At 64.6% G+C, this 43,117-nt stretch carries 38 protein-coding genes; 19 read left to right on the forward strand and 19 right to left on the reverse strand.

Annotated features, from left to right (window positions below):
• Nucleotides 1–673: 673 nt before the first annotated feature.
• Nucleotides 674–1,138, reverse strand: coding sequence for a CopD family protein (locus tag ABZO33_RS25635; RefSeq protein ID WP_414538326.1), 465 nt, complete (start codon nt 1,136–1,138; stop codon nt 674–676).
• A 98-nt stretch (nt 1,139–1,236) separates the two neighbouring features.
• On the opposite strand from ABZO33_RS25635, the gene dinG reads away from it, so the two are divergent.
• From dinG to pdxH, 5 genes are all read left to right on the forward strand, one after another.
• Nucleotides 1,237–3,381, forward strand: a complete 2,145-nt coding sequence (dinG, locus tag ABZO33_RS25640; RefSeq protein ID WP_414538327.1) for an ATP-dependent DNA helicase DinG — start codon at nt 1,237–1,239, stop codon at nt 3,379–3,381.
• 81 nt (nt 3,382–3,462) lie between these two features.
• Entirely contained in the window at nt 3,463–5,679 is a 2,217-nt protein-coding gene (locus ABZO33_RS25645; protein WP_414538328.1) for a beta-galactosidase, read from the forward strand.
• Nucleotides 5,680–5,776: 97 nt separating this feature from the next.
• Nucleotides 5,777–6,922 (forward strand): serine hydrolase domain-containing protein, encoded by a 1,146-nt coding sequence (locus ABZO33_RS25650; RefSeq protein ID WP_414538329.1) that lies wholly within the window; start codon nt 5,777–5,779, stop codon nt 6,920–6,922.
• A 99-nt stretch (nt 6,923–7,021) separates the two neighbouring features.
• Entirely contained in the window at nt 7,022–7,999 is a 978-nt protein-coding gene (locus ABZO33_RS25655; protein WP_414538330.1) for an OmpA family protein, read from the forward strand.
• Between the two features lie 18 nt (nt 8,000–8,017).
• On the forward strand, nt 8,018–8,665 hold the full coding sequence (gene pdxH, locus ABZO33_RS25660; protein ID WP_110704384.1) for a pyridoxamine 5'-phosphate oxidase: 648 nt from the start codon (nt 8,018–8,020) through the stop codon (nt 8,663–8,665).
• Between the two features lie 30 nt (nt 8,666–8,695).
• Here pdxH and ABZO33_RS25665 read toward each other — a convergent pair whose 3' ends face one another.
• Entirely contained in the window at nt 8,696–8,926 is a 231-nt protein-coding gene (locus ABZO33_RS25665) for a hypothetical protein (protein WP_414538331.1), read from the reverse strand.
• 147 nt (nt 8,927–9,073) lie between these two features.
• Here ABZO33_RS25665 and ABZO33_RS25670 point away from each other — a divergent pair, with 147 nt between their 5' ends.
• A complete protein-coding gene (locus ABZO33_RS25670; RefSeq protein WP_023632818.1) occupies nt 9,074–9,538 on the forward strand; it encodes a glycine zipper 2TM domain-containing protein in 465 nt (154 codons plus the stop codon).
• Nucleotides 9,539–9,612: 74 nt separating this feature from the next.
• Here the strand turns inward: ABZO33_RS25670 and ABZO33_RS25675 are convergent, their stop codons facing one another.
• From ABZO33_RS25675 to ABZO33_RS25705, 7 genes are all read right to left on the reverse strand, one after another.
• Entirely contained in the window at nt 9,613–11,226 is a 1,614-nt protein-coding gene (locus ABZO33_RS25675; RefSeq protein WP_414538332.1) for an NAD(P)/FAD-dependent oxidoreductase, read from the reverse strand.
• 103 nt (nt 11,227–11,329) lie between these two features.
• Complete coding sequence (locus tag ABZO33_RS25680; protein ID WP_414538333.1) at nt 11,330–12,007, reverse strand: COG3650 family protein; 678 nt, start codon at nt 12,005–12,007, stop codon at nt 11,330–11,332.
• A 188-nt stretch (nt 12,008–12,195) separates the two neighbouring features.
• A complete protein-coding gene (locus ABZO33_RS25685) occupies nt 12,196–12,897 on the reverse strand; it encodes an ABC transporter ATP-binding protein (RefSeq protein ID WP_102684682.1) in 702 nt (233 codons plus the stop codon).
• A complete protein-coding gene (livG, locus tag ABZO33_RS25690) occupies nt 12,898–13,665 on the reverse strand; it encodes a high-affinity branched-chain amino acid ABC transporter ATP-binding protein LivG (RefSeq protein WP_023631159.1) in 768 nt (255 codons plus the stop codon).
• Complete coding sequence (locus ABZO33_RS25695; protein ID WP_414538334.1) at nt 13,662–14,918, reverse strand: high-affinity branched-chain amino acid ABC transporter permease LivM; 1,257 nt, start codon at nt 14,916–14,918, stop codon at nt 13,662–13,664. The genes livG and ABZO33_RS25695 overlap by 4 nt, the downstream gene beginning before the upstream one ends.
• Nucleotides 14,915–15,838 carry a high-affinity branched-chain amino acid ABC transporter permease LivH gene (livH, locus tag ABZO33_RS25700; RefSeq protein WP_028692119.1) on the reverse strand — a complete coding sequence of 308 codons (924 nt, stop codon included), beginning with the start codon at nt 15,836–15,838 and terminating at the stop codon, nt 14,915–14,917. The genes ABZO33_RS25695 and livH overlap by 4 nt, the downstream gene beginning before the upstream one ends.
• A gap of 237 nt (nt 15,839–16,075) precedes the next feature.
• On the reverse strand, nt 16,076–17,191 hold the full coding sequence (locus tag ABZO33_RS25705) for a branched-chain amino acid ABC transporter substrate-binding protein (RefSeq protein WP_414538335.1): 1,116 nt from the start codon (nt 17,189–17,191) through the stop codon (nt 16,076–16,078).
• A gap of 360 nt (nt 17,192–17,551) precedes the next feature.
• On the opposite strand from ABZO33_RS25705, the gene ABZO33_RS25710 reads away from it, so the two are divergent.
• Nucleotides 17,552–17,857, forward strand: coding sequence for a DUF2288 domain-containing protein (locus ABZO33_RS25710; RefSeq protein ID WP_414538336.1), 306 nt, complete (start codon nt 17,552–17,554; stop codon nt 17,855–17,857).
• Nucleotides 17,858–18,017: 160 nt separating this feature from the next.
• On the opposite strand, the gene ABZO33_RS25715 is transcribed toward ABZO33_RS25710, so the two are convergent.
• Nucleotides 18,018–20,201 (reverse strand): hypothetical protein, encoded by a 2,184-nt coding sequence (locus ABZO33_RS25715; RefSeq protein WP_414538337.1) that lies wholly within the window; start codon nt 20,199–20,201, stop codon nt 18,018–18,020.
• A 193-nt stretch (nt 20,202–20,394) separates the two neighbouring features.
• Between ABZO33_RS25715 and ABZO33_RS25720 the strand changes: the two genes are divergently transcribed.
• Nucleotides 20,395–21,282, forward strand: a complete 888-nt coding sequence (locus ABZO33_RS25720; RefSeq protein ID WP_414538338.1) for an NAD(P)-dependent oxidoreductase — start codon at nt 20,395–20,397, stop codon at nt 21,280–21,282.
• Here ABZO33_RS25720 and ABZO33_RS25725 read toward each other — a convergent pair.
• Nucleotides 21,182–23,446: a putative bifunctional diguanylate cyclase/phosphodiesterase gene (locus ABZO33_RS25725; RefSeq protein WP_414538339.1), complete on the reverse strand. Its 2,265-nt coding sequence runs from the start codon at nt 23,444–23,446 to the stop codon at nt 21,182–21,184. The two genes, ABZO33_RS25720 and ABZO33_RS25725, sit on opposite strands and share 101 nt — an antisense overlap.
• A 256-nt stretch (nt 23,447–23,702) precedes the next feature.
• Nucleotides 23,703–26,549 (reverse strand): RNA polymerase-associated protein RapA, encoded by a 2,847-nt coding sequence (gene rapA / locus ABZO33_RS25730; RefSeq protein ID WP_414538340.1) that lies wholly within the window; start codon nt 26,547–26,549, stop codon nt 23,703–23,705.
• Nucleotides 26,550–26,673: 124 nt separating this feature from the next.
• Here rapA and ABZO33_RS25735 point away from each other — a divergent pair, with 124 nt between their 5' ends.
• From ABZO33_RS25735 to ABZO33_RS25765, 7 genes are all read left to right on the forward strand, one after another.
• The gene (locus tag ABZO33_RS25735; protein ID WP_414538341.1) at nt 26,674–27,366 is read left to right on the forward strand and encodes a M949_RS01915 family surface polysaccharide biosynthesis protein; all 693 of its coding nucleotides are present in this window, start codon (nt 26,674–26,676) and stop codon (nt 27,364–27,366) included.
• A gap of 112 nt (nt 27,367–27,478) precedes the next feature.
• The gene (locus ABZO33_RS25740; RefSeq protein WP_110704400.1) at nt 27,479–27,805 is read left to right on the forward strand and encodes an aspartate-semialdehyde dehydrogenase; all 327 of its coding nucleotides are present in this window, start codon (nt 27,479–27,481) and stop codon (nt 27,803–27,805) included.
• A 201-nt stretch (nt 27,806–28,006) separates the two neighbouring features.
• Nucleotides 28,007–28,168 (forward strand): hypothetical protein, encoded by a 162-nt coding sequence (locus ABZO33_RS25745; protein ID WP_217868648.1) that lies wholly within the window; start codon nt 28,007–28,009, stop codon nt 28,166–28,168.
• Nucleotides 28,169–28,303: 135 nt separating this feature from the next.
• Nucleotides 28,304–28,420 carry a cytochrome c oxidase subunit CcoM gene (gene ccoM / locus ABZO33_RS25750; protein WP_023629476.1) on the forward strand — a complete coding sequence of 39 codons (117 nt, stop codon included), beginning with the start codon at nt 28,304–28,306 and terminating at the stop codon, nt 28,418–28,420.
• 178 nt (nt 28,421–28,598) lie between these two features.
• On the forward strand, nt 28,599–30,587 hold the full coding sequence (locus tag ABZO33_RS25755; protein WP_414538342.1) for an FUSC family protein: 1,989 nt from the start codon (nt 28,599–28,601) through the stop codon (nt 30,585–30,587).
• Nucleotides 30,574–30,780, forward strand: a complete 207-nt coding sequence (locus tag ABZO33_RS25760; RefSeq protein ID WP_414538343.1) for a DUF1656 domain-containing protein — start codon at nt 30,574–30,576, stop codon at nt 30,778–30,780. Before ABZO33_RS25755 ends, ABZO33_RS25760 begins: the two co-directional genes overlap by 14 nt.
• 11 nt (nt 30,781–30,791) lie before the next feature.
• Nucleotides 30,792–31,652 (forward strand): efflux RND transporter periplasmic adaptor subunit, encoded by an 861-nt coding sequence (locus ABZO33_RS25765; protein ID WP_414538344.1) that lies wholly within the window; start codon nt 30,792–30,794, stop codon nt 31,650–31,652.
• 124 nt (nt 31,653–31,776) lie between these two features.
• Here the strand turns inward: ABZO33_RS25765 and ABZO33_RS25770 are convergent, their stop codons facing one another.
• A complete protein-coding gene (locus tag ABZO33_RS25770; protein ID WP_414538345.1) occupies nt 31,777–32,505 on the reverse strand; it encodes an SDR family oxidoreductase in 729 nt (242 codons plus the stop codon).
• Nucleotides 32,506–32,606: 101 nt separating this feature from the next.
• Between ABZO33_RS25770 and ABZO33_RS25775 the strand changes: the two genes are divergently transcribed.
• Entirely contained in the window at nt 32,607–33,386 is a 780-nt protein-coding gene (locus ABZO33_RS25775; protein WP_414538346.1) for a LysR family transcriptional regulator, read from the forward strand.
• A gap of 21 nt (nt 33,387–33,407) precedes the next feature.
• Here ABZO33_RS25775 and ABZO33_RS25780 read toward each other — a convergent pair whose 3' ends face one another.
• Complete coding sequence (locus ABZO33_RS25780) at nt 33,408–34,166, reverse strand: SDR family NAD(P)-dependent oxidoreductase (RefSeq protein WP_414538347.1); 759 nt, start codon at nt 34,164–34,166, stop codon at nt 33,408–33,410.
• A gap of 114 nt (nt 34,167–34,280) precedes the next feature.
• Here ABZO33_RS25780 and ABZO33_RS25785 point away from each other — a divergent pair, with 114 nt between their 5' ends.
• Nucleotides 34,281–35,198 carry a LysR family transcriptional regulator gene (locus ABZO33_RS25785; RefSeq protein WP_414538348.1) on the forward strand — a complete coding sequence of 306 codons (918 nt, stop codon included), beginning with the start codon at nt 34,281–34,283 and terminating at the stop codon, nt 35,196–35,198.
• Here ABZO33_RS25785 and ABZO33_RS25790 read toward each other — a convergent pair.
• The gene (locus ABZO33_RS25790) at nt 35,137–36,351 is read right to left on the reverse strand and encodes an ATP-binding protein (RefSeq protein ID WP_414538349.1); all 1,215 of its coding nucleotides are present in this window, start codon (nt 36,349–36,351) and stop codon (nt 35,137–35,139) included. The two genes, ABZO33_RS25785 and ABZO33_RS25790, sit on opposite strands and share 62 nt — an antisense overlap.
• Before the next feature lie 183 nt (nt 36,352–36,534).
• Here ABZO33_RS25790 and ABZO33_RS25795 point away from each other — a divergent pair, with 183 nt between their 5' ends.
• A complete protein-coding gene (locus ABZO33_RS25795; RefSeq protein WP_414538350.1) occupies nt 36,535–36,855 on the forward strand; it encodes a DUF2025 family protein in 321 nt (106 codons plus the stop codon).
• Between the two features lie 17 nt (nt 36,856–36,872).
• Here the strand turns inward: ABZO33_RS25795 and ABZO33_RS25800 are convergent, their stop codons facing one another.
• On the reverse strand, nt 36,873–39,455 hold the full coding sequence (locus ABZO33_RS25800; RefSeq protein ID WP_414538351.1) for an EAL domain-containing protein: 2,583 nt from the start codon (nt 39,453–39,455) through the stop codon (nt 36,873–36,875).
• Nucleotides 39,456–39,506: 51 nt separating this feature from the next.
• Nucleotides 39,507–40,583 carry a diguanylate cyclase gene (locus tag ABZO33_RS25805; protein WP_414538352.1) on the reverse strand — a complete coding sequence of 359 codons (1,077 nt, stop codon included), beginning with the start codon at nt 40,581–40,583 and terminating at the stop codon, nt 39,507–39,509.
• 125 nt (nt 40,584–40,708) lie between these two features.
• Here ABZO33_RS25805 and ABZO33_RS25810 point away from each other — a divergent pair, with 125 nt between their 5' ends.
• Nucleotides 40,709–41,803 (forward strand): MBL fold metallo-hydrolase, encoded by a 1,095-nt coding sequence (locus ABZO33_RS25810; protein WP_414538353.1) that lies wholly within the window; start codon nt 40,709–40,711, stop codon nt 41,801–41,803.
• Here ABZO33_RS25810 and ABZO33_RS25815 read toward each other — a convergent pair.
• Both ABZO33_RS25815 and ABZO33_RS25820 read right to left on the reverse strand, forming a co-directional pair.
• The gene (locus tag ABZO33_RS25815; RefSeq protein WP_414538354.1) at nt 41,800–42,675 is read right to left on the reverse strand and encodes a formate/nitrite transporter family protein; all 876 of its coding nucleotides are present in this window, start codon (nt 42,673–42,675) and stop codon (nt 41,800–41,802) included. The two genes, ABZO33_RS25810 and ABZO33_RS25815, sit on opposite strands and share 4 nt — an antisense overlap.
• A 129-nt stretch (nt 42,676–42,804) precedes the next feature.
• A partial coding sequence (locus tag ABZO33_RS25820) for a hypothetical protein (protein ID WP_414538355.1) occupies nt 42,805–43,117 on the reverse strand: 313 nt, incomplete at its 5' end.

A 43,117-nucleotide genomic window follows, 5' to 3' on the forward strand; every position in this document is an offset into this window, starting at 1 on the left:
GAGGACCGCGCTGAACGCCCCATCCTGGGGCGCAGCGCTTGACGGGCATCCATGCCCGTCACCTCCCTCCGCAAGACCTGCGTTCGGCCTCCTGAAGTCGCGAAGTTACGGGCGGCGCCTGCACTAACGCAGCTAGTCGCTAGTTGCCAGCGTGGGAACTCTAGATCAACATCGCGGGGCAAGCCCGCTCCCACCATAGTTTGACTGCGTGATTCAACGTGGGAGTGGGCTTGCCCCGCGATAGCGTAGTGAAGAACAACATAACAGCCACTAACAAACCAACATATCTGCTCTTGATCTGTTCTTGATCTTGCTTCTAAGCGCGCGATAGTTCAGGCGCCGTCAATTGCGACTTCAGGAGGCCGAGCGGAGTTCTTGCGTAGTGGGGCGACGGCCATGGATGGCCGTCGAGCGCTGCGCCCCAGGATGGGGCGTACAGCGCGGTACCCACGGGAGCAAGAACGGAGCGAGGGAACCCCGGAGCGAAGCGCAGGGGCCGGATGAACGGAGCCGAACGGTTTTGCCTACTTTTCCCACGAGAAAAGTAGGCCGCCGTAAAGGCGGAATGGTGACTAAATGTCGATATCGTCTACGAATGTGCTTACAAGTACCAAAACAATCTCTGAAGCCGAAGCCGAAGCCGAAGCCGAAGCCGAAGCCGAAGCCAACAACCTCAAACCCAAACCCGCGAACTAGCCACCCCCACCACCACCACCCCAATCAACAAATTAACCCCCACCAACCGCCGAATCCGCCCCAGCACCCCAGCCCCCGAAGCCCAATCCCCAGCCTCCACCGCCGTCCGCAGCTCAGGCAGCAACAAAGACTGAATCCGCATGAACAGCGCAAACATGACAATCCCCCCGCCAATCATCACCTGCACGTAACGAGGCGCGGTCTCGAACCCGGCAAACCGCAGGTGGATCATGCCGACTCCGCTGACAGCCAACACCGCCACCGCCAGCCAGACCCATCTGAAGAACCGCTGGAAAACCTCCACCCACAACCGCAGCCGCGCAGGCCCCTCCAGCGCGGCAACCGTTGCCGGCCGCAGCACCAGCCAGGCGAAGAACATCCCACCGACCCAGACGAGGGCAGCCAGGACATGCAAGGTGTAGGGCAGGGCAAAGGCAAGCATCCGGATCTCCATGCGGCACAAAGGGCAATAGCGGGGTATGATAGCCGGCCCATGCGAAACACTGAAAATATATCCAGCCCTTCGGGCGCCTGCAGACCATGATCAGCAACGAACTCAAAGCCACCATCCAGGGCGCCTACTCGCGTTTCCTCGAAGCCAAAAGCCTCAAGCCGCGTTACGGCCAGCGCCTGATGATCGCCGAAGTCGCCAAGGTACTCGGCGACATCGCCAGCGACGATGAAGGCCGCCGTGCCGGCGAGCCCGCGGTGGTTGCCGTCGAGGCCGGTACCGGTACCGGCAAGACCGTCGCCTACAGCCTGGCCGCGATCCCCGCCGCCAAGGCCGCCGGCAAGCGCCTGGTGATCGCCACCGCGACCGTGGCGCTGCAGGAGCAGATCGTCTTCAAGGACCTGCCCGACCTGATGCGCAACAGCGGGCTGAACTTCAGTTTCGCCCTGGCCAAGGGGCGTGGCCGTTACCTGTGCCTGTCCAAGCTCGACGTCCTGCTGCAGGAAGGCCACGCCCAGTCGGCCACCGCACAGTTGTTCGAGGAGGAGGGCTTTCGCATCGAGGTCGACGAGCGCAGCCAGAAGCTGTTCAACAGCATGATCGAGAAGCTCGCCGGCAACCGCTGGGACGGCGATCGCGACAGCTGGTCGGAGGCCGTCGAGGACCAGGACTGGGCGCGCCTGACCACCGACCACAGCCAATGCACCGGTCGGCATTGCCCCAACTTCCAGCAATGCGTGTTCTACAAGGCCCGTGAAGGCATGGGCAAGGTCGATGTGATCGTCACCAACCACGACATGGTCCTGGCCGACCTGGCCCTCGGCGGTGGCGCCGTGCTGCCCGACCCGCGCGACACCATGTACGTGTTCGACGAAGGCCACCACCTGCCTGACAAGGCCATCGGCCATTTCGCCCACTATTCGCGCCTGCGTTCCACCGCCGACTGGTTGGAGCAAACCGCCAAGAACCTGACCAAGCTGCTGGCCCAGCATCCGTTGCCGGGCGACCTTGGCAAGTACATCGAGCAGGTCCCTGAGCTGGCGCGGGAAGTCCGTACCCAGCAGCAGTTCATGTTTACCCTCTGCGAGCAGGTAGCGGACTTCCGCGCCGGCGAGGACATGGAAGGCCGCGATCGCCCACGCTACCGCTTCGAGGGCGGCGTGGTGCCTGAGCAGATCCGCGAGGTCGGCATCGAGCTCAAGAAAGGCTTCGCCCGCCTCAACGACCTGTTCACCCGCCTGGCCGACCTGCTCAAGGAAGGCATGGACGGCGAGAACAACATCGGTATCGCCAGCCACCAGGCCGAGGAGTGGTACCCGCTGTTCGGCAGCCTGGTGACCCGTGCCCAGGGCAACTGGGAGCTGTGGACCGCCTTTACCGCGGAAGACCCCGAAGACAACCCGCCCATGGCCCGTTGGCTGACCCTGGCCGAAAGCGGCGCGCTGTTCGACATCGAGGTCAACGCCAGCCCCATCCTGGCTGCCGAGATGCTGCGCAAGAGCCTGTGGAACGTCGCCTATGGCGCCCTGGTGACCTCGGCGACGCTCACCGCGCTGGGCAAGTTCGACCGCTTCCGCATGCGTTCGGGCTTGCCTCGCGATGCGGTGCAGTGCGTGGTGCCCAGCCCGTTCGTGCATGGCGACGCCGGGCTGCTGCGGGTGCCCGACCTGGGCGCCGACCCGCGCGATGCCACGGCGCACACCGCAGCGATCATCCGCGAGCTGCCGGGCATCGTCGAAGAGGCCCGCGGCGCGTTGGTGCTGTTCTCCTCGCGCAAGCAGATGCAGGACGTGTTCGACGGCCTGGATCGCGATTGGCGCAAGCTGGTGCTGATCCAGGGCAACCTGTCCAAGCAGGAAACCCTGAACAAGCACAAGGCGCGGGTCGACGACGGCCAGCACAGCGTGCTGTTCGGCCTGGCCAGCTTCGCCGAGGGTGTCGACCTGCCGGGCGCCTATTGCGAGCATGTGGTGATCGCCAAGATCCCCTTCGCGGTGCCGGACGATCCGGTCGAGGCCGCGCTGGCCGAATGGATCGAAGCCCGTGGCGGCAATCCGTTCATGGAAATCGCCGTGCCCGACGCCTCGCTGCGCCTGATCCAGGCCTGTGGCCGGCTGCTGCGTACCGAGCAGGACCGTGGCGTGATCACCTTGCTCGACCGCCGCCTGGTCACGCAACGCTACGGCAAGGCTATTCTCAATGCGCTGCCGCCTTTCCGACGGGAAATCGGCTGACTGCCGGAGCAACACGCACAACCCGTTGTCCATTACTCGATTGCGAGCCCATGACGGGCTCCGAAGGAGAGCCACCGCCCCATGATCCGCCGCGCCTTGCCTGTCGTGTTCTCCGTGTTGTTCAGTGCGCCTTTGCTGGCCGGGCAGCAGACCCTGTTCAGCTTCGTGCGCCCGGCCTCGGTGGTGAATGTCATCACCCAGGACGCCAGCCTGCCGCAGTACAACGCGGAACAGACAGCCGAAGGCGAGGTGTTGCGGCGCGTGGTGTTCAACCCGGTGGCGCAGCCGACACTGCGCCTCGCACCGCAGAGCGGGGCGTGGGACTGGTCTGCCGGCCAGGCGCTGACCCTGCGCCTGCAGAGCGGCATGGATTGGGCGCTGACCGTTGATGTGGTGGTGCAAAGCAGCGACGGACGCACGCTCACCAGCCGCATCGACCTGCCTGCCGGGCCTGCGCAGACCGTGATGATTCCGCTCAAGGCCCGCTCACCACTGAGCCAGGGCATGCGCGCCGGGCCGCCGATGCCCTGGACCTACGAAGGGCAGCGCCTGTTGCTGGCCAGCAGCGAAGGAGCAGCCGACCTGGCTCAAGTCACCTCGGTCAGCTTGAGCATCCCCGGCCCCAAGGTGGCGCAGAGCCTGTTGATCGAGAAGGTCGGCCTGCAGGATGACGACCAGGCGTTCAAGGCCGCCTACGACGAGCTGATCGATGTCTATGGGCAATCGACCCGTGGCCGCTGGCCGGAAAAAATCGTCAATGACGAACAGCTCAAGGCCGCCGACAACCGTGAGCAGGCACAGCTCAAGGGCTGGCTGGCCGAGCGCGACAAGCTCAAGCTGGACACCTATGGCGGCCTGCTGGAGGGTCCTGCGTTCGAAGCCAAGGGCTTCTTCCGTACCGAGAAACGCGACGGACGCTGGTATCTGGTGACGCCGGAAGGGCATCCGTTCTATTCACTCGGCGTCAATGCCGTCGCTGCCGATGGCGGGCGCACCTATGTCGCCGGCCGCGAAGGCATGTTCAAGGGCTTGCCGGGCGAGGGTGATGTCATGAACACCTTCTACGGCGAAGGCAACAACAACGACGGCAATGCCTCATCCCAAGGCCGGGGGTTCAAGCAAGGGCGTTGGTTCGACTTCTATGCGGCCAACCTGCAGCGCACCTATGGCAAGCCTTGCCCGCAGGATGGCACGGCCTGCCCGACGCCGGTCCTGGATGCCCAGCGTTGGCAGGCCCACACCCTGGACCGCCTGCAGGCCTGGGGCTTCAACACCCTCGGCAACTGGAGCGATCCGGTGCTCGGGCAAGCCAAGCGCCTGCCGTATACCTTGCCGCTGTCGATCGTCGGTGACTACGCCAGCATCAGCACCGGCATGGATTGGTGGGGGCGCATGCCCGACCCGTTCGACCCGCGTTTCGCCATGGCCACCGAGCGTGCCGTGGCCATTGCTGCCCGGGATCACCGCGACGACCCTTGGCTGATCGGTTACTTCGCCGACAACGAACTGGCCTGGGCGGCGCCGGGGGACGACCCCAAGGCTCGCTATGGCCTGGCCTACGGCACCTTGCGCCTGACCACCGATGTGCCGGCCAAGCGCGCTTTCCTCAAGCAACTGCGCGACAAGTACCGCAACCAGCAGGGGCTGTCGAAGGCCTGGGGTATTGAGCTGACCGCCTGGGAGCTGATGGAAGACCCGGGTTTCGAGGCGCCGTTGCCCAACCCTGAGCATCCGGAAATCGAGCGTGACTACCAGTATTTCCAGCAGGTGTTTGCCGAAACCTACTTCAAGACCATTTCCGATGCGCTGAAATGGCACGCGCCCAACCATCTGCTGCTCGGTGGCCGCTATGCGCTCAGCACCCCCGAGGCGGTGAAGGCCTGCGCCGAGTTCTGCGATGTGCTGAGCTTCAACTTCTATACCTTGAAGCCTGACGACGGCTACGACTTCGCCCGGTTGGCCGAGCTCGACAAGCCGGTGCTGGTCTCGGAGTTCCAGTTCGGTTCGCGCGATCGTGGCCCATTCTGGCCCGGGCCACTGGAGGTGGCTCGCGAGGAAGACCGTGGCCCGGCGTATGCCAACTTCCTCAAGGCGGCCATGGCCCAGCCGATGATCGTCGGCGCGCACTGGTTCCAGTACCTTGACCAACCCGCCAGCGGGCGCCTGCTCGATGGCGAGAACGGGCATCTGGGCCTGGTCGCTGTCACCGATGTGCCCTATGCGGGGTTCATCGAGGTGGTGCGGCGGAGCAATCAGCAGGCGCTCGGGCAGTTGCGCGCGGCGTTGGACCAGCCGTAGGTCCTGATAACCACCCAGCCATCTTCAGTAGGCAAATCGCCCAACTACTGAAACAATGCACCCCTTTGCAAGCCAGGCAGTAAAGAGAGGTAGTCGGGTGCAGATCCAGGGTCACTATGAGCTGAAGTTCGAGGCGGTGCGCGATGCTTTCGCCGCGTTGTTCGAGGATCCCCAGGAACGTGGTGCAGCGTTGTGCATCCAGGTCGGCGGCGAGACCGTGGTCGACCTGTGGGCCGGCAGTGCCGACAAGGATGGCCGCGAGGCCTGGCACAGCGACACCATCGCCAACCTGTTCTCCTGCACCAAGACCTTCACCGCCGTCACCGCCCTGCAGCTGGTGGGCGAGGGCAAGCTCGCCCTCGACGCGCCAGTGGCGCGCTACTGGTCGGAGTTCGCCCAGGCCGGCAAGGAACAGGTTACCCTGCGCCAACTGCTCAGCCACCGCGCCGGCCTGCCGGCCATCCGCGAGCTGCTGCCGGCCGAAGCCCTGTATGACTGGCAGGCCATGGTCGATGCCCTCGCCGCTGAAGCGCCCTGGTGGACGCCCGGCAGCGAGCACGGTTATGCGGCGATCACCTACGGCTGGCTGATCGGCGAATTGATCCGCCGCGCCGATGGCCGTGGTCCGGGCGACTCCATCGTCGCCCGCACCGCCAAGCCGCTGGGCCTGGACTTCCACGTCGGCCTGGCGGATGAAGAATTCCACCGCGTGGCGCATATCGCCCGCGGCAAGGGCAACCCTGGCGATGCCGCGGCCCAGCGCCTGCTGCAGGTGACGATGCGCGAGCCCGAGGCCTTGTCTACCCGGGCCTTCACCAACCCGCCGGCGATCCTCACCAGCACCAACAAGCCCGAATGGCGGCGCATGCAGCAGCCGGCGGCCAATGGCCATGGCAATGCCCGCAGCCTGGCGGGCTTCTATGCCGGCCTGCTCGACGGCAGCCTGCTCGAGTCCGAACTGCTCGACGAGCTGACCCGCGAGCACAGCCTCGGCCAGGACCGCACCCTGCTCACCCAGACCCGTTTCGGCCTGGGTTGCATGCTCGACCAGCCCGAGGTGGCCAACGCCACCTTCGGCCTTGGCGCACGTGCCTTCGGTCACCCCGGCGCCGGTGGCTCGGTCGGTTTCGCCGACCCCGAACATGACGTGGCCTTCGGCTTCGTCACCAATACCCTCGGCCCCTACGTGCTGATGGATCCCCGCGCCCAGAAACTGGTGCGGGTATTTGGCAGTTGCCTTTGATCGGGTAACGCGGGTATTGCCAGGTCCCTTTGACTATCCTCAATGCCAACGCCTGAAGCGTATGGGCAAAATTTCTTTCTATTTCATGGTGTATCGCTGATGTCTTCACATAAAACCTTAGCACTCGCCCTGTGCCTGGCCATGACCGGTTGCGCCAGCCACTCCCCGGACGCCGCAAAGGAAGGTGGCCTGAACTGGTGGCCATTTGGTTCGGACAAGGTCGCTGACAAGGAAGTGAAGGAGGTCGTCGCCGAGAACGTGGCCAAGGCCGACGCCAAGTCCGAAAGCGGCAGCCGCTGGTGGTGGCCGTTCGGCAGCGATGAGAAGAAGGACAAGGTCGCGGCGGTGCCGAAGATCGACCATAAGGCCACGCAGGCCTGGCTCGACCAGTACGAGCCGAAGGTCCGCGAAGCGATCAAGGGCAGCAAGTTCGAGCTGGAGCGCCGCGAGGACTTGCTGGCTGTGACCATCCCGGTCGACAGCTCCTACAACCCTGATCGCCCGAACATGCTGCTGCCCGCGACCCTTGGCCCGATCACCCAGGTCGCCAAGGCCATCGAGACCGATACCAAGACCGCTGTGCTGGTCCTCGGCCACGCCGACACCAGTGGCGCCACGGCCGCCAACCAGAAGCTCAGCCTCGAGCGCGCCGCTTCGGTGTCGGCGATCTTCCGTCTCAGCGGCCTGCAGCGCGACCGCCTGATGCTCAAGGGCATGGGCGCGGTGATGCCGCGTGCCGCCAACGACAGCGCCGAAGGACGTGCCTTGAACCGCCGTGTCGAGCTGCTGCTGACCCCGCAGAACACCATGGTCGCGTTGCTCGCCAAGTACCAGCAGGCCGCCCCGGCGCCGGCTCCGGCGGCGATGGTTGCCACCCAGGACGCCAAGGCCCCGGCCGCCAAACCTGTCGCCAAGGCCGCCGCCAAGCCGGCTGCGAAGAAACCTGCCGCCAAAGCCAAGGCGCCGGCCAAGGCCAGCACCACCGCCAAGAAGAAAGCCGCTGCGGCCAAGCCAGCCGCGAAGAAAGCCGCCACCGACAAGAAAGTCGCCGCCAACAGCCCTGCGAAGACCAACTGATCGTCAAGGAAACGCAGCATGACCCAATCCCTGGCCGATATGCGCCGCGACTACACCCGTGATGGCCTGGCCGAAGCCCAGGCGCCCGGGGAGCCGTTCGCGCTGTTCCACCACTGGTTCGCCGATGCGGTGAAGACCGAGCAGCTCCCGGTGGAAGCCAACGCCATGACCCTGGCCACCGTTGATGCCGAGGGGCGTCCGCATTGCCGGGTGTTGCTGCTCAAGGCGCTGGACGCACGCGGTTTTACCTTTTTCACCAACTATGAAAGTGCCAAGGGGCAGCACATTGCGGCCAACCCTTATGCGGCGATGACCTTTTTCTGGCCGGCGCTGGAGCGCCAGGTGCGGATCGAGGGGCGGGTGGAGAAGGTCACGGCCAAGGAGTCGGACGACTATTACCAGGTGCGCCCGCTGGGCAGCCGGCTGGGGGCCTGGGCGTCGCCGCAGAGCCGGGTGATTGCCGATCGCGAGGAACTCGAAGGCCTGGTCAAGGCCACCGAGGCGCGCTTTTCCGACAGCCAGCCGCATTGCCCGGAGCATTGGGGCGGTTACCGCTTGCTGCCCGAGCGCATCGAGTTCTGGCAGGGGCGGGCGAGCCGCTTGCATGACCGCCTGAACTACCGCCTGGTCGATGGCCAGTGGGCGCGTGAGCGCCTGGCGCCCTGACAAGGCTGGGGCCGCGACGCGGCCCCATCATCAACGATACCCCGCCGCTTCCCGCTCCAGCCACGTCGCCAACTCCTTGCGCCGCACCTTCTCCACCCGCGCCCGTTCCAGCAACTTGAGCATGAAGTCCTGCTTCGCCGGATCCTGCCCGGCCAGCGACAGCGCCAGGTCCCGGTCCATCCAGCGGCGCATGCGCACATACAGCCACCCGTGAAAATACAGCCCGGCGACCGTCACGACGACGACGATGAAGTAATCCATGGCTATCCTTGGTCTCACTTGTAGGCCCGCAAATCAGCCAGCAACGGCTGTACCTGAGCTGAATGAAAACAATTTTATAACGTTTGCGCCGTGACACTTGTCAAGGCGCGGAGTCTAATGGACACCTGTCTTATGGAGATTGTCCCCATGCGTAAATCCGCTTTGCTGCTGGCCAGCTTCACCACCGTGTCGCTGCTGCTGGGCGGCTGCCAATCGTCGCTGACCGGCGACAGCTACTCCCGTGATGAGGCCCGCCGCGTGCAGACCGTGCGCATGGGCACCATCGAGTCCCTGCGTCCGGTGAAGATCGAAGGTACCAAGACGCCAATCGGTGGCGGCGCTGGCGCCATTGTCGGTGGTGTCGCCGGCAGTGCCGTCGGTGGTGGCCGTGGCAGCATTGTTGCCGCAGTGATCGGTGCCGTGGCCGGTGGCCTGGCGGGCTCGGCCGCCGAAGAAGGCCTGACCCGCACGCAGGGTGTCGAGATCACCGTGCGGGAAGACGACGGCAGCATGCGCGCCTACGTGCAGCAAGTGCAGCAGAACGAGATCTTCCGTGTGGGTGAGCGTGTACGCATCATGACGGTCGATGGCACCAGCCGCGTCACTCACTGATAGCACGCTTGAAAAGAAAACCCCGACCGGCTTGGCCGTGTCGGGGTTTCTTTTGTCTGCGAAAGACGATTGGGTTAGTCGTTCAACCCGAGGATATCCCGTGCCACCGCTTCGGCGATGCGAATCCCGTCGACACCGGCAGACAGGATGCCACCGGCGTAGCCCGCGCCTTCACCTGCCGGGAACAGGCCCTTGAGGTTGAGGCTCTGGAAGCTGGCGTCACGGGTGATGCGCAGCGGCGACGAAGTGCGGGTCTCGATGCCGGTCAGTACCGCGTCGTGCAGGTTGTAGCCCTTGATCTGGCGGTCGAAGGCTGGCAGCGCTTCACGGATCGCCTCGATGGCGAAGTCCGGCAGGCTCGGCGCCAGGTCGCCCAGGGTCACACCCGGTTTGTAGGACGGCTCGACGCTGCCCAGCGCGGTGGACGCACGCCCGGCGACGAAGTCACCGACCAGTTGCGCCGGTGCCTGGTAGTTGCTGCCGCCCATCACGTAGGCATGGGCTTCCAGGCGCTCCTGCAGCTCGATGCCGGCCAGCGGGCCACCCGGGTAGTCGCGCTCGGGATCGATACCGACGACGATGCCGGAGTTGGCGTTACGCTCATTGCGCGAGTACTGGCTCATGCCATTGGTCACCACGCGGCCAGGCTCGCTGGTGGCGGCGACCACGGTACCGCCCGGGCACATGCAGAAGCTGTAGACCGAACGACCGTTCTTGGCGTGGTGCACCAGCTTGTAGTCGGCGGCGCCGAGTTTCGGGTGGCCGGCGTACTTGCCCAGGCGCGCCTTGTCGATCAGCGACTGCGGGTGCTCGATACGGAAACCGACCGAGAACGGCTTGGCCTCCATGAACACACCCTTGGCGTGGAGCATGCGGAAGGTGTCGCGGGCGCTGTGCCCCAGGGCCAGCACCACATGGCGCGAATGCAGCTGTTCACCGCTCTGCAGTACCACGCCCGTGAGCTGCTCGCCGTCCACCAGCAGGTCGGTGACCTTCTGCTCGAAGCGCACCTCACCACCCAGGGTGATGATTTCCTCGCGCATCTTCTCGACCATGCTGGTCAGGCGGAAGGTACCGATGTGCGGCTTGTTGATGTAGAGGATCTCGTCGGGCGCACCGGCCTTGACGAACTCTTCCAGCACCTTGCGACCGTGGTGGTTCGGGTCCTTGATCTGGCTGTACAGCTTGCCGTCGGAGAAGGTGCCGGCGCCGCCTTCGCCGAACTGTACGTTGGACTCCGGGTTGAGCACGCTCTTGCGCCACAGGCCCCAGGTGTCCTTGGTGCGCTGGCGCACCTCTTTACCGCGCTCGAGCACGATCGGCTTGAAACCCATCTGCGCCAGCAGCAGCCCGGCGAAAATACCGCAGGGGCCGAAGCCGACCACGATCGGGCGCGCAGGCAGCTCGGCCGGGGCCTGGCCGACGAACTTGTAGCTGACGTCCGGGGCCACGCCGATCTTGGCGTCGTCTTCGAAGCGGCGCAGCAGTTCGGCTTCGTTGCTGGTTTCAAGGTCGATGGTGTAGATGAACAGCAGCTCGCTGTTCTTCTTGCGCGCATCGTAGCTGCGCTTGAACAGGGTGAAGCCGAGCAGTTGCTCATCGCTGATGCCCAGGCGCTGGACGATGGCGGCGCGCAACTCGTCGTCGGAGTGGTCCAGGGGCAGCTTCAGTTCGGTGATTCGTAGCATGGCAGGGTCCAGTATCCCGGCCATGGGCGGCCGGCGGCTTTACACAAACCGCCAAGTATAAGCTGTTAGCCGCCCCGACTGGCAGGATAAAAGCACCCGGTGATCAGAGGTCGCGGGCGCCGCCGTAGTAGGCGCAGCCCTGCAGGGTCTTGCCGTCGATGCGCAGCTCGGCCTTGAGGTGGCGGATGGCGCCGGTGGCGCCATCGACGCAGCGCTGTGGCGCGACCCACAGTTCGACACGCTGGCCGTTGGCCTCGCTGGACAGGCTCAGGCCGCCGCCGGGCAGCGCTTCTTCCAGGTAAGGCAATGGCAGCGGGTCCTGGCCGATGCGGTTGAGCACCATGCCCTTGCCGCTGGCCTTGATGTCCCAGTCTGGCTCATGGCCGCCGGCGCGCAGCGTCAGCTGCTTGAAGTTGGGGTCCTCGCAGCCACTGTATTCGGAGGTTTCCAGCCGGTAGAGGCGGGTCACGTCGAGCTGACCGTCGCTGCCGGCCTGTTTGCTGCCTGCCATGCGCGCGCGGACATCGGCGAACAGTTTGTCACCGGCGTCGTCGGCCAGGGTGGCGGCTTCTTGCAGGATGCCGGTGCCGGCAGCGTCATTGACGATGAAGCGGCGGCTTTCGTTGCACGGTTTGAACAGCAGATGGCCGCCGGCCGCGCTCAGTTCGCCTTGCAGGCGAGTGGTGCCCAGGTTCGGATCGACCGGTTTTTCGGCCAGCATCTGGCAGCCGGCGAACAGCGGCAGCAGGGCGGTGAGCAGCAGGGAAGGGGTGAGGCGCATCAGGCGGGCTCCGGGAGGCTTTGCAAAAGAGCTGGCCACGTTACGCAGGGTGCGCTGGGATCACAAGGGCCTCATCGCGGGGCAAGCCCGCTCCCACGCTGACCATCAGCGCAGCGTGGGAGCGGGCTTGCCCCGCGATGAGGCCCGCGCAGGCGCAGGAAAAAAGGGCCCGAAGGCCCTTTGATCATTCAACCCCCGAGGTAGGCGTCGCGTACCTTCGGGTCGGTCAACAGCGCTTCACCGGTACCCTGCATCACCACCTTGCCGTTCTCCAGCACATACGCCCGGTCGGCGACCTTGAGTGCCTGGTTGGCGTTCTGCTCCACCAGGAACACGGTCACGCCATCGCGGCGCAACTGCTCGATGATGTCGAAGATCTGCTGGATGATGATCGGCGCCAGACCCAGTGACGGTTCGTCGAGCAGCAGCAGTTTGGGCTTGCTCATCAGCGCCCGCCCAATGGCCAGCATTTGCTGCTCGCCGCCGGACATGGTGCCGCCCCGCTGGATATAACGCTCCTTCAGCCGCGGGAACAGTTGCAGGACCTTGTCCAGCTGCTCCTGGTAGTCGCCCTTGTTGGTGAAGAAGCCGCCCATGGCCAGGTTTTCCTCGACGGTCAGGCGGGCGAACACACGGCGGCCTTCCGGCACTACCGCGATGCTCTTGCGCATGATGTGCGAGGACGGCTGGCCGACCAGTTCCTCACCCAGGTACTTGATGCTGCCGCTGCTCGCCTGGGGCGAGCCGCACAAGGTCATCAGCAGGGTGGACTTGCCGGCGCCGTTGGCGCCGATCAGGGTGACGATCTCGCCCTGGTTGATCTCCACGTTGACGCTGTGCAGCGCCTGGATCTTGCCGTAGAAGGTGGAAACGTTCTCGAACTTCAGCATTTACGCCTCCCCCAGGTAGGCCTTGATCACATCAGGGTTGCCGCGAATCTCTTCCGGCGTACCGTCGGCCAGGGGCGTGCCCTGGTTGATCACCACGATGTGGTCGGAAATGCTCATCACCAGCTTCATGTCGTGCTCGATCAGCAGCACGGTCACGTTGTGCGATTCGCGCAGGTAGGCGATGAGGGCCTTGAGGTCCTCGGTCTCCTTGGGGTTCAGGCCGGCGGCTGGTTCGTCGAGCATGATGATCCGCGGTTGGGTCATCATGCAGCGGGCGATCTCCAGGCGCCGCTGCTGGCCGTAGGCCAGGGTGCCGGCGGTGCGGTTGGCGAACTCGGTCAGGTTGACCTTTTCCAGCCAGTACTGGGCACGCTCCATGGCCTCTTTTTCGCTGCGGCGGAAGCTCGGGGTCTTGAACAGGCCGGCGAAGAAGTTGGTGTTGAGGTGGCGGTGCTGGGCGATCAGCAGGTTCTCCAGCGCGGTCATTTCCTTGAACAGGCGCACGTTCTGGAAGGTGCGCACCACACCCTTGCGGGCGATCTGATGGCCGGCCAGGCCCTGGATCGGCTGGCCGTCGAGCAGGATGGTGCCGCCGCTGGGCTTGTAGAAGCCGGTGAGGCAGTTGAACACGGTGGTCTTGCCGGCGCCGTTCGGGCCGATCAGTGCCACCACCTGTTTTTCCTTGACGGTCAGGGCCACGCCGTTGACCGCCAACAAGCCGCCGAAGCGCATGCTCAGGCCGCTGACTTGCAGAATTTCGCGGCTCATCGAGGCAGCTCCATGTGCGGACGTTGCATGGGCAGCAGGCCCTGCGGACGCCAGATCATCATCAACACCATCAGCGCACCGAACATCAGCATCCGGTATTCGCTGAACTCACGCATCATCTCCGGCAGCAGGATCATCACGATGGCCGCGAGAATCACGCCCAATTGCGAACCCATGCCGCCCAGCACGACGATGGCGAGGATGATCGCCGACTCGATGAAGGTGAACGACTCCGGTGTCACCAGGCCCTGACGGGCGGCGAAGAAGCTGCCGGCGAAACCGGCGAAGCAGGCGCCCAGGGTGAACGCCGAGAGTTTGATCACGGTGGGGTTCAGGCCCAGCGCGCGGCAGGCGATCTCGTCTTCACGCAGCGCTTCCCAGGCACGCCCGATCGGCATGCGCAGCAGGCGGTTGATCACGAACAGCGCCAGCAGGGCCAACAGCAGGGCGACCAGGTAGAGGAAGATGACCTTGTTGATCGAGTTGTATTCCAGCCCGAAGAACTCGTGGAAGGTCTGCATCCCCTCGGCGGCGCGGCGTTCGAAGGTCAGGCCGAAGAACTCCGGCTTGGGGATGTTGCTGATGCCGTTGGGGCCGCCGGTCCAGTCGGTGAGGTTGCGCAGGAACAGGCGGATGATCTCGCCGAAGCCCAGGGTCACGATCGCCAGGTAGTCGCCGCGCAGGCGCAGCACCGGGAAGCCGAGCAGGAAGCCGAAGGTCGCGGCCATCAGGCCGGCGATCGGCAGGCACACCCAGAAGCTCCAGCCCAGGTAGTGCGAGAGCATCGCGTAGCTGTAGGCGCCGACGGCGTAGAAGCCGACGTAACCCAGGTCGAGCAGGCCCGCCAGGCCGACCACGATGTTCAGGCCAAGGCCCAGCAACACGTAGATCAGGATCAGCGTGGCGATGTCGACCGCGCCGCGCGAGCCGAAGAACGGCCAGATCAGGGCGACGACGATCAGGCCCATGATCACCCAGCGCTGGGTCTTTGGCAGGGTGAGGAAGTTGGTCACCGAAGGCGGTACCAGCTTACGGTCCGAGCGGCGGCCCATCACCGCACTCCACTGCTTGTCGAACAAGACGCGCAGGAACATCAGCACCGAGCACGCGGCGATGATGCTGATGGTGAACGAGCCCTGGCTGTGGACCACCAGGCTGATGCCATCGATGCTGAGTTTCAGGCCCAGCACCGGGAAGGCCACGGCCCAGACCAGCAAGGCGCTGAAGAACGCCTGTTTGAGATTTCTGTTCATACTTTTTCAACCTCCGGGCGGCCCAGGATGCCGGTCGGCCGGAACAGCAGGACAAGAACCAAAAGACCGAATGCCACCACGTCCTTGTACTGGTCGCCGAAGATGTCGGCGCCGAACGCTTCGGCCACGCCCAGCACCAGCCCGCCGAGCATGGCGCCCGGGATGCTGCCGATGCCGCCCAGTACCGCTGCGGTGAAGGCCTTCAGGCCCACCAGGAAACCGGCGTTGGGGTTGATCACCCCGTACTGCATGCTCAGCAGCACGGCCGCCACCGCCGCCAGCGCGGCACCGATGACGAAGGTCAGGGCGATGATGTTGTTGGTGTTGATGCCCAGCAGGTTGGCCATCTTGATGTCCTCGGCGCAGGCGCGGCAGGCGCGCCCCAGGCGGGAACGGGAGATGAACAGGGTCAGGCAGGTCATGGCGACGAGGGTCACCACGAACACCAGGATCTGCATGTACGAGACCAGCACTTCCTCAGCGCCCCCCGGGCCGAACGAGAAGCTGCCGGGGATCAGGTTGGGGATGGACTTGTCTTTCGAGTCCTGTGATAGCAGGACGGTGTTCTGCAGGAAGATCGACATGCCGATGGCGGAGATCAGCGGGATCAGCCGGTTGCTGTTGCGCAGCGGCCGGTAGGCGACCCGTTCGATGCTGTAGCCGTAGGCACTGGTGACGAAGATCGTGGCGACGAAGGCCACGGTCATCAGGATCGGCAACGAGTGGATGCCCATCATGGCCAGCCCGGCGAGGGCGATGAAGGCCACGTAGGAACCGATCATGTACACCTCGCCGTGGGCGAAGTTGATCATGCCGATGATGCCGTACACCATCGTGTAACCGATGGCGATCAGCGCGTAGGTACTGCCGATGGTCAATCCGTTAACCAGTTGTTGTAGGAAATGGTAGATCTCAGGCATTACAGCGCTCCTAAAAACCTGATTTGCATTTCTCTGGCGGGGGATGACCCCGGCCCCTTGTTCTCGTGGTCTTCGCCACGTGATCTTTTTGCGGGCACGGCCAGGAAACCGCGGGTGACGGTTTTAAGATTTTCAGGTGAACCGGCTCCCGGATCACGGGAATCAGGCTCATGAACCTCGTAAAACAAAGCCCACTGCTCGCACAGTGGGCTTCTCGGTCAGCTATTAGTCACGCAGTTACTGAGGGGAGACTTCGGTCTTCGGCTTGCCGAAGTGCCATTCGTAGACCACGAACTTGAAGTCCTTCAGGTCGCCCTTGGCGTCGTACGACAGGTCGCCGGTCGGGGTCTTGAAGGTGCCGGCGTGGATGGCGGCAGCCACCTTGTCGGTGTCTTCGGACTTGGCGGCCTTGATGCCCTGAGCGATCAGTTCGACTGCCGAGTAGGCCGGGAACACGAACGGACCGCTCGGGTCCTTGCCGTCGGCCTTGATGGCGTCGACGATGGCCTTGTTCTCAGGTGCTGCGTCGAACGATTTCGGCAGGGTCACCAGCAGGCCTTCGGAGGCGCCCTGGGCGATCTGCGAGATGGAGTCGTTACCCACGCCTTCCGGGCCCATGAACTTGGCTTTCAGGCCCTTCTCTTGCGCCTGGCGCAGGATCAGGCCCAGCTCCGGGTGGTAGCCGCCGTAGTAGACGAAGTCGACGTTGTTTTGCTTGAGCTTCTGGATGATCGAGGAGAAGTCCTTGTCACCGGCGTTCAGGCCCTCGAAGACGGCAACCTTGGTGCCTTTGCCTTCCAGGGTGGTCTTGACCGCGGTGGCGATGCCTTCACCGTACTGCTGCTTGTCGTGCAGCACCGCAACGACCTTCGGCTTGACGTGGTCGGCGATGTAGTTGCCGGCGGCCGGGCCCTGGGCGCTGTCCAGGCCGATGGTGCGGAAGATCAGCTTGTAGCCACGGGCGGTGATTTCCGGGGAGGTGGCGGCGGGGGTGATCATGATCACGCCTTCGTCTTCGTAGATGTCGGACGCAGGCTGGGTGGAGCTGGAGCACAGGTGGCCGATCACGTACTTGACGCCATCGTTGACCACTTTGTTGGCGACGGCCACGGCCTGTTTAGGGTCGCACGCGTCGTCGTATTCCTTGGCTTCGAGCATCTTGCCATCGACGCCGCCCTTGGCGTTGATGTCCTTGATGGCCTGTTTGGCGCCGACGAACTGCATGTCGCCGTACTGGGTCACCGGCCCGGTCTTGGGACCGGCGATGCCGATCTTGATGGTGTCGGCGGCAAACGAATGGCTGGCGACTCCGGCCAGAACCATCGCGGCAAACAGCTTGGAAATCTTGATCATAGTGCTCCACTCATTCTGTTGTAATTCTTATAGTCCTGAGGCCAGGGCTACAGACCGGGCGAGATTTGCGGCCTGGCTACGCCAATGCCGTAAGCCCACCTTCCCCCGGAACATGTCCCGGAACTGTACCGGTACAGTGTAGAGCGCTGTCCGAGCGCTTGAAAAGCGGGCGAAAAGCGTCTGTCTCAAGGGGTGTCGCATGGTCGACATAAAGATACAGAAAAGCGCCATCACTTTGCCTGTATTCCCGGCCCGCCCCCACAAGTTCGGGCCTGATCGACCAAATTACGTATTTGAAACCGGGTTTTTCTGCAAAAATGCCGGCCTTTTTTGTTGGCCGATCTTTGCGCAGGTAAACCCATGACTGATCAAGTAAGCACCCTCTATGCCAAACTGCTCGGCGAGACCGCCGTCATCGAGTGGAAAGCCCTGGAGCGTTTCTGGGCCAAGGGTGACCTGATTTGGGTCGACCCCAGCCTCGACCTGATCACCGTTGCCGAGGCGATGGCCGAGAATCGCGGCGAGATCTTCGCCAAGTGGCGCAATGATGGCACTGTCGGGCCGGTCTCCGCCGAGCAGGCGCTCGACCTGCAAACCCGCGATCCAGAGATCTGGGCAGTGGTGGTTTCGCCGTTCATCGTGATCCAGGCGAAGAAAGCGGAATAAGCGTGGGCTTTTTTAGTGCGTGAAAACGCGCAAACGCTCCGCAATGGTGCGCGTTGACGCTCACGTAAGGTGGAAGTTGGTAACAGTGGCGGGGTGATTCGGCGGGGCGGTAACAGTTTACGGGATGCGTAAATGGGGCCGCTTTGCGGCCCCAACTGAATCAGTAGTCCACGCGCCCGGTATGGCTGTTCAGCGAAATCACCCGGGTCTTGCCAATGCGATGCCTGAAGATCTCGCGCAAGTACTTCACCGCCTTCTTCACGCACTCGCGCGACAGGCGGATGTCGTTGATCGAGACGAAGCGGCTCTTGTCGTTGATCAGTTCGCGGTACTTCTTCTCGTACATCGGCTTGATCGCGTACCAGTTGGTGTCGAGGATCTTCGCCGGGTTCTCGAACTCGTTGAGCAGGTCGTCGATGCTGTCTTCGTCGAAGTGCTCGCTGGTGATGAACTCGAGGATCGCGTTGTCCATGGTGTCGTCGAAGCGGTACGGGTTGCGCGCGAAGCAACGCTTGATGAATGCCACGATTAGCGTCAGGAAATCATCCGACAGGCACGGGCTCTTGGCGATCAGGGTGGTCAGCGACAGGTTGGCCGAGGCACCGATCACCAGCGCGTAGCGCTTGAGCGTGGTGTTGGGGAACAGGCTGTTGAGGTGGGTCTTGAGCCGGTTCAGGTCCATGTACGACAGCTTGTAGTCCTTGGGCAAGGATACGATCGACACCACCGATGAACAGTTCTTGAAGAAATGCAGGTCGTGCAGCGCTGCGGCGTCGTAGCCCGAGGCCTGGTACTGCTCCAGCGCGGCGCGGTAGCGGCGCGACTCGATCGGCAGCAGGCTGATGCCTTCGATGGCCTGGGTCTGCTTGTTGAAGTGCGGCAGGTCGATGGAGCGGAAGAACAGGTCGTCGATGTCCAGGCGCGGCTGTTCACGCTCGAACACCTTGAACTTGTCCGAGCCCGGCGGCGGGATTTCCGGCACCACGGATTCGGCGTAGGCAATGGCCACGGGGCCGGCCAGGCTCATGAACAGGTCGTTGGCGTCCAGGCGGATGGTCTCGCCGATGTCGATGCCGGCGCGGCGGAAGTAGTTCTGGTCGTAGTCGGTGGTCACCGCCTGCGCCGTGAGGATGTTGAAGATCTGCTGGGAGATGTACTGGTTGGCGTGCTTCTCCATGGCGTTGACGTCGATGTTCTGGATCGTGCCGTCGTCGCTCTCTTCGGCGTAGCGCATGATGTCGTTGGAGATCAGCATCATCGCGTTCCACGGGCGGATACGGCCCATGACGCTGGCCTCGCTGCTGTCTTCGTTGTCGAAGTTGTACGAGAAGTCCCATTCCTCCGACAGGTACTTGCACAACAGGCGCCCGGCGTTGATGTGCAGCGCCTCGGACATTTCGCTGCGGTGATCGGACGCATTGGGCAGTACGCAGATACCGCTGGTGAAGATCGGCTCGAACACGAACGAATGCCCGCTCTTGCCGTCATTCTCGTCGGCCGGCTTGGTATCGAAGGTCTTGTTCATGTACGAGTACTGCTGGGCCAGGCCGAATTCCGAGGCCATGCCCGAGCCGGTGCCGCCGCCGGCACTGAAGATGTAGAAGTACAAGCGCGACTGGTTGGCCTTGATGCCGCAGGAATCGATCAGGTACGAGTGGATCAGCTTCCAGTCGGCGCTGGAGAAGCGCTGGGTGTCCTTGTTGAGGATGATCTTGGCCAGGTACTGGCCGAGGATCGGCGCGTTGCCGGCGCCCCCGGCATGCACCTCGGACAGGTCCATGATCTTCATCTTGCTGTAGTCGCGCAGGAAGCCGCCACGTTCGCCCTTGCGCGAGAAACGGATGCGCCCGGCGATGTCTTTGTCCAGGTCACCGAGCATCACCAGCGGTTCGACCAGGAACACTGGCTTGGCCGCCTTGTTCTGCACCAGGCGCAGGTTCTGGCGGATCCAGCGCGCCGGGCTATAGCCGGCCTCGCCCTTGAAGCGGTCCTCATTGTTGTACTCATTGAGGAAGAAGGTGCGGGCGTTGTACACCAGCTCCGCCACGTCCAGGGCGATGTTCGAGCCGCAGCGACCCAGGCCGATCAGGCACACCGAAGGGAACTGCTGCTCCAGGCGCAGTTGGTCCTCGTCCTCGACGTGCAGGTTGGGCGGGAACACCAGGTCGCGCAGGCCGTCGAGGTTGTCGAGGATGCGCTGGATGTCCTGTTCGGTGAAGTACAGGTACTGTTGCGCCGGCATGCTGCGGGCTGCGGGAAGGTCTCGAGCACTGCCGGCGCTCAGCGAAGTGGGGCTGAGGGTCGGCTCGGGGACCGCATTGGCAGAAGTGTTCGTAGAGGTCATAGTGCGCCATTTGCCTGGTGTGGTTGGCTTCCCGGTGAGGCATGTCATCTCGCCATCACTGAGAAATTTCGCGACTTTATCAGTGCGTCTTTTTCTTGTGCGATAGGGGGTTTCCTTAGTCGGACTAAGGTTTTTCCTTTCGTACCCGCATTGCATCGTCCGTTTGTCACGCTTCTTTAATCTGGAGTCGCTCATGAGTACTGCATTGCCTTCGTTGGGGTTTGCCGGGATCGGCCTGATGGGCCTGCCGATGTGCCGTCGGCTGCTGGCCGCGGGCTATCCGCTGACCGTGTGGAACCGCAGCCCGGACAAATGCGCCGAGCTGGTTGCCGCCGGCGCCCACCTGGCCGGCAGCCCTGCCGAGCTGTGCCAGGCGGCGGACATGGTGCTGCTGTGCCTGGCCGACACGGCGGTGGTACGCGAAGTGGTGTTCGGTGAGCAGGGCATCGCCCGTGGCGGGCGCAGCGGTCAGCTGCTGGTGGACTTCTCCAGCCTCGAGCCGACCGCCACCCGCGAGATGGCGGCGGAGCTGGCGGCCCTGTGCGGCATGGCCTGGCTCGATGCCCCGGTGTCCGGCGGCACGCCGGGGGCCGAGGCCGGCACCCTGGCGATCATGGTCGGGGGCGAGGCGAGCGACCTGCTGCGGGCGCGGCCGGTGCTGCTGACCCTGGGCCAGCGGGTGACGCACATGGGGGCGGTGGGTGCCGGCCAGGTGACCAAGGCATGCAACCAGATGATCGTGGCCTGCAACGCGCTGGTGATCGCCGAGGTGGTGGCGCTGGCCGAGCAGTCAGGGGTCGACGCGCGGCTGATCGCCGAGGCGCTGGCCGGCGGGTTCGCTGATTCGAAGCCCTTGCAGATCCTCGCCCCGCAAATGGCCGAAAGCCGCTTCGAACCGGTCAAGTGGCACGTGCGCACCTTGCTCAAGGACCTCGACAGCGCGGTGAAATTCTCCCGCGAGCAGGGCTCGGCGACGCCGCTCAGTGGCCTCGCCGCGCAACTGATGCGCCTGCACGGTAGCCAGGGTTTTCTGCAAAAAGATCCGGCGACCCTGGTAACGCTGTATCGCAACAAGGACTGAGCTCGCCCGGCTGGCGGTCGAGCCGTTCGAGGATCGGCCGCAGCTCGGCCAGCGGTACCGGCCGGCTGAGCAGGTAGCCCTGCAGGTAGTCGCAGCCGTGACTGGCGAGGAACTCGTGCTGCTCGACAGTCTCTACCCCTTCGGTGACCACTTTCAGGTGCAGGGTATGGGCCATGATGATGATCGCCTGGACGATCTCGCGGTCCTTCTGGCTGCCTGGCACGTCCTGGATGAACGAGCGGTCGATCTTCAGCACGTCCAGTGGTAGCCGCTTGAGGTAGGCCAGCGATGAATAGCCTGTGCCGAAATCATCGATCGACAGCGCCACGCCCTGGGCACGGATGCCCTTGAGCAGGCTGATGGTGTGGTGGATGTCGCCCATCAAGGCATTTTCGGTGACCTCCAGCTCTAGCTGGCGCGGCGCCAGGCCGGCCTGGAACAAGGCCATTTCCACCTCGGTGGCCAGCTCCTCGCGGCCCAGGGTGAGGGCCGAGCAGTTCACCGTGACCTTGAGATCGCCATAGCCATGGCGGTTGAGCTGGGCCAGATCCTCACAGGCCCGGCGCAGCACCCACAGGTCCAGCTCGGCGATCAGGCCGTTGGCTTCGGCAATGCAGATGAAACGGTCGGGGCTGAGTAGGCCATGCTGTGGGTGTTGCCAGCGCACCAGCGCCTCGAGCTTGGCCACCTGGCCGCTGCGCAGGTCGAAAATCGGCTGGTAGTGCACGCACAGGCCGCGCTCTTCGAACAACGCCACACGCAGTTCTTCTTCCAGTTGCAGTTCGAGGGTGGCGCGGGTCTTCAGGCCGTTGTTGAAGAAGTTCAGGCTGTTGCGCCCGCAGCCTTTGGACTGGTACAGCGCCAGGTCGGCGTTCTTCAGCAGTTCCTCGGTGCTCTGGCCGTCGTCTGGGAAGACGCTGATGCCGATGCTGGTGGTCATCACCATACGCCGGCCCGCCAGGTCGATCGGCTCCTTCATGCGCTGCATGATGCGCTGGGCCAGGTGGCGCGCCTCGTCGCGGCTGTTGAGGCTGGTGACGATGCAGAACTCGTCGCCGCCGAAGCGGGCCACCAGGTCCTGGCCACGGGTGGCGGCCTTGATATGGTCGGCGATCACCTTGAGCAGTTCGTCGCCGGCGGCATGCCCGAGGCTGTCGTTGATCCGCTTGAAATGGTCGATGTCGAGGAACATCACCGCCAGCATGCCGTCATGGGCGGCCTGCTCGGCCAGGCGCTCGGCGAAGACCTGGTTGAAGCCGCGGCGGTTGACCAGGTTGGTCAGGGCGTCGTAGTGGGCGGCCTGCTGCAGCGAGGCGCGGGCCTGGTCGAGCTGGCTTAATAGTACGTTGACCCGGCGCAGGTCGTGCTCCTTGCTCTGCAGCTTCTTGTCGGCCAGCGCCGCGCTGATGCTGCCAGCGCTGATCAGCAGGGTGATGACGGCAATGGTCAGCGCCAGCTGCAGGCTGTTGTCGGCCGAAGGCAGGCGCAGCGCGGTCTCGCTGGGGATCACCAGGGTCATCGCCGCCATGCCGGTGAAATGGGTCAGGACGATACCTGCGGCCATCAACAGGCTTGCGCCGTATTTGAGCAGCAGGTGCAAGGTGCCGCTGCCCTTGTTGAAGTAGCGCGCCATCAGCAGCGCCACCAGGCTGGTGAGCACGGCGATGCCGACAGAAGCGAGCAGCAGGCCGGTCTGGTAGTACTGCAGGGCGCTGGTCTGCATGGCGGCCATGCCGGTGTAGTGCATCACACTGATGCCCAGGCCGATGAACAGCGCGGTCTGCAGGTAGTGGCGCAGGCGCATCTGGCTGCGGTTGAGGCTGTTCATCGCCAGCCACGCGGCCAGCAGCGCCACCAGCAGCGACAGGCCGGTCAGCGGGGCGTCGAAATGGATTTCGAGGGGCGCCTGGAAAGCCAGCATGCTGATGAAATGCATGGCCCAGATGCCCCCGGCCAGGCAGCACGCACCGAGCACGCGCCACTGCCTGCGGGCGAAGCGCTCTTCGCATTGGCTCTGGCGTTCGCTCATGTCCAGGGTGGCGAAACAGGCGGCGCTGGCCACGATGAAGGCAAGCAGCACCAGGAAGGGGTTGTGTCGGCAGTCGAGGATGATCTGTCCGGTCGCCGGCAGCTCGGCGAACAATTGCAGTCCCAGCCACTCCATTGCAGGCCTCTTCGTCGAGTCTTCACTCGTCCCCAAAAAGCACGGATGGAGACTGTTCCTGCTGGAGTATAGGAAGGGGTACCTAAGCCTTCCTGATTAATGGCAATTTGATCTCTACCATTTGGATATGAAGGTAATAGCGCAATTGTCTAAACGGATTGCTGCATGGCTCAAACGACCGCGGGGCAAGCCCGCTCCCACGCGCCCCGAGCGGGCTTGTGGGAGCGGGCTTGCCCCGCGATGACCGCTATGGCGATCAACCGGCGACGAGCACCCGGATTGCTTCGAGGCGCAGTGCCGCTTTTTCCAGCGCCGCCAGGCCATCTTCACGCTGCTTGCGCAGGGCGTCGATCTCGCTGTCGCGCACGCTCGGGTTGACGGCTTTCAACGCGGTCAGGCGCGCCAGCTCCTCGTCGGTTTCGGCGGTGAGGCGCTGTTGCGCCTCGGCCATTCGCTCCTCATGCACCGGCAGGACCTTGGCCTCGCCCGCGGCGATGCGCTTGGCCAGCACGTCGCGCTGGGCCTGGATGAACTTGTTGGCGCTGGCCTTGGGCACGCTTTCGAGCTGGTCGTTGAGGGTTTCGAAGGCCACCCGCGGGCCCAGGTCGTTGCCGTTGGTATCGAGCAGGCAGCGCAGCGCGGCCGGCGGCAGGTAGCGCCCCAGCTGCAGGCTGCGCGGCGCCACCACTTCGCTGACATAGAGCAGCTCGAGCAGCACGGTGCCGGGCTTGAGCGCCTTGTTCTTGATCAGCGCCACGGCGGTGTTGCCCATCGAGCCGGACAGCACCAGGTCCATGCCACCCTGGACCATCGGGTGCTCCCAGGTCAGGAACTGCATATCCTCGCGCGACAGCGCCTGGCCACGGTCGTAGGTGATGGTCACGCCTTCGTCGTCACCCAGCGGGAAGCTGGCGTCGAGCATCTTCTCGCTCGGCTTGAGGATCAGGGCGTTTTCCGAGTGGTCCTCGCTGTCGATACCGAAGGCATCGAACAGGGTTTCCATGTAGATCGGCAGGGCGAACTGGTCGTCCTGTTCGAGGATCGCCTCGACCAGCGCCTGGCCTTCGCCGGCGCCACCGGAGTTGAGCTCCAGCAGGCGGTCGCGACCGGTGTGCAGCTCGGCCTCCAGGCGCTCGCGTTCGGCACGGGCCTCGCCGACCAGTTGGGTCCAGCCTTTGTCGTCGCCACCGGCCAGCTGTTGCAGCAGGCGCGGGCCGAACTGATGCTGCAGGGCGTTGCCGGTCGGGCAGGTGTTGAGGAAGGCGTTGAGGCCTTCGTGGTACCACTGGAACAGGCGCTCCTGCGGGCTGTCCTGCAGGTACGGGATGTGCAGTTGAATCGTGTGCTTCTGGCCGATCCGGTCGAGGCGGCCGATGCGTTGCTCGAGCAGGTCCGGGTGGGCCGGCAGGTCGAACATCACCAGGTGATGGGCGAACTGGAAGTTGCGGCCTTCGCTGCCGATCTCGGAACACACCAGCACCTGGGCGCCGAACTCTTCGTCGGCGAAGTAGGCGGCGGCGCGGTCACGCTCGAGGATGCTCATGCCTTCATGGAACACCGAGGCCGGGATGCCGGAACGCACGCGCAGGGCGTCTTCCAGGTCCATGGCGGTCTCGGCGTGGGCGCAGATCACCAGGACCTTGGTGCGCTTGAGCATCTTCAGGGTGTCGATCAGCCAATCGACCCGTGGGTCGAAACGCCACCAGCGCTCGTCGTCGCTGGCTTCGCCCTGGGCCTGGAAGGCCACTTCCGGGTACAGCTCGGCGCGCTCGCCCGAGGGCAGGTCGGCATAGGCCTCGGGATTGGCCAGCGGATAGGGGTGCAGTTGGCGCTCGGGGAAGCCCTGGATCGCCGCACGGGTGTTGCGGAACAGCACGCGGCCGGTACCGTGGCGGTCGAGCAGTTCGCGGATCAGGCGCGCGCTGGCCTGGCTGTCGCCATCGCTGACCGCGGCCAGCAGTGCTTCGCCTTCGGCGCCGAGGAAGCCCTGGATGGTGGCGTGGGCTTTCGGCGACAGGCGACCTTCGTCGAGCAGCTCCTGTACGGCTTCGGCCACCGGGCGATAGTGCTCGCTTTCGGCGCGGAAGGCGGCCAGGTCGTGGAAGCGGTTGGGGTCGAGCAGGCGCAGGCGGGCGAAGTGGCTGTCCTGGCCGAGCTGTTCAGGCGTGGCGGTGAGCAGCAGCACGCCGGGGATCACCTGGGCCAGCTGTTCGACCAGCGCGTACTCGGGGCTGGCCTGCTCTTCGTGCCAGACCAGGTGGTGGGCCTCGTCGACCACCATCAGGTCCCAGCCGGCGGCGAACAGCGCGTCCTGGGCCTTTTCGTCCTCGACCAGCCACTCCAGCGCGACCAGCGCCAGCTGGGCATCCTCGAACGGGTTGCTGGCGTCGCTTTCGATGAAGCGCTCGGCGTCGAACAGCGCGACCTGCAGGTTGAAGCGCCGGCGCATTTCCACCAGCCACTGGTGCTGGAGGTTTTCCGGCACCAGGATCAGCACGCGGCTGGCACGACCGGACAGCAGCTGGCGGTGGATGACCAGGCCGGCCTCGATGGTCTTGCCCAGGCCCACTTCGTCGGCCAGCAGTACGCGGGGGGCGATGCGGTCGGCCACTTCACGGGCGATGTGCAACTGGTGGGCGATAGGCTGCGCACGCACGCCACCCAGGCCCCACAGCGTGGAGAGCATCTGCTTGCTGGTGTGCTGCAGGGTGTTGTAGCGCAGCGAGAACCACGACAGCGGGTCGATCTGCCCGGCGAACAGGCGGTCGCTGGCCAGGCGGAACTGGATGAAGTTGGACAGCTGCGTTTCAGGCAGTGTGCGCGGCTGGTTCTGCGGGTCGATGCCGTGGTAGACCATCAGGCCGTCGATGTCCTCGACCTCCTGCACGGTCAGCTTCCAGCCTTCGAAATGGGTGATCAGGTCGCCTGGCGAGAAACGCACGCGGGTCAGCGGCGCATTGCGTAGCGAGTACTGGCGGGTGTCGCCCGTGGCCGGGTAGAGCACGGTCAACAGGCGGCCATCCTGCGCCAGGATGGTCCCAAGACCGAGCTCGGCCTCGCTGTCGCTGATCCAGCGTTGCCCCGGTTGATACTGCTGCGCCATACTGCCAAAACTCCCGCGATGAAAAAGCTGGCCATGTTACCGGATCGGCTGCGCCAGACCAAAGAATCTCAGTGAGTCTAGCGTGTTCATCGACGAACACCCGTCACGAGGGCCATGCGCCAACATGTTTGCCAAGCACTGCTGGTTGAACGTCACCTTGGGCCTGGGCAGCCTGGCGCTGCTGGCCGCCTGCGAACAGAAAAGCTTCGAGATCCTGCCGCCGATCCCGGTCGAGCAACTGGAAGTGCTCGGCGTGCAGACGCCGATCAAGAGCGTGCATTTCCATGACCGCGAGGGCGAGGGCCTGCTGGTGCTGAGCCGGGTCGACGGCCAGGCCACCGACCCCGATACCGAGGAGGAAGTCGACAAGGTGGTGCTCAAGGCCACCCTGTATGGCCGCGCCGCCAGCGCCGATGTCTTCAAGCCGCGCTGGCAGATCGAGCAGGAGACCACCTGTGCCGGCCTCGATCTCGACGTCGACTTCTATACCGATGTCAGTGATGTCGGCGACCTGAACAAGGACGGGGTCGCCGAAGTGACTGTCGCCAGCCATGCCTTCTGCGGCGGCGGTATCGATCCCCACGACATCGCCATCGAGATGCGTGAAGGCCAGGCGATCTACACCATCACCGGCCAGTCGCTGATCAGCCCGCCCGGTGAAGACCCGTTTGGCGGCGAGCGCGAAGACAGCGCCTCGTTGAAGAACGCCCCGCCAGGTGTGCGCGAACATATGGATGCGGTCTGGCAGCAGGTCTACAAGCGGCCGTGGAGCGAGTCGAGCCCTCCATCCGACGACCCGGACGAAGACGCCGAGTAGGCCCGCGCTATACTCCAGCCCGATGCGGCGTTGTGACACGCCGCACACCTTCGACCGCAGGCATTCAAGGCGGCGCGCCACCAGCCGACAACAAGGCTACAGGAGACCTCCCATGCTGCCGCCGATCATCCCGCTCAGTGCCGCCCCCGTGACCTCGCAACACGACCCGGTCAAACCACCGCCGACCATTCCACCGGTGGTACCCACGCAGCCGACCTCCAGCGACGGCACCATCGACCTGAAGAATCATCGTGATCCCGAAGAGCAGGCCTTGCTGCTGCGTGACGAGCAACGCCGCCAGCAAAAGAGGCGCAAGCAGGCTGAGGGCGATCGTTACGAGGCGGTGCCGGGCGAGGAACTCAATGCCGACAACACCGTGCCGGTGGCGCCGATGGGCGAGCGCACGCGCCAGGGGCTGCTGGTGGATATCGAAGTCTGACTGGGCTCTGTACGAAATGTATCTGCACTCGCCCATACTGCGTTGAAACGGGGCTCGGAATGCTCATGTACTCCAGTACACTGCGCTTCCTCCCCCCGTTTCGCCTTGTCTGGCCTTCGCGCAGACACATTTCGTACAGACCCTAGTCAGCGCCCCGGCAAGCCTTCATCATTAAGGCCTCTGCTGTCCGTCGAGCCCACCATGAGCCAAGACAAACTGATCGACTTCGGCGCCGAACGCGCCAAACGTATCCACGACCTCAATGACAAGCGCCTGGACGACATGCGTCAGGCCTTCGAGCAGGCCATGCCTCTGGGGCAGGCCAAGAAGAAAAAGCCCAAGGGCAAACCGAAGAAGCGCTGAAACTTGATGCAGGTCAACCCTGCACCCGCCTTCCGCGCCCGGCTCCGGGCGCCATTGACTCCGGTCAATTTTCCCCCTCCTCGCATTGGTTACCTTGCACCCATCGGATGACGGCACATCAAGGGAGGAGCCGACATGTTCTTCGACAACGTGGTTATCGCCGGGGTGGTAACAGTCGGGTTGATGTTGGCCTTCTTCGCCGGTCTGGGCATTTTCATCTGGAAGGACTCGAAAAAGCGCAACCAGCGCTGATCCTTCCCGATACACGAGCACGCAAGGCATTTAGGGCGACTTCGGTCGCCCATTTTTTTTGCCTGCGGAAATTTGACTGCTTAGATGATTAGCTAGCTAATTAATCGTTTCCGCTTTATCCTCCCTCCTGTTGTCTATCTTTCTTCCTATTACCCCCTGCGCGCCCAAGGTCCGTTTCGTGCCCATCACCCTCCAGGCCCTGTTTGCCCCCAGCAGCCTCGCCCTCAAGTTCGCCATCAAGACCTTGCTCGGTGGCGGCCTGGCGTTATGGCTGGCGATGCGCTGGGGCCTGGAGCAACCGGCATGGGCGCTGATGACCGCCTTCATCGTCGCCCAGCCGTTGTCGGGGATGGTGGTGCAAAAGGGCTTGGCGCGGTTGGCCGGCACCCTGGTCGGCACCTGCATGTCGGTGGTGTTCATCGGCCTGTTCGCCCAGACCCCGTGGCTGTTCCTGCTGACCCTGGCCTTGTGGCTGGCCCTGTGCACCGCCGCCTCGACCCAGCTGCGCAGCGCCTGGGCCTATGCATTCGTGCTGGCCGGCTACACCGTGGCGATCATCGCCCTGCCGGCGATCGACCACCCGTTGCAGGTTTTCGACCAGGCCGTGGCGCGCTGCACCGAGATCTGCCTGGGCATCGTCTGCGCCACCGCGACCAGCGCGCTGCTCTGGCCGATGCGTGTGGAGCAGCAACTGGCCGGCCAGGCTCGCCAGGCCTGGCACAACGGCCTGCAGGCAGCCAGCGCCATGCTCGGCGGCGAAGACGAGGCACACAGCGGTTTGCTCGACAGCCTTGGGCGCATCGTCGCCATCGATGCCCAGCGCGAACATGCCTGGTTCGAAGGCAGCCGCGGCCGCCAACGCGCGCGGGCGATCAGCGGCCTGAGCCAGACACTGATGGTGCTTTTGCGCATCTCACGCTCGGTGCGCAGGCAGTGGCGCCAGCTTGACGAGGGCGAAGCCAGGCATCTGGCGCCATGGCTGGACGAGGTGCGCGCGCACCTGGCCAGCCCCGACCAGCCCAGCTTGCTACTGTTGCGCCAGCGCGTCTGGGACGCTGCCCACGACGAGCGGATCAGCCCCGCCGAGCATTACTGCCTGGCGCGCCTGAGCTTGCTGCTGGACTACACGATGGCGTGCACCCAGGCCCTCGACGACGTCGAGCAGGGGCGGGCGCCGAGGCAGGCGACGCAGAGCCTGGCAACCCATCGCGACCTGTCCCTTGCCCTGCTGTTCGGTTCGCGCAGCGCCCTGGCCTTCCTGGCCATGAGCAGTTTCTGGCTGGCCACGGCCTGGCCATCGGCGCCCGGCGGCCTGGTACTCACCTGTGTGGTCTGCAGCCTGTTCGCCAGCCGCGAGAATGGCGCGCAGATCGGCCTGAGTTTCCTGCGCGGCATCCTCCTGGCCATTCCGATGGCGTTCCTGGTGGGGCAGATCCTGCTGCCGCAATGGAGCAGCTTCGCCATGCTCTGCCTGGGCATGGGCGTGCCGCTGTTCTTCGGCGCCCTGGGCATGGCCCACCCGCGTACCGGGGCGACCGCCACTTCTTATTGCCTGCACTTCATCGTCCTGGTGGCGCCGCTCAATGCCATGCATTTCGATGTGGCGAGCATGCTCAACAGTGCCCAGGCCATGCTGCTGGGCGTGGGCGCCGCGGTCTTGGCGTTCCGCTTGCTGGTGCTGCGCCACCCGGCCTGGCTTGGCCGGCGCCTGCGCGCGGCCACGCAAGGCGACCTGGTGCGCCTGACTCGGCGCGACCTGCGTGGCGCTGACAGCTGGTTTGGCGGGCGCATGGCCGACCGCCTGATGCAGCTGGCGCGGCATGCCAGCGAATTGCCCGAAGCCGAGCGCAAGCGCTGGGACGATGGCCTGCACGGCCTGGATATCGGTGACGAACTGGTGCACCTGCGCATGTGCCTGGCCGTGGCCAAGGCACCGCTGGGCAATGCCGAGCGCCAGTACCTGCAGCAGTTGCAGGCGGTACTCGCCAGCGGCCCGGCGCCGGGGCGTGGCCAGCGCCTGGACGCTGCCAGTGAACAGTTCATCGAGGCCCTGCGCCGCCAGCCGCCGAGTGACCCGCTGCGCCTGGCCATCGGCGCGGTGCTGCAATTGTGCAAGAGCTGGGGCAAGTGGTGCCGCTGGCAGGAGGAAGCCCATGGGGTTGCGTGAGTGGGCACTGGGCGGCGTGCTGCTCAGCCCGTTTCTGATCTATGTGTTGCTGGCGCTGCTGCTCACCGGGCTGTTGCGCTTCGTCGTGCAGGCTACCCCCCTGGGGCGCTGGATCTGGCACGAGGCGTTGTTCGACGCGGCGCTGTTCGTCTGTGTGCTGTATGGAGTGGTGCGCCTGTCAGGCCCTTTGTAAGGAGTAAGTCCATGCGTACAGTCGTACGTAGCCTGGTCACCCTGTGTGTGGTGATCCTCGCTGTTTTTGCCGGCTATCAACTGTGGCAGTACTACATGCTCACACCCTGGACCCGAGATGCCCGGGTGCGTGCCGACGTGGTGGTGATCGCCCCCGACGTGTCGGGCTGGGTCAGCGCGTTGAAGGTGCATGACAACCAGCAAGTGAAGGCCGGCGACCTGCTGATGAGCATCGACCGCGAACGCTTCCAGGCTGCCCTGGACCAAGCCACCGCCGTGGTCGAGACGCGTACCCAGCAGTTGCGCCTGCGCGAGCGCGAGGCCGCTCGGCGCACCGCATTGGGGCCGGAGGCGATCAGTGCCGAGTTGCGCGAGAATGCCCAGATCAACGCCGCTGTCGCCCGCGGCGAACTGCATGAGGCCGAGGCCCAGCTGCAAGTGGCGAAGATCAACCTGGCCCGCAGCGAGGTACGCGCCCCGCGCGGTGGGCATATCACCAACTTGCGCCTGGCCGAGGGCAATTTCGTCAACACCGGGCAATCGGTGATGGCGCTGGTGGACGATGCCACTTTCTATATCCAGGCGTATTTCGAAGAGACCAAGCTGCCGCGGATTCGCGTCGGCGACCCGGTCAAGGTCTGGCTCATGGGGGCGGGCGATGCGATGCAAGGGCAGGTGGAAAGCATCAGCCGGGGGATCACCGATCGTAACTCGACGCCCGATGGGCAGTTGCTGCCCGAGGTGGAGCCAACGTTCAATTGGGTGCGGCTGGCGCAGCGCATACCCGTGCGCATCCGCCTGGACCAGGTGCCCGAGGGCGTGACCCTGAGCGCCGGCATGACGGCTAGCGTGCAGGTGCATGAAACGCCTTGAGGGGGCAGGCCAGCTCCCCTGGGATTGCACATGACGTGAGGCCGGCGCGGTCGGTGTGGGAGCCGGCTTGTCGTGGCGACGAACCGCGGCGAAAGGGGCGCATCGCGCCCCCGGTACTGCGGTCTCACGGTTGCTGAGCGGTCGCCGCCAGCACGATTTCGCGAATGCACACCTGTTGCGGCTGCTGGTAGGCCCAGACGATCGCCCCGGCGACATCTTCCGCCGACAGCACCACGCCGCCCATGTCATTGGCCTTCCAGGCCTCGTAGTCGCGCTTGATGCTTTCGTTGGTGGTATGCCCGAGCAGCTCGGTCTCCACCGCGCCCGGCGCGATGGTCACCACCCGCACATTGTGCGGCGCCAGCTCCTCGCACAGGTTTTCCGACAACCCGTGCACGGCGAACTTGCTGCCTACATAGGCCACATGGTTGGGGAAGGTCTTGCGTCCGGCCACCGAGCTGACGTTGATCAGGGTGCCATGGCGCCGCTCGACCATCCCGCCGACCAGCGCGTGCACGCCGTTGAGCAGGCCTTTGACGTTGATGTCGAACATGCGCTCCCATTGTTCCGGGTCCTGTTCGTGCATCTGCCCCAGCAGCATCACCCCGGCATTGTTCACCAGGGCATCGGCCGGCCCGTATACGGCTTCGGCCTCAGCCACTGCGGCCACCAGCGCCGCGCGGTCGCGGATATCCACGGCGCGGCACAGGCAATCGGGCAACGCCAGCGCCTCCAGGCGATCCAGGCGGCGGGCGATCAGCAGCAGTGGATGGCCCGCGGCGGAAAAGCGTTGGGCGGTGGCGGCGCCGATGCCGGAGCTGGCGCCGGTGATAATGATCAGGGGTTTGTTCATGGTTGCCTCCCAGGCATAATCGCTTTCGATGGCCATGATTCTAGATAGCCCTTTCGGCCATGAAAAACGGCTTATTTCTCTAGCTGGCATCGGTTCTATCTATGGATATCCGTCATCTCAAGGCATTCATCGCGGTCTTCGAAGCGCGCAACATCACTGTAGCCGCCCAGCGCCTGTGCGTGGCGCAACCGACCTTGTCGGTGACCATCCGCCAGCTGGAAGATGACCTGGGCGCCGAGCTGTTCCTGCGCCAGGCCCGTGGGGTCGAAGTCAGCGAGCAGGCCCGTGAGCTGTATCCCCAGGCCTGCCGCATGGTGGCCGAAGCCGACGCGCTGCGCCTGCGCTTTCGCCAGGGGCAGGAGAGGGTGCCTTTGGCCCTGGGCATCGAGGCGGACATCGCGCCGGCCCAGGTCGAGGCTTGCGTGCGCCTGGCCAGTCAGGCGGTGGCGGGCCTGCAATTGACCTTGCTTGAGGGGTGCGACGGGGATGCGCGGCTGGCCGACGAGGCCCAGCGCTGCGAGGACGAACTGTTCCTGCCGTTGTGGGAGGAGGCCTTCGTGCTGGTAATGGCGACCGGCAGCCAGCCGGACGGGCGCTGGATCACCTGTCCGCAGCATCCTTCGCACCAGCGCCTGATGGGGTTGTACGGCGAAGGCGAGCAGGTTGGCCAGGCCGGTTCGTTGCAACTGGCGCTGGCCATGGTCGCCGCCGGGCTGGGCGCGGCATGGTTGCCGCAGTCCCTGGCCGAGCGCTGTCCCGGGGTCTACTGGCGGCCCGGCAGCGGCCTGGCACTGCGGCGCCGGGTCGGCTTGTGCATCAGCCATGAGGCTTTGTCACTCCCTGCCGTCGCTGCGCTGCACCAGGCCTTGAACCGAGCTTGAGCGCATTGCCCAGCGTGCGCCTCAGAGGAACATGCCCCCCGACACTTCCAGCCGCTGCCCGTTGATCCAGCCATTGCCATCCTCCAGCAACAAGGCAATCGCCGCGCCGATATCGTCGGGCAGGCCGACCCGGCCCAGCGCAGTGTTGCCAGCGATGTAGTCATTGACCTGCTGGTTGTCACGCACCACGCCCCCGCCGAAATCGGTCTCGATGGCGCCCGGCGCGAGAATGTTCACCCGGATGCCGCGCGCGCCCAGCTCTTTGGCCTGGTAGCGGGTCAGTACTTCCATGGCGCCCTTCATGGCCGCATAGGCGGCATAGCCAGGCAGGGCGAAGCGGGTCAGGCCGGTGGAGATGTTGACGATGCGTCCGCCGTCGGCCAGCAGCGGCAGCAGGCGCTGGGTAAGGAAGAACGGGCCTTTGAGCTGGATGTTCAGCAACTGGTCGAACTGCGCCTCGCTGGTCTCGCTGAATGGCACGTTCAGGCCGATACCGGCGTTGTTTACCAGGAAGTCCAGCTGACGGCGGCCGAACTGCTGTTCGAGGGTGTCGCCCAGACGCTCGGCGAAACTTGCGAAGCTGGCGCTGTCGCTGACGTCCAGTTGCAGCATGGCGGCGCGCACGCCGGCCTGCTCCAGCGTGGCCGCCACGGCGCGCGCTTCGTCGGCCTTGCTGTGGTAGGTGCCGATGATATCGATGCCACGGGCGGCCAGGTGTTCGGCGGTGTTCTTGCCCAGGCCGCGGCTGGCGCCGGTGATCAGTGCGATCTTGCGAGTCATGTCGGATACCTCGTTGTGGGTGGCTGTTGCTGATAGGTTATTGATCGGCTATAGGCTGTTAAATCCTAGGATTCCGGAAATACTGTTCGTATCAATCGGACAATGAGGATGGGTATGAACAAGCTGGATCTGCTGCGTACCTTTGTCAGGGTCAGCGAACTGAGCAGCTTCACCCTGGCCGGCGAAAGCCTGGGCCTGCCGCGCTCGACGGTCTCCGAACAGGTGCGGGCGCTGGAAAACCTGCTCGGCACGCGCTTGCTCAACCGCACCACGCGCCGGGTGCGCACGACCCAGGACGGCGCCTTGCTGTACGAGCGCAGCAAGGACCTGTTGTCGGGCATGGACGAGATCGAGAGCCTGTTCAGCGCCGACGACGCCGAACTGGCCGGGCGCCTGCGCATCGACCTGCCGACCATGATGGCGCGACGGGTCATCGTGCCGGCGCTGCCGCAGTTTCTCGAACGTTTCCCGCGCCTGGACGTCGAGATCAGCTGCACCGACCGCCAGGTCGACCTGCTCCGCGAAGGTTTCGACTGCGTGATGCGCATCGGCGCGCTCAGCGACCTGGACGTGGTGGCGCGCCCGGTCGGGCGCCTGAGCATGCGCAACTGCGCCAGCCCCGCCTATCTGCAGCGCCATGGCGTGCCTTGCAAACTGGAGGACCTGGACAGCCACCGGCTGGTCCACTACGTGCGCAACCTCGGCGCGCGCAGTGCCGGGTTCGAATACGAGCAGGGCGGCGAGCTGCGCTTCCAGGCCATGACCGGCGTGGTCACGGTGAACAACGCCGAAGCCTATTCCGCCGCCTGCCTGGCTGGGCTCGGCCTGATCCAGGTGCCGGCGGTAGGTGTCGATGAACACCTGCGCGCGGGTGAACTGGTGTCGCTGCTCGAGCCCTGGCAGGCGCGGGCCATGCCAGTGTCGCTGTTGTATGCGCGGCAGCGCCATGTGCCGCGCCGGGTGCAGGCGTTCATGAACTGGCTGGCGGTGCTGCTGGAGTCGCAGGTCGATTCTTCGGCAGGCGAAAACTGAACAGCGTGCCGGCCTCGGCACTGGAGGTCACCTCCATGCGGCCGCCGTGGGCCAGGGCGATCTGCTTGGCGATGTACAGCCCCAGGCCCAGGCCGGGCTGGGGGGCGCCGGAGATTGGCCGGCTGAAGGGCTCGAACAGCAGGGGCAGGGTTTGCGGGGCGATCGGCGTGCCCTGGTTGTGCACGCTCAGGTCGAAGGTATCGTCGCTGAGGGTGGCGCGCACGGTCACCGGGCCTTGTGGGTCGCCATGAAGAAGGGCATTGGCGATCAGGTTGGACAACAGTTGCGTGATCCGCTCGCGGTCACACAGCAGCCCGCCGACCTGGCCGATGTCGAGGATGATGCGCCGCTGCGGGTGCACGCGCTGCAGCTCGGAGGCCACATGGCCGAGGGCGTCCGGCAGGTCGGGGCAGGGCTGCAGGTTCAGTGGGATCCCGGCACCAAGGCGGCCACGGGCGAAATCCAGCATGTCGCGCACCAGCTCGGTGGCTCGCTGGCCGCAGGTGAGGATATGCAGGGCGATGGCCCGTTGCTTGTCGTCCGTCAGGCGCTGGCTGAGCAGTTCGGCACCGGCGGTGATGGCGAACAGCGGGTTGCGCAAATCGTGGCCGAGCACGGCGATGAACTGCTCGCGGACCTCGGCCATGGCCCGCTCTTTGTGCAGGGCGCGTTCGGTGCGCTGGGCGCTTTCCTCACTTTCGATCTGGATGGCCAGCAGGCGGGCGAACGATTCCATCATCGGCTGGATTGCCGTGCCCTTGAGCGACGTTGGCTTGGCGTCCAGGGCACAGATGGTACCGAAGAAGCTGCCGTCGGTACGTAGCACCGGAACCGAAATATAGCTTTCGAAGCGGTACTGGCGCGGGGCGTGGTGACGGCAGTACTGCTCGTCCTCGCTGGCCTTGTCGATCACGATGGTCTGGCGTGTGCTGCGGATTTCGTGGCACAGCGTGGAGGCGACCTCGAGTTCGCCGCCTACCTCGAGGCCGAATCCCAGGGTGTCGAGCACCGCGCAGGCGGTCCAGCTGCTTTCGGTCACCCGGGCCACGGCGGCAAAGCGCAGGCCAGTGGTCTCGCAGATCACCTGGAGGATGGCCGGCACGGCGTTGATGCGGCCAATGATGGCAATGTCGGCGGTGACGGCCTGGGTCATGAGGGGCGGATCCGATAACAACGAAAGGGCTCGAAAATCCAGTCTAGCGGGCCTTGGCGCGAGGGGTGAAAAACCTTGGCGAACGGTCTGGCACTTGGGTTAGGCTGGCACTTGCGCGTTGCCCGCCAGAGGCGACCGCCCCCTCTGCGTGCGTCACTTCCGAATTCTTTGCGAGGTTACGCCATGGCCATTACATCCCAGGACATCTGCATCGCCGCCGACCAGCTCAAGGGCTTCGTTGGCTTTCACGGCAAGCGCGGCACCCATATCGTGCGGTTTTCAGAGGACGCGTTCGGCATGGACGTGGCCGACGCCAGCATCACCCCCTGCAGCGAGTTCGTCTGGCGGCCCGAGGCCGATGCACGCATGGCGCTGTGCCGGGAGCGCCTGGCGTTGCTGCTGGAACAGCATGTGGACGATCGGTTGAACATCGGCGAGCCATTGCGCATCTACCTCAACCGTACCGACTTGCCCGAGATCGTGGCTGAGCGCAACCTGCGCTGAATCCCGTGGCAGTGCGGTCAGGACGCATCCTGGCGAACTTCGCGGTTCGCCAGCAGCGCCTCGAACCCTGCCCGGTCCACGGGCTTGCTCAGGTAGTAGCCCTGCACCTCGTGGCACTGCTCCTTGTCCAGCGCCTTCAACTGCTGCTCGGTCTCCACGCCCTCGGCGGTGACCGTCAGCCCCATGGCCTTGCCCAGGTTGATGATCGCCTGGACCACGGCCCGGTCATTGCCGCTCTGGCTGCTCAGCCCGGCGATGAAGCGCTTGTCGATCTTGATGCTGTCGAAGGGGTAGGTGCGCAGGTAGCCCAGTGACGAGTAGCCGGTGCCGAAGTCGTCCATGTTCAGGCGCACGCCCAGTTCCTTGAGCGCGAGCATGGTGCCCAGGGCGCCTTCGATGTCGTTGAGCATCACGTTCTCGGTGATTTCCAGCTCCAGGCGCTGGGCCGGGAAGCCGGTGTCGAGCAACACCTGGCGCACATCGGCGACCACATCGCTGCGGGAGAACTGCGCGGGCGACAGGTTGACCGAGACCAGCAGCTCTTCAGGCCAGTCACGGGCATTGCGGCAGGCTTCTTCGAGCACCCAGCGACCCAGCGGGACGATCAGGTCGCTCTGTTCGGCCAGCGGAATGAAAGTATCCGGCCCGATCAGCCCTTCCTGGGGGTGCTCCCAGCGCAAAAGGGCTTCCACCGAAACGATGCGCAGGTCGTCCAGGCGGTAGCGCGGCTGGTAGTGCAGTACGAACTCGTGCTGCTTGATCGCCCGGCGCAGGTCGTTTTCCAGCTGGCGGCGGTACTGGATCTGCTGGTTCATCTCCGGCGAGAAGTAACGCCAGGTGTTCTTGCCGTCGGCCTTGGCCTGGTACAGGGCGATGTCGGCGCAACGGATCAGTTCGCCGGCATCGTAGCCCTGGGCCCGGGTCTGGGCGATGCCGATGCTGGCACCGATGTGCAGCTGGTGTTCCTCGAAACCGATGGGCTGCTGCAGCAAGTCGAGCAGGCGCGCGCAGAAACGGTCGATCTCGCTGCGGTTGTCCAGGCCGTGCAGGGCCAGGACGAACTCATCGCCACCCAGGCGGGCAACCAGATCATCGTCGCGGGTGGTATCGCGCAGGCGGCTGGCCACTTCCTGCAACACCGCGTCGCCGGCAGGGTGGCCGAGGGAGTCGTTGATCGGCTTGAAGCTGTCCAGGTCGAGCAGCAACAGCGTGAGGGGCGGCGAGTCACTGCCGCGCAGCAGGGCTTGTTCGAGGTGGCGCGACAGTTTGTTGCGGTTGGCCAGGCCCGTCAGGGCGTCGTGCATCGACAGGTGCTGGATGCGGGCATGGGCGGCAACCTCGTCGGTGATGTCGCTGGCGGTGCCGCGAAATCCGGCGAGCTTGCCCTCATAGATGATCGAGCGCGCCGACACGCGGCAGTAACGGTTCTGCCCGGTGGCGTCATCGTAGTTGCAACGCAGGTTGGCCAGTTGCTGCGTGTCGCTGTCGGCCTGATTGTCGAGCCAGGGCAGCAGGGGCGTGGTGTCGCAGGCCAGCAATTGGTTGAGCGGCTGGCCGAGCCAGTCTTCGATGCGGTAGCCGGTGACGCTGACGAAGCGCTGCGACAGGTAGGTCAGGCGGTGATGGCGGTCGGTTTCCCAGATCCAGTCCGATGCGGCTTCGGCCACTGCGCGAAAGCGCTGTTCACTGGCTTCCAGGGCGCGGTTGCTCTGCTGCAATCGCAGCAGGCTTTCATCTATTGCCCGGGAACTGCGCAGGGCGTGGCGGAACAGGTAGAGCAGTACCAGGCCAAGCACCAGGAACACTGCCAGCAGCGGTGGCAGGAAGGCATGGAGCAGTTGGCGGCCCGGCAGCGGCGTGTTCCAGGCCAGGTGGTAGCCGGTTTCACCCAGGGCGATCTGCGGTTGTCCGGCCTGGGCGGCGTCGTTCTTCTCCAGGCGCATGCCGGTCAGGCCTGCGCCCTTGCCCAGCACGGCGAGCTTGGCCTCGGTCAGCTGGTCGACGAATATCATCACCGGCGCCTGTTTTACATCTGCCTCGGTCACTTCCTTGTCCGGGCGTACTGCCGCAGCGCTGAGCACTGCGGGCCAGCCGTTGAAGCGCACGAAATGGGTTACCTGCTCGCGGGCCGGTGCTGCCCTGCGCGCCGCGTCGATGATCGCCGCCAGGGGGCTGTCGATATGGGCGCTGGCCGGCGAGTCGGTGGGTTTGCCCTTGAACAGGGCATAGGTGGTACGACCATTCTCGACCACGAACACGCCTTCGTAGCCGCTGGCGCTGTACAGCGATTCGCCGACATTTTTCTCGTCATAGGCCCACTGCCAGTCGACCTTGCCTACCAGATGTTCGTAGGCGACGTCCCAGACGGCGTAGCTGGAGAGGAACTGGCGCGAGGCCACCAACCGCTGCTCCAGCGCCTGGGTGGCCTGGAAGGTGCTCTGTTCCTGCGCCTGGCGGTCCAGCGTGGCGGCGATGTTGAACAACGCCACCAGGGTGAACACGCAGGCGAGCCCGAACAGCGCGCAGAAGCCGCCGACCAGGCGGCGCACTTGCAGGCGCGAGGTGGGGCTGGAGGGTGAAAGGTCGACGTTCCTGTCCATGTACGGGCGACTCCTTCGACTGCTGTCTGCGCCCGAGGCCTGGGCGAAGGTTCAGTCAGGATAGGCCAGCCTGAGCGTGGCGGCCTCGCCGCGAGCGAAATTGACCTGGTCGCGACCCTGGTGCTTGGCGGCATACAGGGCCTTGTCGGCCTGGTCCAGCCAATGCTCGGGCGAGGCGAGGTCGGGTCGAAAGTCGGCCAGGCCGATGCTCAGGCTGATGCGCAAGCCCGGCAAGTGCGGGTTGCGGTAGGCGGCCACGCGTTCGCGCAGGCGCTCCATGGCCTGGCAGGCCTGGGCTTCGTGGGTGCCGGGGAGGATCACGCAGAACTCGTCGCCGCCATAGCGCCCGGCCAGGTCATCCTCGCGCAGGGTGCGCGTGATCTCCTGGCTGAGCTGGCGCAGCACGCAGTCGCCGACCACATGGCCGTAGGTATCATTGATGGTCTTGAAGTGGTCGATGTCGATCAGCGCGATGACCGCCGGCAGCCGTTGCTGCTGGCAGATCTGGAACTTGAGCAGCAGCAGGTCTTTCCACGAGCCATGGTTGAGCAGGCCGGTGAGGCTGTCGGTTCGGCTCAGGGCGCTGAGGCGGCGCTTGTGTTCGGTCAGCTTGATCGCCAGCTGATAGCACACCCAGCCCAGGGCCAGGGGGTAGAAGGTCAGCATCGGCAGGCAGGCGAGGACCTGCAACTGCGTGGCCTGTGTCTGCAGGCCGGTGCCGAGCAGCGCGGTGGCCAGGAGCATGCCGCACAGCTGCGCCAGCAGGCCACGCAGCAGCACGCGTTTGCCACCGGCGGCGACGTTGTTCATGGTCATCATCGACAGGATGGTGACGCTGGGTAGCGGGTTGAAGTGGATAGCCGCAGTCCAGAAACCGCCCATCAGCGAATCCAGCAGGATGTTGCGCTGCTCGGCCTGGTAGGGGGTGGCCGAGCGCAGGGCCCACTGATAGGCCACGTGTGGCCAGACCAGGCCATTGAGCAGCAGCAAGGCCCAGGCCCAGGTCGGTGGGTTCAGCGGGGCGATGGCGGCCATCACGCTGAACAGGCCGATTCCCAGGCCGATGATGCGCGGCAGGTAGATGCGCCTGACGAAAGAGAGCCCCTTGCCGCTGCGGTTGTCGATCATGGTTGTCGTTCTTCTGTGAAGCGCCGTTTATCGCATAAGTAATGTGAATATTGTTGAACAATCGTTCATCGGCGAAAAATGACCTTACAAGCCATTTCACGGTTTATCCGACCCTGTGGAGTAATATGAAGGCTTTCCTCTTTTGCGGAGTGCTGCTGCTCATGGTCCCCATGGCTACCCTCGCCGGCGAGCCGGCACCGCAGCGTGACGGACGCTTTCACAACCAGGTCGAACTGCCCAAGGATGGCGTGCTCAAGAAGTTGCGCATCGGCGTCAAGTACCTGTTGCTGCGCAAGCCACCGCAAACCCGACCGGATGCGTCGCTGAACCTGCAGCCGATGACCCGCCAGCAGGTGGCTGACGCACCGGACCACAGCCTGTGGCGTCTCGGCCATTCCACTGTGCTGCTCAAGTTGCGCGGGCGCTTCTTCATTACCGACCCGGTGTTTGCCGAGCGCGCCTCGCCGGTGCAATGGGCCGGGCCGTTGCGCTTCCATGCACCGCCGCTGGCGCTGAGCGACCTGCCGCCACTGACCGCGGTAATTCTCTCCCACGACCATTACGACCATCTGGATGAGCAGGCCATCCGCCAGCTGGCACCGCGCACCGAGCATTTCCTCGCACCGTTGGGCGTGGGGGACCTGCTGGTGGAGTGGGGCGTGCCGCCGGCCAAGGTGCGGCAACTGGACTGGTGGCAGGAAACCGAAGTCGAAGGTGTGCGCTTCGTCGCCACGCCTGCCCAGCACTTTTCCGGGCGCGGGCTGTTCGACAGCAACCGCAGGCTTTGGGCGTCCTGGGTGATGATCGACGAAGGGCTGCGGCTGTTCTTCAGCGGCGACACCGGCTATTTCGACGGTTTCCGTGAAATCGGCGAGCAGTATGGGCCGTTCGACCTGACCCTGATGGAGACTGGCGCCTACAACGTTGCCTGGCCCAATGTGCACATGCAGCCGGAACAGACCCTGCAGGCGCACCTGGACTTGCGAGGCCGCTGGCTGTTGCCGATTCATAACGGCACCTTCGACCTGTCCATCCACGGTTGGCAGGAGCCCTTCGAGCGCATCCTGGCCCTGGCCAACGCCGCCCAGGTGCAACTGAGCACGCCGCAGATGGGCGAGCGGGTCAGCCTCGACTCGCCGCATCCCGGGCAGAACTGGTGGCGGCCACGGCCATTGCCGCAGCGGGGCAGGGGAGCCGAGCGGGCGGTCGCGGCGCGTTAATCCTTTTTCGGCTTTTCATCCTTGAGCAATTGCGAGGGGGGCTTGCCGCTGTCGCTGCGCACCTGGGCGTGGCTGATCAGGGCAAAGATGAAGCTGCCGCCGATGATGTTGCCCGCCAGGGTGGGCAATGCGAAGTCGAGCCAGAACGCTTGCCAGGTTTCATCGCCGGCCCAGACCAGGTACGACACTTCCACCGAACCCACGACAATGTGGGTGAAGTCGCCCAGGGCCATCAGGTAGGTGATCACCAGGATGATCCAGATCTTGGCGTGCTCCATGGACGGGATCATCCAGACCATGGTGGCGATCATCCAGCCGGAGACGATGCCTTTGGCGAACATCTGGCTGATGTCGTTGGTCATCACCTTGCGGCCCACTTCAAGGAAGGCGACGTCGGTCTTGCTGTCGAAGATCGGCAGTTCGAGCATCACCCAGGCCACCAGTAGCGTACCGGCCAGGTTGCCGAGCAGGACGACGCTCCACAGGCGCAGCAGCCGGCCCAGGTTTGTCAGGGTGGGCGCGGTCATCACCGGGAGCACGGCGGTCAGGGTGTTCTCGGTGAACAGTTGCTGGCGGGCGAGGATCACCGCCAGGAACCCTGCGCTGTAACCCAGGCTGGCGACCACCTGGGCACTGTCGCCTTCCGGCAGGCGGGCATAGAACAGCCCCATGGCCATCAATGACAGGCCCATGGTCAGGCCTGCCGCCAGAGCCGACCACCACAGCGCGGTGAGGGTGCGCTCCAGTTCCTGATCGCCCTGGTAGCGGATGATCTCGTGCAACACTGCCGCCCGCGGCGGCTGGTTGTGGCTGACTTCCTGCTCTTCGTCCGGCGACAGCCCGGGGGTCTTTTCGCTCTGTGCATCGCTCATGGCAAAGCCGCTCCGCTTGCGTGTTTCTCTACAGAGCGGCAACCGTGCCGAATAGTTGCCGGCGGGCCGCTGGATGGCCATCGAAAGTTTTTTCAGATCAGGGTGTTGACTCTGAAATCAAACCGCGTATTATTCGCCTCCTCGCAGCGTTGAACGCCACGAGGCAAGCGGTAAGTTGTTGAGGTTGAAGGTGTTTTGCAAGAAACGACTTCTGAAATACTTCAAAATAAACGCTTGACAGCAAATGAGGAAAGCGTAGAATGCGCGCCTCGGTTGAGACGAAAAGCTCTTAGCCAAACGCTCTTTAACAAATTGAATCAAGCAATTCGTGTGGGTGCTTGTGAGTACGGACTGATAGTCGCCAAGATTATCAGCATCACAAGTGGCCATGCGAGAAATCACATAGTCATTTGAGATTGCTGAGCCAAGTTTAGGGTTTCTT

The sequence above is a fragment of the Pseudomonas sp. CAM1A genome, assembly GCF_047501685.1.
Taxonomy (GTDB): Bacteria; Pseudomonadota; Gammaproteobacteria; order Pseudomonadales; family Pseudomonadaceae; genus Aquipseudomonas.

Excerpts from the sequence above, each read along its gene's own strand:
- ABZO33_RS25635 (WP_414538326.1), bottom strand. The coding sequence starts at position 1,138 with ATGCTTGCCTTTGCCCTGCCCTACACCTTGCATGTCCTGGCTGCCCTC.
- dinG (WP_414538327.1), top strand. The coding sequence starts at position 1,237 with ATGATCAGCAACGAACTCAAAGCCACCATCCAGGGCGCCTACTCGCGT.
- ABZO33_RS25645 (WP_414538328.1), top strand. The coding sequence starts at position 3,463 with ATGATCCGCCGCGCCTTGCCTGTCGTGTTCTCCGTGTTGTTCAGTGCG.
- ABZO33_RS25655 (WP_414538330.1), top strand. The coding sequence starts at position 7,022 with ATGTCTTCACATAAAACCTTAGCACTCGCCCTGTGCCTGGCCATGACC.
- pdxH (WP_110704384.1), top strand. The coding sequence starts at position 8,018 with ATGACCCAATCCCTGGCCGATATGCGCCGCGACTACACCCGTGATGGC.
- ABZO33_RS25665 (WP_414538331.1), bottom strand. The coding sequence starts at position 8,926 with ATGGATTACTTCATCGTCGTCGTCGTGACGGTCGCCGGGCTGTATTTT.
- ABZO33_RS25670 (WP_023632818.1), top strand. The coding sequence starts at position 9,074 with ATGCGTAAATCCGCTTTGCTGCTGGCCAGCTTCACCACCGTGTCGCTG.
- ABZO33_RS25675 (WP_414538332.1), bottom strand. The coding sequence starts at position 11,226 with ATGCTACGAATCACCGAACTGAAGCTGCCCCTGGACCACTCCGACGAC.
- ABZO33_RS25680 (WP_414538333.1), bottom strand. The coding sequence starts at position 12,007 with ATGCGCCTCACCCCTTCCCTGCTGCTCACCGCCCTGCTGCCGCTGTTC.
- ABZO33_RS25685 (WP_102684682.1), bottom strand. The coding sequence starts at position 12,897 with ATGCTGAAGTTCGAGAACGTTTCCACCTTCTACGGCAAGATCCAGGCG.
- livG (WP_023631159.1), bottom strand. The coding sequence starts at position 13,665 with ATGAGCCGCGAAATTCTGCAAGTCAGCGGCCTGAGCATGCGCTTCGGC.
- ABZO33_RS25695 (WP_414538334.1), bottom strand. The coding sequence starts at position 14,918 with ATGAACAGAAATCTCAAACAGGCGTTCTTCAGCGCCTTGCTGGTCTGG.
- livH (WP_028692119.1), bottom strand. The coding sequence starts at position 15,838 with ATGCCTGAGATCTACCATTTCCTACAACAACTGGTTAACGGATTGACC.
- ABZO33_RS25705 (WP_414538335.1), bottom strand. The coding sequence starts at position 17,191 with ATGATCAAGATTTCCAAGCTGTTTGCCGCGATGGTTCTGGCCGGAGTC.
- ABZO33_RS25710 (WP_414538336.1), top strand. The coding sequence starts at position 17,552 with ATGACTGATCAAGTAAGCACCCTCTATGCCAAACTGCTCGGCGAGACC.
- ABZO33_RS25715 (WP_414538337.1), bottom strand. The coding sequence starts at position 20,201 with ATGACCTCTACGAACACTTCTGCCAATGCGGTCCCCGAGCCGACCCTC.
- ABZO33_RS25720 (WP_414538338.1), top strand. The coding sequence starts at position 20,395 with ATGAGTACTGCATTGCCTTCGTTGGGGTTTGCCGGGATCGGCCTGATG.
- ABZO33_RS25725 (WP_414538339.1), bottom strand. The coding sequence starts at position 23,446 with ATGGAGTGGCTGGGACTGCAATTGTTCGCCGAGCTGCCGGCGACCGGA.
- rapA (WP_414538340.1), bottom strand. The coding sequence starts at position 26,549 with ATGGCGCAGCAGTATCAACCGGGGCAACGCTGGATCAGCGACAGCGAG.
- ABZO33_RS25735 (WP_414538341.1), top strand. The coding sequence starts at position 26,674 with ATGTTTGCCAAGCACTGCTGGTTGAACGTCACCTTGGGCCTGGGCAGC.
- ABZO33_RS25740 (WP_110704400.1), top strand. The coding sequence starts at position 27,479 with ATGCTGCCGCCGATCATCCCGCTCAGTGCCGCCCCCGTGACCTCGCAA.
- ABZO33_RS25745 (WP_217868648.1), top strand. The coding sequence starts at position 28,007 with ATGAGCCAAGACAAACTGATCGACTTCGGCGCCGAACGCGCCAAACGT.
- ccoM (WP_023629476.1), top strand. The coding sequence starts at position 28,304 with ATGTTCTTCGACAACGTGGTTATCGCCGGGGTGGTAACAGTCGGGTTG.
- ABZO33_RS25760 (WP_414538343.1), top strand. The coding sequence starts at position 30,574 with ATGGGGTTGCGTGAGTGGGCACTGGGCGGCGTGCTGCTCAGCCCGTTT.
- ABZO33_RS25765 (WP_414538344.1), top strand. The coding sequence starts at position 30,792 with ATGCGTACAGTCGTACGTAGCCTGGTCACCCTGTGTGTGGTGATCCTC.
- ABZO33_RS25770 (WP_414538345.1), bottom strand. The coding sequence starts at position 32,505 with ATGAACAAACCCCTGATCATTATCACCGGCGCCAGCTCCGGCATCGGC.
- ABZO33_RS25775 (WP_414538346.1), top strand. The coding sequence starts at position 32,607 with ATGGATATCCGTCATCTCAAGGCATTCATCGCGGTCTTCGAAGCGCGC.
- ABZO33_RS25780 (WP_414538347.1), bottom strand. The coding sequence starts at position 34,166 with ATGACTCGCAAGATCGCACTGATCACCGGCGCCAGCCGCGGCCTGGGC.
- ABZO33_RS25785 (WP_414538348.1), top strand. The coding sequence starts at position 34,281 with ATGAACAAGCTGGATCTGCTGCGTACCTTTGTCAGGGTCAGCGAACTG.
- ABZO33_RS25790 (WP_414538349.1), bottom strand. The coding sequence starts at position 36,351 with ATGACCCAGGCCGTCACCGCCGACATTGCCATCATTGGCCGCATCAAC.
- ABZO33_RS25795 (WP_414538350.1), top strand. The coding sequence starts at position 36,535 with ATGGCCATTACATCCCAGGACATCTGCATCGCCGCCGACCAGCTCAAG.
- ABZO33_RS25800 (WP_414538351.1), bottom strand. The coding sequence starts at position 39,455 with ATGGACAGGAACGTCGACCTTTCACCCTCCAGCCCCACCTCGCGCCTG.
- ABZO33_RS25805 (WP_414538352.1), bottom strand. The coding sequence starts at position 40,583 with ATGATCGACAACCGCAGCGGCAAGGGGCTCTCTTTCGTCAGGCGCATC.
- ABZO33_RS25810 (WP_414538353.1), top strand. The coding sequence starts at position 40,709 with ATGAAGGCTTTCCTCTTTTGCGGAGTGCTGCTGCTCATGGTCCCCATG.
- ABZO33_RS25815 (WP_414538354.1), bottom strand. The coding sequence starts at position 42,675 with ATGAGCGATGCACAGAGCGAAAAGACCCCCGGGCTGTCGCCGGACGAA.